General features: G+C 64.2%; 61 protein-coding genes (1 of these 61 cut by a window edge). 7 read left to right on the plus strand and 54 right to left on the minus strand.

Annotated features, from left to right (window positions below; all coding sequences use genetic code 11):
• Positions 1-352: 352 nt before the first annotated feature.
• Complete coding sequence (locus tag DIE21_RS17035) at positions 353-709, plus strand: hypothetical protein (protein ID WP_124498798.1); 357 nt, start codon at positions 353-355, stop codon at positions 707-709.
• Positions 710-727: 18 nt separating this feature from the next.
• On the opposite strand, the gene DIE21_RS17040 is transcribed toward DIE21_RS17035, so the two are convergent.
• The 13 genes from DIE21_RS17040 to DIE21_RS17100 are packed head-to-tail and all read right to left on the minus strand — an operon-like array spanning position 728 to position 14,293.
• Positions 728-1,813, minus strand: a complete 1,086-nt coding sequence (locus DIE21_RS17040; protein WP_124498799.1) for a phage late control D family protein — start codon at positions 1,811-1,813, stop codon at positions 728-730.
• Entirely contained in the window at positions 1,797-2,252 is a 456-nt protein-coding gene (locus tag DIE21_RS17045) for a phage tail protein (RefSeq protein ID WP_124498800.1), read from the minus strand. The genes DIE21_RS17040 and DIE21_RS17045 overlap by 17 nt, the downstream gene beginning before the upstream one ends.
• Before the next feature lie 18 nt (positions 2,253-2,270).
• Positions 2,271-5,255: a phage tail tape measure protein gene (locus tag DIE21_RS17050; RefSeq protein ID WP_124498801.1), complete on the minus strand. Its 2,985-nt coding sequence runs from the start codon at positions 5,253-5,255 to the stop codon at positions 2,271-2,273.
• Positions 5,248-5,370, minus strand: a complete 123-nt coding sequence (locus tag DIE21_RS17055; protein WP_124498802.1) for a GpE family phage tail protein — start codon at positions 5,368-5,370, stop codon at positions 5,248-5,250. Before DIE21_RS17055 ends, DIE21_RS17050 begins: the two co-directional genes overlap by 8 nt.
• An 8-nt stretch (positions 5,371-5,378) precedes the next feature.
• Positions 5,379-5,804, minus strand: a complete 426-nt coding sequence (locus tag DIE21_RS17060) for a phage tail assembly protein (protein WP_124498803.1) — start codon at positions 5,802-5,804, stop codon at positions 5,379-5,381.
• 55 nt (positions 5,805-5,859) lie between these two features.
• The gene (locus tag DIE21_RS17065) at positions 5,860-6,369 is read right to left on the minus strand and encodes a phage major tail tube protein (RefSeq protein ID WP_124498804.1); all 510 of its coding nucleotides are present in this window, start codon (positions 6,367-6,369) and stop codon (positions 5,860-5,862) included.
• Between the two features lie 15 nt (positions 6,370-6,384).
• Positions 6,385-7,557, minus strand: a complete 1,173-nt coding sequence (locus DIE21_RS17070) for a phage tail sheath protein (protein ID WP_124498805.1) — start codon at positions 7,555-7,557, stop codon at positions 6,385-6,387.
• Between the two features lie 47 nt (positions 7,558-7,604).
• On the minus strand, positions 7,605-8,576 hold the full coding sequence (locus tag DIE21_RS17075) for a tail fiber assembly protein (protein ID WP_260432508.1): 972 nt from the start codon (positions 8,574-8,576) through the stop codon (positions 7,605-7,607).
• Positions 8,476-11,778 (minus strand): phage tail protein, encoded by a 3,303-nt coding sequence (locus DIE21_RS37820; protein ID WP_260432509.1) that lies wholly within the window; start codon positions 11,776-11,778, stop codon positions 8,476-8,478. The genes DIE21_RS17075 and DIE21_RS37820 overlap by 101 nt, the downstream gene beginning before the upstream one ends.
• 2 nt (positions 11,779-11,780) lie before the next feature.
• Positions 11,781-12,320: a phage tail protein I gene (locus DIE21_RS17085; protein WP_124498806.1), complete on the minus strand. Its 540-nt coding sequence runs from the start codon at positions 12,318-12,320 to the stop codon at positions 11,781-11,783.
• Complete coding sequence (locus DIE21_RS17090) at positions 12,313-13,218, minus strand: baseplate J/gp47 family protein (protein WP_124498807.1); 906 nt, start codon at positions 13,216-13,218, stop codon at positions 12,313-12,315. The genes DIE21_RS17085 and DIE21_RS17090 overlap by 8 nt, the downstream gene beginning before the upstream one ends.
• A complete protein-coding gene (locus DIE21_RS17095; RefSeq protein WP_124498808.1) occupies positions 13,215-13,577 on the minus strand; it encodes a GPW/gp25 family protein in 363 nt (120 codons plus the stop codon). Before DIE21_RS17095 ends, DIE21_RS17090 begins: the two co-directional genes overlap by 4 nt.
• Positions 13,574-14,293 (minus strand): phage baseplate assembly protein V, encoded by a 720-nt coding sequence (locus tag DIE21_RS17100; protein ID WP_124498920.1) that lies wholly within the window; start codon positions 14,291-14,293, stop codon positions 13,574-13,576. Before DIE21_RS17100 ends, DIE21_RS17095 begins: the two co-directional genes overlap by 4 nt.
• Positions 14,294-14,467: 174 nt before the next feature.
• On the opposite strand from DIE21_RS17100, the gene DIE21_RS17105 reads away from it, so the two are divergent.
• Entirely contained in the window at positions 14,468-15,253 is a 786-nt protein-coding gene (locus DIE21_RS17105; RefSeq protein WP_124498921.1) for a site-specific DNA-methyltransferase, read from the plus strand.
• Here the strand turns inward: DIE21_RS17105 and DIE21_RS17110 are convergent.
• The 12 genes from DIE21_RS17110 to DIE21_RS17165 form a co-directional block, all read right to left on the minus strand.
• Positions 15,233-15,697 (minus strand): phage virion morphogenesis protein, encoded by a 465-nt coding sequence (locus tag DIE21_RS17110; RefSeq protein ID WP_124498809.1) that lies wholly within the window; start codon positions 15,695-15,697, stop codon positions 15,233-15,235. The two genes, DIE21_RS17105 and DIE21_RS17110, sit on opposite strands and share 21 nt — an antisense overlap.
• Positions 15,675-16,094 carry a phage tail protein gene (locus DIE21_RS17115; RefSeq protein ID WP_409364636.1) on the minus strand — a complete coding sequence of 140 codons (420 nt, stop codon included), beginning with the start codon at positions 16,092-16,094 and terminating at the stop codon, positions 15,675-15,677. Before DIE21_RS17115 ends, DIE21_RS17110 begins: the two co-directional genes overlap by 23 nt.
• Before the next feature lie 34 nt (positions 16,095-16,128).
• Positions 16,129-16,365, minus strand: coding sequence for an Rz1-like lysis system protein LysC (lysC, locus tag DIE21_RS37545; RefSeq protein WP_260432512.1), 237 nt, complete (start codon positions 16,363-16,365; stop codon positions 16,129-16,131).
• A complete protein-coding gene (gene lysB / locus DIE21_RS37825) occupies positions 16,250-16,684 on the minus strand; it encodes an Rz-like lysis system protein LysB (protein WP_124498812.1) in 435 nt (144 codons plus the stop codon). The genes lysC and lysB overlap by 116 nt, the downstream gene beginning before the upstream one ends.
• Positions 16,681-17,493 (minus strand): N-acetylmuramidase family protein, encoded by an 813-nt coding sequence (locus DIE21_RS17130; RefSeq protein WP_124498813.1) that lies wholly within the window; start codon positions 17,491-17,493, stop codon positions 16,681-16,683. Before DIE21_RS17130 ends, lysB begins: the two co-directional genes overlap by 4 nt.
• The gene (locus DIE21_RS17135; protein WP_124498814.1) at positions 17,490-17,762 is read right to left on the minus strand and encodes a phage holin family protein; all 273 of its coding nucleotides are present in this window, start codon (positions 17,760-17,762) and stop codon (positions 17,490-17,492) included. Before DIE21_RS17135 ends, DIE21_RS17130 begins: the two co-directional genes overlap by 4 nt.
• Before the next feature lies 1 nt (position 17,763).
• Positions 17,764-18,108, minus strand: a complete 345-nt coding sequence (locus DIE21_RS17140; protein ID WP_124498815.1) for a putative holin — start codon at positions 18,106-18,108, stop codon at positions 17,764-17,766.
• Positions 18,109-18,123: 15 nt separating this feature from the next.
• Complete coding sequence (locus tag DIE21_RS17145) at positions 18,124-18,330, minus strand: tail protein X (protein WP_124498816.1); 207 nt, start codon at positions 18,328-18,330, stop codon at positions 18,124-18,126.
• Positions 18,330-18,809, minus strand: a complete 480-nt coding sequence (locus DIE21_RS17150; protein WP_124498817.1) for a head completion/stabilization protein — start codon at positions 18,807-18,809, stop codon at positions 18,330-18,332. Before DIE21_RS17150 ends, DIE21_RS17145 begins: the two co-directional genes overlap by 1 nt.
• A gap of 100 nt (positions 18,810-18,909) precedes the next feature.
• Positions 18,910-19,599 (minus strand): terminase endonuclease subunit, encoded by a 690-nt coding sequence (locus DIE21_RS17155; RefSeq protein WP_124498818.1) that lies wholly within the window; start codon positions 19,597-19,599, stop codon positions 18,910-18,912.
• Positions 19,596-20,606 (minus strand): phage major capsid protein, P2 family, encoded by a 1,011-nt coding sequence (locus tag DIE21_RS17160; RefSeq protein WP_124498819.1) that lies wholly within the window; start codon positions 20,604-20,606, stop codon positions 19,596-19,598. The genes DIE21_RS17155 and DIE21_RS17160 overlap by 4 nt, the downstream gene beginning before the upstream one ends.
• A 30-nt stretch (positions 20,607-20,636) precedes the next feature.
• On the minus strand, positions 20,637-21,617 hold the full coding sequence (locus DIE21_RS17165) for a GPO family capsid scaffolding protein (protein ID WP_260432510.1): 981 nt from the start codon (positions 21,615-21,617) through the stop codon (positions 20,637-20,639).
• Between DIE21_RS17165 and DIE21_RS17170 the strand changes: the two genes are divergently transcribed.
• Entirely contained in the window at positions 21,597-23,366 is a 1,770-nt protein-coding gene (locus DIE21_RS17170) for a terminase ATPase subunit family protein (RefSeq protein ID WP_124498820.1), read from the plus strand. The two genes, DIE21_RS17165 and DIE21_RS17170, sit on opposite strands and share 21 nt — an antisense overlap.
• Positions 23,363-24,415 carry a phage portal protein gene (locus DIE21_RS17175; RefSeq protein WP_124498821.1) on the plus strand — a complete coding sequence of 351 codons (1,053 nt, stop codon included), beginning with the start codon at positions 23,363-23,365 and terminating at the stop codon, positions 24,413-24,415. The genes DIE21_RS17170 and DIE21_RS17175 overlap by 4 nt, the downstream gene beginning before the upstream one ends.
• Before the next feature lie 45 nt (positions 24,416-24,460).
• Here the strand turns inward: DIE21_RS17175 and DIE21_RS17180 are convergent, their stop codons facing one another.
• Positions 24,461-24,829: an addiction module antidote protein gene (locus DIE21_RS17180; RefSeq protein WP_124498822.1), complete on the minus strand. Its 369-nt coding sequence runs from the start codon at positions 24,827-24,829 to the stop codon at positions 24,461-24,463.
• 2 nt (positions 24,830-24,831) lie between these two features.
• Positions 24,832-25,128, minus strand: a complete 297-nt coding sequence (locus DIE21_RS17185) for a type II toxin-antitoxin system RelE/ParE family toxin (RefSeq protein ID WP_124498823.1) — start codon at positions 25,126-25,128, stop codon at positions 24,832-24,834.
• A 1,151-nt stretch (positions 25,129-26,279) separates the two neighbouring features.
• Here DIE21_RS17185 and DIE21_RS37240 point away from each other — a divergent pair.
• Positions 26,280-26,645 carry a hypothetical protein gene (locus DIE21_RS37240; protein WP_185642796.1) on the plus strand — a complete coding sequence of 122 codons (366 nt, stop codon included), beginning with the start codon at positions 26,280-26,282 and terminating at the stop codon, positions 26,643-26,645.
• Here the strand turns inward: DIE21_RS37240 and DIE21_RS38285 are convergent.
• The 5 genes from DIE21_RS38285 to DIE21_RS17210 form a co-directional block, all read right to left on the minus strand.
• Positions 26,577-26,852 (minus strand): ribbon-helix-helix protein, CopG family, encoded by a 276-nt coding sequence (locus DIE21_RS38285; protein WP_124498824.1) that lies wholly within the window; start codon positions 26,850-26,852, stop codon positions 26,577-26,579. The two genes, DIE21_RS37240 and DIE21_RS38285, sit on opposite strands and share 69 nt — an antisense overlap.
• 85 nt (positions 26,853-26,937) lie before the next feature.
• Entirely contained in the window at positions 26,938-27,597 is a 660-nt protein-coding gene (locus DIE21_RS17195; RefSeq protein ID WP_124498825.1) for an AAA family ATPase, read from the minus strand.
• 85 nt (positions 27,598-27,682) lie between these two features.
• On the minus strand, positions 27,683-27,886 hold the full coding sequence (locus tag DIE21_RS17200; protein WP_124498826.1) for an ogr/Delta-like zinc finger family protein: 204 nt from the start codon (positions 27,884-27,886) through the stop codon (positions 27,683-27,685).
• Positions 27,883-28,149 (minus strand): ogr/Delta-like zinc finger family protein, encoded by a 267-nt coding sequence (locus tag DIE21_RS17205; RefSeq protein ID WP_124498827.1) that lies wholly within the window; start codon positions 28,147-28,149, stop codon positions 27,883-27,885. The genes DIE21_RS17200 and DIE21_RS17205 overlap by 4 nt, the downstream gene beginning before the upstream one ends.
• Positions 28,150-28,164: 15 nt before the next feature.
• Positions 28,165-29,955 carry a replication endonuclease gene (locus tag DIE21_RS17210; protein ID WP_124498828.1) on the minus strand — a complete coding sequence of 597 codons (1,791 nt, stop codon included), beginning with the start codon at positions 29,953-29,955 and terminating at the stop codon, positions 28,165-28,167.
• A gap of 101 nt (positions 29,956-30,056) precedes the next feature.
• Here DIE21_RS17210 and DIE21_RS17215 point away from each other — a divergent pair, with 101 nt between their 5' ends.
• Complete coding sequence (locus tag DIE21_RS17215; protein ID WP_124498829.1) at positions 30,057-30,365, plus strand: hypothetical protein; 309 nt, start codon at positions 30,057-30,059, stop codon at positions 30,363-30,365.
• Between the two features lie 89 nt (positions 30,366-30,454).
• Here DIE21_RS17215 and DIE21_RS37245 read toward each other — a convergent pair whose 3' ends face one another.
• The 7 genes from DIE21_RS37245 to DIE21_RS37255 all read right to left on the minus strand — a co-directional run bounded on the left by DIE21_RS37245 (position 30,455) and on the right by DIE21_RS37255 (position 32,076).
• A complete protein-coding gene (locus DIE21_RS37245) occupies positions 30,455-30,625 on the minus strand; it encodes a hypothetical protein (RefSeq protein ID WP_185642792.1) in 171 nt (56 codons plus the stop codon).
• 4 nt (positions 30,626-30,629) lie between these two features.
• Complete coding sequence (locus tag DIE21_RS17220; RefSeq protein ID WP_124498830.1) at positions 30,630-30,992, minus strand: hypothetical protein; 363 nt, start codon at positions 30,990-30,992, stop codon at positions 30,630-30,632.
• A 15-nt stretch (positions 30,993-31,007) separates the two neighbouring features.
• Entirely contained in the window at positions 31,008-31,145 is a 138-nt protein-coding gene (locus DIE21_RS37250) for a hypothetical protein (protein WP_185642793.1), read from the minus strand.
• Between the two features lie 12 nt (positions 31,146-31,157).
• Complete coding sequence (locus DIE21_RS17225; RefSeq protein ID WP_124498831.1) at positions 31,158-31,376, minus strand: hypothetical protein; 219 nt, start codon at positions 31,374-31,376, stop codon at positions 31,158-31,160.
• A complete protein-coding gene (locus DIE21_RS17230; protein ID WP_124498832.1) occupies positions 31,376-31,633 on the minus strand; it encodes a hypothetical protein in 258 nt (85 codons plus the stop codon). The genes DIE21_RS17225 and DIE21_RS17230 overlap by 1 nt, the downstream gene beginning before the upstream one ends.
• Positions 31,630-31,809, minus strand: a complete 180-nt coding sequence (locus DIE21_RS17235; RefSeq protein ID WP_124498833.1) for a hypothetical protein — start codon at positions 31,807-31,809, stop codon at positions 31,630-31,632. Before DIE21_RS17235 ends, DIE21_RS17230 begins: the two co-directional genes overlap by 4 nt.
• A gap of 93 nt (positions 31,810-31,902) precedes the next feature.
• Complete coding sequence (locus DIE21_RS37255) at positions 31,903-32,076, minus strand: hypothetical protein (protein WP_185642794.1); 174 nt, start codon at positions 32,074-32,076, stop codon at positions 31,903-31,905.
• Positions 32,077-32,475: 399 nt separating this feature from the next.
• On the opposite strand from DIE21_RS37255, the gene DIE21_RS17240 reads away from it, so the two are divergent.
• Positions 32,476-32,814: a DUF3693 domain-containing protein gene (locus tag DIE21_RS17240; protein WP_124498834.1), complete on the plus strand. Its 339-nt coding sequence runs from the start codon at positions 32,476-32,478 to the stop codon at positions 32,812-32,814.
• 181 nt (positions 32,815-32,995) lie between these two features.
• Here DIE21_RS17240 and DIE21_RS17245 read toward each other — a convergent pair whose 3' ends face one another.
• The 15 genes in view from DIE21_RS17245 to tssM are tightly spaced (at most 59 nt apart) and all read right to left on the minus strand, a layout consistent with a single transcriptional unit that may run on beyond the window.
• On the minus strand, positions 32,996-37,621 hold the full coding sequence (locus DIE21_RS17245) for an RHS repeat-associated core domain-containing protein (RefSeq protein ID WP_124498835.1): 4,626 nt from the start codon (positions 37,619-37,621) through the stop codon (positions 32,996-32,998).
• The gene (locus DIE21_RS17250) at positions 37,618-38,916 is read right to left on the minus strand and encodes a hypothetical protein (RefSeq protein WP_124498836.1); all 1,299 of its coding nucleotides are present in this window, start codon (positions 38,914-38,916) and stop codon (positions 37,618-37,620) included. Before DIE21_RS17250 ends, DIE21_RS17245 begins: the two co-directional genes overlap by 4 nt.
• Positions 38,917-38,932: 16 nt before the next feature.
• A complete protein-coding gene (locus DIE21_RS17255; protein WP_185642795.1) occupies positions 38,933-39,628 on the minus strand; it encodes a hypothetical protein in 696 nt (231 codons plus the stop codon).
• A complete protein-coding gene (gene tssI, locus DIE21_RS17260; RefSeq protein WP_124498838.1) occupies positions 39,612-41,885 on the minus strand; it encodes a type VI secretion system tip protein VgrG in 2,274 nt (757 codons plus the stop codon). Before tssI ends, DIE21_RS17255 begins: the two co-directional genes overlap by 17 nt.
• Positions 41,882-44,551 carry a type VI secretion system ATPase TssH gene (tssH, locus tag DIE21_RS17265; RefSeq protein ID WP_124498839.1) on the minus strand — a complete coding sequence of 890 codons (2,670 nt, stop codon included), beginning with the start codon at positions 44,549-44,551 and terminating at the stop codon, positions 41,882-41,884. The genes tssI and tssH overlap by 4 nt, the downstream gene beginning before the upstream one ends.
• A 12-nt stretch (positions 44,552-44,563) precedes the next feature.
• A complete protein-coding gene (tssG, locus tag DIE21_RS17270; protein WP_124498840.1) occupies positions 44,564-45,688 on the minus strand; it encodes a type VI secretion system baseplate subunit TssG in 1,125 nt (374 codons plus the stop codon).
• Complete coding sequence (gene tssF / locus DIE21_RS17275; protein ID WP_124498841.1) at positions 45,685-47,556, minus strand: type VI secretion system baseplate subunit TssF; 1,872 nt, start codon at positions 47,554-47,556, stop codon at positions 45,685-45,687. Before tssF ends, tssG begins: the two co-directional genes overlap by 4 nt.
• Before the next feature lie 4 nt (positions 47,557-47,560).
• On the minus strand, positions 47,561-48,109 hold the full coding sequence (tssE, locus tag DIE21_RS17280) for a type VI secretion system baseplate subunit TssE (protein ID WP_124498923.1): 549 nt from the start codon (positions 48,107-48,109) through the stop codon (positions 47,561-47,563).
• A gap of 16 nt (positions 48,110-48,125) precedes the next feature.
• Entirely contained in the window at positions 48,126-48,617 is a 492-nt protein-coding gene (locus tag DIE21_RS17285; protein ID WP_057927224.1) for a type VI secretion system tube protein Hcp, read from the minus strand.
• A gap of 59 nt (positions 48,618-48,676) precedes the next feature.
• Entirely contained in the window at positions 48,677-50,194 is a 1,518-nt protein-coding gene (gene tssC, locus DIE21_RS17290) for a type VI secretion system contractile sheath large subunit (protein WP_124498842.1), read from the minus strand.
• Positions 50,187-50,741, minus strand: a complete 555-nt coding sequence (tssB, locus tag DIE21_RS17295) for a type VI secretion system contractile sheath small subunit (protein ID WP_124498843.1) — start codon at positions 50,739-50,741, stop codon at positions 50,187-50,189. Before tssB ends, tssC begins: the two co-directional genes overlap by 8 nt.
• Positions 50,742-50,800: 59 nt before the next feature.
• Positions 50,801-51,922 (minus strand): type VI secretion system protein TssA, encoded by a 1,122-nt coding sequence (gene tssA / locus DIE21_RS17300; RefSeq protein ID WP_124498844.1) that lies wholly within the window; start codon positions 51,920-51,922, stop codon positions 50,801-50,803.
• Positions 51,909-54,143, minus strand: coding sequence for a serine/threonine-protein kinase (locus DIE21_RS17305; RefSeq protein WP_124498845.1), 2,235 nt, complete (start codon positions 54,141-54,143; stop codon positions 51,909-51,911). Before DIE21_RS17305 ends, tssA begins: the two co-directional genes overlap by 14 nt.
• Positions 54,144-54,186: 43 nt before the next feature.
• On the minus strand, positions 54,187-54,879 hold the full coding sequence (gene tagF, locus DIE21_RS17310) for a type VI secretion system-associated protein TagF (RefSeq protein WP_124498846.1): 693 nt from the start codon (positions 54,877-54,879) through the stop codon (positions 54,187-54,189).
• Positions 54,861-55,270: the 3' portion of a type VI secretion system membrane subunit TssM gene (gene tssM, locus DIE21_RS17315; protein WP_124498847.1), read on the minus strand. 3,220 nt of this gene lie beyond the right edge of the window; 410 of the gene's 3,630 nt are visible here — the last part of the coding sequence; its start codon lies beyond the right edge, outside the window — the gene reads right to left on this strand; it ends in the stop codon at positions 54,861-54,863. Before tssM ends, tagF begins: the two co-directional genes overlap by 19 nt.

Below are 55,270 nucleotides of genomic sequence, written 5' to 3' on the forward strand. Positions count from 1 at the left end.
GTTCGGAGAGCGATTTATGCAGGCGCGCGGATAACGTGCCGTTCAACCGCCTCGCCCACAAAAACGCGGACAGGTTCGTGACCACGTAATCGCGCGTGGTTTCTTACTTCCATCAGAGCGCGATAACCTGCCCGAAGTGCCGGCGTGTTCGGCATGCAACAACGCAAAATCCCGCATTGAGCACCACTTGCTCACCGTTTTGCCATTCGGTGCACGTCACGCCGCTGCTTCGCGGACATTGAACGAACTGGTACCACCGCGACTCGCAAAAAATGCTCGTCTTCGTCGCACGTTGTTTGATGAATGGAATCGGCAATGGCGAGGCGACTATGCCCCTCGGTGGTTCCCTGAAATGAAGCTCTCGCTTGACTGCGAGTTGGTAACTAGGCTGTGCGAATACATGATGGTCGGTCTCGCGTGGCATCACTGGAAAGCTGAGCTGACGCCGCCCAAGAACCTTCGGGCCTCATTTTTTCACCCATCCATTGTTCCGACGCTCGAAACGCTGTTCCTGAATCCGCAATGGGGAGCGCGCATCGACAAAAACGTTGGCGGTGGCGCCCTCACCTATCTCGCCGTCCAAGATCCGAACGCACCCGAGCGAAGTTTCTGGCGATTTTCGATCTACGGAATCGTCATGGGCGATGTGCCCGGTCAGCCAGGTGTACGAGCCGATGCTATCTATGGTCTCTCGAATCCACCAAACTAATATGCACGGACGATCGACTTACTTCTTGCCGTGCCGGAAATGTGACCGATGCCGATCCGTCGTCGGATCGTCGCGCATCTCAAGCTCCAGGTCAGTCACGAACCCGTCGTTACCGATCCGATGCGTAGCCTTCTTCACCAGCCATGCCGTTTCGTCGATTTCCCGTTTGAAGCCGCTCACCGTGACGGGCGTTTCCGGAAACAAGTCAGCCTGGCCGCGTGCCAGCGAGTAATCGAGCGTCGCCTGGCTACGCTGCGTGCGCCTGAATTCTGCCTGCGCAGCGGCTCGCGCTTCAGCTTCGGTCGCGTAGTCCTCTGGCAGCACCTTTACGTTATGGTTGTTTTCGCCGCCGACGATGACTGATTTCCGCTTCGCCTTTCCGTTCGAATGGTAGTGCGCGCGCACGGCTGAGTAGTTTTCGCGCTCGGACACGTGATATCGGTGCATGTCGCCGTCTGCGCGCGCCAGGTTCAGCACCTTCAGCGCCTTCCCGCTCGCGGTCTTGCCGGTGCCGATCGGCATGAACAGCAGCCGCTTGTCCTTCACGTTCATGACGGCATCGTAGCGCTTCGCGAGCCGCGTCAAGAACGACATATCGCTTTCGTGTGTCTGGTCGATGTGCGCAATCTGAATCTTCGCGAGCTTGTCGCCGACCGCCGGCGTCAGCGAATAACGCTTCGCGATGGTCTGCACGATTGTTCCGATCGTTTGCTTGTGCCAGCTCTTTTCACGACGTTCCTGCATGCCGTTCGTCATCGCGGCCGACCGCGCGCGCACCGTGATCGTGTCCGGCGCCCCACTGTGTTCGACCTCGTTCACGACGAACGTGCCTTTGTCAACGAGCGGATCGCCGGCCCATCCGATCGACACCTTGATTTCGTCCCCGCGCTTCGGGATCGCCAGGTCGTTCCGTGAATCGTCGAGTACCAGGTCGATCGTGTCGGCTTCGTCGGATCGCGCTTCGGACAGCGTCAGCGATTCGAGCCGCGGCAGGAATCGGCGTGAAATGTTCTTTCCGCCGAGCGTAATCCGGTAGTCCGGTTTCGGCTCGATGCGATCCGATCGACGCCGCTCGTCGGTTGCGTATTCACTTCGCGTCGTCATTGCCCGCCTCGTCGTCCGTGTTCGCGTCCGGATCCTGGGCGACGCGCAGCGCATCGTCGTCGACGCGCTCCAGCGTCAGCGAGAAGTCGATTTTCTTCGGCACGCCTTCCGGCGTGTGGTAGATCTGCGTTTCGTCCAGGCCCGTGATAACGAACACTCCATAAACGACTCCCGTTCCGTCGACCAGGACGTAGCCGTCGCCGGTATCGGCCATATCGGCGAGTCGCTTAATCGACGCGATCGAGCCGATCGATTCAGGGGCGACCATGCCGTGCAGCGTGATCGTGTCGTCACCCTGCCCCGTGTACTGGCGCGAGTCGCGTACACCGATTCGGGATTTCTTCGGGTGCTTCCACTGTCGGCGACGTTGCAGTTCGTGATACGGGGCCGTCGTCAGGTTGAATGCGAATTGGTCGAGCGACAGTAGCGATGTCAGCATCGGCATATCTCCGTGATGTCAGTCCGACAGGCGTGAGCCGGTACGCGCGCGCTTCGCTCGCTCGCGGCGATCAAGTTCGGCCGCGACCGCTCGTGCAATCGCCTGCGGCTCCATGCCTGGCTGTGCGTGAATGTGGATCGTGATGGCCGCCGGCGCCATGTTGACCGCAGCTGCGCCCACGGGCGCGGCCGGCGCGAGCGTCAGCGGCGGTCGACGGTCGATCGCTACCGGTTGCCGTACGACGGCTGCGGCCGCCGCTTCGCCGAGCTGCGACGCCGGCGCGGAGCCGCTCGTCGTCGGCAACGTCAGTGCCGGCATGCTGAATGCAGGCGTGCCGAACGCTGTAACGGCGGCCGTGGCGACACCGAGCGCCGCGCGCGCGACTCGATGCTGCTCGCCATCAATCCCGATAGCCGCGCCCTGCCCGACGAATCCGCCGAGTTCGGCGAACACCCGGCTAGGGCTGTGAATGCCGAGCTTCTGTTTGAACCAGGAAATCGCACTTTCGCCGACGTTGTTCAGCGCCTGACGCATCGCCGACATGCCTCCCGTGAACCCGGCAATCATGCCCTGGATAATCTGACCGCCAATCGTCGTGAAGCGCCCGACCAGGCCGGACATGAAGCCGGTTATCTCGTCCCAATGCCGGACGACAACGCCGAGCAACGTCCAGTTCACGAAGAAATCGGCGATGCCACGGCCGGCCGCCGTGGCGGTGCTCGCGATCCAGTTCCACGTCGCGCCCGCTGCCGCCTTGATCGTGTCCCAATGGCGCACGATGACGCCGACGAGCGTCCAGTTCATGAAGAAGTCCACGACCGAGCTGGCCGCCGAAACGATGCGGGCCTTGATGAGTTCCCACACGGCAAGCGTGATCGCCTTCAGGTCGTCCCAATGGGCGACGATGAAGCCCAGGGGCGTCCAGTTCATCAGGTATTGCGTGATCCATCCGACAACGCTGCTGAACACGCTTTTCACGCCGCTCCAGACGCCCGCGAAAAACGCCGTGATCGGCGTCCAATACCGATATATCAGGTAAGCGGCGCCGGCGATGACGGCAACGGCCGCCGTGATCGCGAGGCCGATTGGCGTCATCAACATAGCGCGCCCTGCGAACATCGCGGCGGTTCCGAACATACGCAACGCTGCGCCGCCGATAGCGAGCGCACGCGCAAGTATGCCGCCTTGCATGCCGAGCGTGGTCATGCTGAAGCGAACAATCGCGAGCGGCCCGAGAACACCGGCGAGCGCGATCGCAACCGTTCCCATGACGACCAGGAGCGCAGCGAGCGCTGCGACGACGGACAGCACGACCTTTGCGCCGGCACTGTGGTTCTTGATCAGGGTGATGATGGACGAAAGCAGCTCGCGCGTCTTGTCCAGGCCGGCGTTGTACATGGGAGTGATACGTTCGCCGATTTCGCGCTTGACTTCACGTATCTTCGCGAGCGCGTCGAGTTCCTTCCCTTGCGTCTGCTCGGCGCCCAGGCGCGCAGCGTCGTCAATGCCGTACGCGTTGGTGTTCAGCCGTTCATTCTTGTGAATCTGGTCCCGCTGCATGTACATGGTCGAGAACAGGTTAGCTGCCGTCCGGTTCGTGAAGATCGTTGAAATCGTGTCCTTCACCTTGTCCGGGTCGGTGATGCCCTTCTTCGCCATCTGCGGCAGCAACACCTTTTCGAGCCATTCGAGCGGCGATGCCTTGAACAGATCGCCGCCGAGCAATGCGCCGGGTTTGATCCGCTTTATCATCCCGATCTTGTTGTACTCAACGTTTTTCTTGTTGAGCAACCCGAGATTCATCATCTCCTGTGCCGCGCGCACCGTGGTTTTGCCCTGATAGACGTTGCTGTACGCCGACATCAAGCCGGTGCCGACGCCGTGGCCGCCCATTTCCTGAATCAGCGGTTCCATCTGGTAATAGAACGCGTCCTGGCGCATCTGCTTTGCAGCGACGCCACCGGTCTGGATGAAGTTGCGCCACTCATCGCCGCCGACGCGGCCGCCGGTCGCGGACAGCACCTTCTGCACCATGTTGGCTTCGTTCTTGAACGTGGCTTCGTCTTTCGTGCCGCCGCGCAGCTCGATGACCTTCAGCATGTTCATGAATTTCTCTTCGTTCGCGTGCGCGTCCTCCGCGCCGAACAAGGCTTCGTTCGCAAACTTCATCTTCGCGAGCGTCGGCATCACCATCTGCGCGTGATGCTCATCGGCGAAAATCGACAGCGCGTCACGGATCAACGTCATGTTGTCCGACGTGCTCACACCCATCTGTTTCATGGCGCGCGCGTACTTCTCCGCGTCGCGCGTTGCCACGTCGCCCAGGCCGAGCGCGGTAATACGCGCGCGCTCGTTCGTCATCTTCTTCGCCTCGTCGAGCGTTTCGCGCATATCAGTCAGCGCGTGCATGCCGGTCGATCGCGCGGCATATCCGCCGATCGCCATGCCGCCGGCGACGCCCTGCACGGCCTGCATCTTGCCGCGCGCGGTCGCCAAGCGTTTCTCACGCTCGGACATGGCTTCCAGCTGGCGAGTCTGCGCCTGCATCGCCGCCGTCGTCGTCGTGATGTTCGAGCGCAGCTCGCGCTCATGCTGCGATAGATTGCGCGTATCGATGCCGGCCCGCGCGAGCCGCTGGCGCAGCGCGTCGACGGATTCGGTCTGTTTCTTCTGTTCTGCCCGCAGGCGTGAGGCCGCCTGGCGCACTCGTGCCAGGTCGGCCACCATCTGCTGCGACGGCGGCCCGAACGTGTGCAGCGAGCCGGCCAGCGCCTTCACCTTCGCCTGGGCCGCGCCGAGCTTGGTCGCCGTTTCGGCCAGGCCCGAACGCATGTCGCGAAATGATGCGACTTCCTTCTGCTTCTTCCCGAGTTCGGCCAGCTCGCCGCGCGTGCGCTTCAGCGACTCGGCCAAGCCCTTGTTGCTGTTCAGGACGTTCCGAATTGGCTTCGTCCAGTTGTCGATCATGTCGAACATGACCCGCAATTTAAGAGCGTTATCCATCGTCGCTTCCGCTTCGTATCCGGGCGCGCTCGCGCCACTCCATCAGTTCGGCTAGTTCAAACTCGTACATCGTCGTCGGCGTCCAGCCGGTGAACACCGTCGCGATATCTGCCATCGCGTCCTCTACGCGGTCAGGGATTCCATGTTCGCTTTCACGGCCTTCGGCATCAAAAAACCGATGAAGATGCCTCCCAGGGCGACCAGGTCCGCGGGGTCCATCATCGTCACCTGCCATTCGGTGAGCGTCGGCGTACTGACGCGCGGCAACACCTTGCGCAACGAGTCCACGTCGAGGTTGACCAGGGCCGACAGCGACGTGCCGCGCAGCGCCCCGGAATTCGGCTTGTGCAGCGTGACACGCGTAATCACGTTGTCACCGTTCTCGAGCGGCGTATCGAGCGTGTGCGTGTTCGGATCGTCGTGGATCGCCGGCGCCGCTTCGGCGGCCGCGACGGCCAGCGCCGTCGACGGCTTCGCCGGCGCGGCCGCGTCGTTTTTCTCGATGATGGTTGCCTGCAGAACTGCTTCGTCGGTTTTCGTCGTTTTCATGTGCTTTCCTTGGATGATGATTTCGATTGCCCGCGCGTGTCGCGCAAGCACGTTGTTACAGGCCGATCGCGGCGCGCAGATCGGCGATCAAGTCGTCGCCGTTGACGCGTTGAATCATGTTGATGAAGTCGAGTTCGATCAGCACGCGTCCGTTCATCGAGAGCTTGTAGTAGCTGGCGTTCGTCGTGACCTTGAATTCGGTGTCCTCCTTCGCCTTCGCGCGGCCCATGTCGATTTCCTCATGTCGACCACGCACAACGACTTCGATCGAGTCGAAGCGCTTGCTGTCCTCGCGCTGATAGCCGCCGGCGAAGCGCAGCTGCACGCCGTCGTGCTTCAAGATGCCGTACTGCGAAACGACTTCCTCCATGAAGCCACCGCACGTCCATTCGAGCTGCAGCTCATCGTTGCCGAAATCGACCTTGATCGGGCCGCCCATGCCCCCGCCTTGCCAGGCTTCCATCTTTCGCTTGAGCTTCGGCAGGTTCACTTCGGCGACCTGGCCGACGAAGTTCGTCCCGTTGTGGAACAGGTTGAACCCCTTCAGTTTCCGCGGCATACCCATATGTCATTTCTCCTGTTATGCCGCCACGCGCGCAGCGAAGTCGGCGAGATATCGGTCGGTGATTCGCTGACGCAGAATCAGGTTTTCCAGCGGCGGCACCGGCGTAAAGTCGTAGTCGACGTATGCCTGGCCGTCCGACAGCGATTCCTTCGTGTTCGGCTCCGCGTCGAACCACGATTCACCGCCGATCAGGTAGCCGTTCGACACCGTTTCGCGGAACCACGCGTTGTTGCTTTCGACCACGTCGCGCGCAAGCGACGGGTTCAGCGGACCGTCGATGTTCGGCATTTCGGCTTCCGCCAGCGAATCGGCGACGACCTGCGCCGAGCGCGTGTAGTTTTCGAACGCGAACCGAGGATCGTCCGAGCACGTACGCGAACCCCAGAAGCGATAGCCGTTCCGATTGACGAGCGTCGTCACTTCCTGCTCGTTCAGGTAGCCCGCATCCGTAGCCGGGTCTTGCAGGTCCCACGACACGTCCGCACTGATACCCGTGACGCCATTGACGACGATGTTCGACAGCGTCTTGTGCCAGCCGATATCGTTGTCGATCTTCGCGCGCAGGCCGGCGGCGATCGCCGGCGCCGGAATCACGACCGTTTCGTTTGCGTCGTCGTCCCAACCGAGCCAGTCCGGCCAGATGACCATGATTTCGCGCTGTCCGAACTGCTTCCGGTACGCGGTCGCCTCTTCCTTCGTCTTGCAGCCATACGCGGACACGTAGGCCATGCCGCGCATGGATTGCGCGACGATGCCGAGCTGGGCGGCCGCCGGCTGCGTGTCGAGGCCAGGCGCGACGAGAATCCGCGGTTTCACGCCGAATTTCGCCTGCGCCGTCATGAGTGCCTTCGCACCGGTGTACTTGCCTTCCGGCGTGACCTTGCCGACAACGTTCGACGTGGTTTCCGCTTCGTCCTTCCCCTGCGGGACTCGAACCACGACAGTGACCGGGTTCGTCTGCTTGCCGATCGCGTCCAGCGTGCGCTTCAGCGTGCCCTTCGTCCCTGCCTTGCCGACGGCCGATCGAACGTTCGTCAGCAGCACGGGCGTGTTCAGCGGAAACGCGGTTGCGTCGGCATCCTCTGCGGTGCAGACGATGCCGAGGACGGCCGTCGAGATCGTGCGAATCGGCCGGCCGCCGTCGTTGAGTTCGTAGGCGCGTACGCCGTGGTGATAGGTGCCTGCCATATCTGTTCCTGGTCTATGTGAAATGGAAATTCCGTAACGCGGCGGCGTTACAGCGTGTCGCCGGCGTCGGGCTCCTGCGCCGCGTCGTCGGTAGTGTTGCTTTCGTCGTCCGCCGGCTCGTTCTTCGGCGGTTCATCCGGCCACACAACGTCGTTCGGAAACTTGTCGCCGTCGATCGCCTGCGTAAGCCGTCGCTCGTACTCCGTCCAGGCTTCGTAGATACGCGTTTCGTCAACGGAGAGCATCCCGCCCTTGTAGGCGTCGGCCATGCCATCCGTGATTTCCTTCGCCTTCGCCATGCGGGCTGCGTAGTCCGTCATGACCGGGCCGCACGCCACTTCGAACGATGCCGGCTCTTGCGGCCATGCCACGGTCTGCGGGAACCCCTTTGCGTTGATCGCGCGCACCATGTCGAGCTGGTACGCCGACCAGGCGCGGAAGTAGTAGCGTTCTTCGCGGGACAGCTGGCCCGCCGCGTATGCGTCAGCCTTGCCCTGGTTCATGTCGCGAGCATGGTCCATCCGGCGATTGAATTCGGCCATCGCTTCGTCGTAGATCCGCTTCGCCACAACGGCTTCATCGACCACCCACGCGTTGCCGTTCCATACGTGTTCCGGCGACGGACGCGGCGACTCCGTCAGCTCCGCGTCGTCGGGCACGATGCCCGCCGCGAAGATTTCGGACGGCATCCCGTCCGACTTCCGATAGAGCTTCACGCCGCGGAAATCCGGCAGCAGCGCCCAGGCGTCGCCGCGACGAAACGGCCATTTCCGGCGTGGGCACGTCGGCAGCGGATCGGGCGTGCTGAATGCCGGCACGATCCAGCGATCGGGGTTTTGCGGATCGGGGTCGGGAAGAATGCTGCTCAGGTATTGCCCCGTCTCGCGGTCGTATTGGTGTAGGAGATTACCGTTCATTTCAGAATGCTCGAATAGAAGGTTGAAGCGCGATGTTTCGCGGCCGCGCTTCGTTTCCGCCGTCAGCCGCGACCGAAATCGCGTGCGAATGGTTGCCCGCACCGCCGATGCCAACGTTGTGACCGTGTGTGCCGTCGCCAGCGATCGAAATGCCCGTGCCTGCGCCTTCCGTACCGTGCATGTCCTGGCGGTCGAAGTTGTACGGTCCCCATCCCTGACCGTACGATGTCGCCACAACGCCAACGCGGCCCATCCTGACGGGGTGTGCGTGTCCCGGATCGTGGACGCCATGCGCGTGAAATCCCTGCGCGTCCGTCCAAGCACCGTGCGTGTGATCGCCCACTGCCGCCGCCGACGCGCCATGCGCGTGACTGCGGTTCTGGCTGTCTTGCCAGCTCCCAATCAGACGTTGGCCGTCGACACCGCGGCCGTCGTCCCAACAGCGAATGAATTCGCCGCGAAGGTCGGGCAGGCGGAATGTCGTGCTGCCATCGGCGGTCGAGAAGCAACCGTTGCGGCCCTTGTGCCAATCCGCTTCGGCGACAATCGCCCCGCTCGCCTGTGCATAAGCCCACAGCAGCGGGTAGTCGGTGCGCTTCAACTCGGCGCCGTTCAGCTTCAGGTAGCCGGCACGTGCCGCGGTTCGCGCCTCCCAGACAATCTGTCCGATTTGCGAATTCAGGATGGCCGTCGACACCCAGGCTGACGTGACGAGCTTGTTCGAGCTGTCGCCGGCCGGCGGTGCGCTCGCCGCGACCAGGCCACCGACGTTGACGAGCACCGACGTATCGTCTTGTGCGCCGCCAACCAGCACGCGGCCGCCCTGCGGCATCAGCTTCATCGTGCCGAGGTTGTAGCCCGTCGAGCGGCTGACGCTGACTGCGGTTTGTGTGGCGGTATAGTCGTCGTTTGTCGAGCGAACGGCGAACGAACCATCGCTGTACGTCAGCATTTCCCAGGTTTTCTGGTCGACCGGCGCACCGTCGCGCTTCAGCAGAACCGACGTTGGCCCCGTGCCGCCGCCGTTCGACGCAACGAGTGCGCCAGCCGAGCCGATGCCCTTGATCGAGCCACGCACCGCGAACGCAGACGAGCCGTCATCAGGTGCGCCGGCGACCTGTACGCGGCCACCGGCCGGGACGAGCGCTAGCGAGCGAATCGCGTTGCTCTTGTCCTCGCGCGTCGCCGTCAGGAACGGGATACCCTGGGTCCACTCGTCGTCGACCGCGCGCATGTTGAGCTGGCGCTCGTTCGACTGCACGTCCCACATCTTCATGTTCACGTCGGCCGTCGCGCATTTCAGGACAACGCCGCCGCCCGCGTTGGCGCCCAGGATGACGCCAGAACCGTACGACTTCGCCTGGCTCGCCCCGCCCGCGAAGTACCCGATTCCTGACACTTCCAGATTGCCGGCGACACGCACGTATCCGCCGAACGAGGTGCCGGCGCCCGATCCGTCGATACGGACGGCGCCCGTGTCGAGCGACCAGGCGAGCGGGCGGTAGTCGTTGTAGGTCCCGTACGCGTCTCCCTTCTTCGTCGACAGGAACCAGGCGCTCTTGTTGTCGTTCCGGATCATGACGCCGTAATCCGCGCCGACCGCGCGAAACTGCGCGCCGCTACCGTTCGCGTCGTACCCTGCGCTTCGCACGCCACCGCTGGAATAGATCGAGCCGCGCGACTGGATCATGTCCTGGCCGTTGTCGTCCGTGTTGCCATACAACACGCGGCCGTCAGCGGTGATACGCATGCGCAGAATCGACGCCACCGCCCCATTCGGAACTGTGTGGAAATCCAGCCGTGCCGCGTGAGAAGTCGACGTGAAACCGGACGCCGCTGACGCGACGATAGCGGCCCCCATCAGCGTCCGTTCTCCGTCCGACCCACAGAAATAGACGGACCCGAGAGCGTCGTCGGCCTTCACTGCCGCCTGCGCGCCGATCGACGAGCCGCGAGACTTCCCGAGGTTGATCGCGGGACCGACCGTGTCGGCACTGAAGCGGGCGTTGTTGATCGATGCATCGCCGCCGGTACCTGCGTTCTGGATGCCAGCGCTGTCCGACGAGCCGACCTGAATCGCGTTCGTGAGGCCACGCCAAATCGGGCCGGCGAAGCGTGACGAACCACCAACATGGAGCAACGCCGGCCCACTTGCAGCCGTGCCAGCACCCAACAAGAACTGGCCGTCTTTGTTCAGCACGGCCCGCGTTTGCCCGAGCACTTGCAACCAAATCGCGACGACGCCGCGTGTCGGCTCGGCGTTGTTCCCGTCGGTCGTCGCGCCGATAACGAGCGGCTTCGCGTTGTCGAGCGCGGAGTACGATTCGATGACGTTTTCGTTCCTGGTCGACGCGCTCGGCGATGCCGCGATCTTGATCGCTTGGGGATACGCCGCAGCCCGGTAGATCGCCAGGGCGAACCCTTCCGGTGTCTCAGGCATGACCTGCATCGCAGCATTGCCGTCGTCGGTCTGGTTCTTGCCGAACAGAATGCGGCCATCCTTCGTCAGTACCCCATGCACCGCGTTGCCAGCTGCGAGCTGGAGCTGGCCGGCGGCGCCGCTCGATCCGACGCGAACGTCGCCATCCGCGCTCATGTAGAACCGATCGTTGTCCGCATAGGCGCGGCCAGCCTTCACGCCCGTTCCGAACAGCGTTTTCCCGGTCGTGCGCGAATCGCCGAACGTCTGCAGGACGCTGGAACCATCGTCCGAAATTTCGCCGGTGCCCTTCGAAATCTTTACCGGCCCCGTGAAGCGGCCGCCAATGAACGGCACATAGCGCGTCGCGGCGCCCTTCGGCGTGATGGCGCGCGTGTCGTCCGCGCCGGCGTCGACTTCAGCTTGCGTCGCCAGTTCCACGACGCCTTTCTGCTCAGTTGTCGCCGGCGGATTGAGGAACGTAGTCGGCCCGAACTCGAGCTTCGTCACATCGATCGACTTGAAAACCATATCGGCGGCCAGCAGCAACATTGCCGCCGGCGCCTTCTCGAGAATCGGGGTGTCCTGGACGTACACGCCCAGGAGCACGCTGTTATCCAGATACAGGCCGAACGCATAGAGTTTGTACTGCGCGTTCGTGTCGTCCTGGATCAGGACGTGCATCGTGTCGCTCGCGACGTTCGATGCGCCGAACGTCGTCGTGCGCTTCAGCTCGTTCGGCAGTACCTTCATGTCGGGTTTGAACACGAACGACGCCGTGCCCAGGCCAATCTGCGTGATCTTCCGCGCGGCGGTGCCCGTATTACCCGGCGCGACCAGGGCGGCACGGCCGGCGTCCGTCAGCTGAATTACGTTTCCTGCCATGTTCAATCCGTGAGGGAGAGGCGGCGATAGAGCGCCGCACGCGCGCCGGCCGCGACGCCGATCGTTCCGATCGAGGCGTAGCCCTGCGTCAATGTGTAGTGGGCGGTCCCGCGCTTCGCCCGATCCACTTCGGCGATGATGTCGGCGACGTACTGCGCCGTTACTGGCACGCCGTCGCGCGAGCCGACCGTCAGAATGATTTCGAACGTGCCCGGCTCGCCCTGCGGCGTCGTCTCGAACCATTCGCGCATGACGACGTTTGCACCGAACGACGCGCAGACTTCGCGCACCGCGTCCGCCGTTCCCTTCTTGCGAGCGATGCTGATAGCCGATTTCACGCGAGCGCGCTTCACGGCTTCGGGCCATTCATCGCGCCAGGTGTCGACGCCGAAATGCCAGGCAAGCCAGGGCAGAAAGCGCAGCGGAATCGCGTCGGCATCCATCAGCACATCGAGCGTCACCGGGATATCGCTGATTGCGGCATTCGTCGTTGCCAAACGCCGTTCGAGCGGCGTCGCGTTCGGCGGCAAAAGGTTATTCATCGGCCACCCCGCCGTCGATCAGCTCGATACCAGTGCAATAGGACGCCTGGTTGATGCCGATCGGCACACCGTTTGCGGGCGTATCGAGCAACACCTTTTGCACGCCTGCGACACGCATCGCGGCATACAGACCGTCCACGGTGACTTCCATTCCCGTTCGGTGCATTGCATCGGCGAATGCCTGCGTCCTCTTCGTCGCTTCGGCGAGCGCAACCGCGCGATCCGGACCAGCGAAGAATCGCAGGGTCGCGCGAATCGTGTAACGGACAATGTCCGCGCTCTGCACGATGACCTGGTCCGTTTGCGGCCGCTTACCTTCGAGCGCTTTGCGGACAACCTTCAGCAGCTCATCGGACGCCTTGCCGTCGCCTTCGCGCGACAGAATCGTTACGACCATGACGCACGGTTTCGGGCTATAAGCCGACGCTGATAACACGCGACCGTCAGCGGCGCGCGCGTGAAACACGTACGCGTCGTCAGGTCCGGCGACAGAGAAGCCGCGGGGCGCGAGCTGGATGCGTTCGCGCAAGCTGTCGTTGTCCTCGTAGACAGGATCGGTTTCGTTTTCCGGATCGCCAGGCGAAACCAACAAGCGTTCAACGTCGAAGTACGCGCCGAGGTGTTCGAGCGTCGTCCCGGTGGCATATGCCAGCAGCAGGCCGCGTGCTTTGTCGTTGACAAGCGCGCGCAGCACCATTTCACGATATGCGTTCTCTTGGAGGGAACGCGTCAACGGCTCGGATTCGAGCGCGAGCGTTGCCGCCACTTCGGCTTGCTGTTCCTTCGGGTAGAGCGAAATGAGGCGCGCTTTGCGTTGCGCGTACAGCGTTTCGAAGTCGATAACGTCGACGATATCGGGCGCCGGCAGTTGCGACAGGTCGATCGGAGTCGTTCTCATCGCGCGACCCCATTCGATGCTGGTACGCGAACCGTTACCGGCTCGTCGCGTTCATCGGTCCAGCCTTCGACGTCGATGTACTGGCGCCCCGCATACGCGTTCTCAGCATCGACGACGAGCTGAACGCGCGCCACCGTAATGCGCGGTTCCCATCGAATCAACGCAGTGGCAACGGCGGCGTACAGGCGCACGCGCGTTTCGCCGTTCGTCGGCGCGTCGATCAGGTCGGGAACTTCGGAACCGAATTCGCGGCGCTGAATGCAGCTCGCGAGCGGCGTCCCGATGATTCGGCCGACAGATTGCGCCAGGTGTTCGAGGCCGGAGATTGCGCGACCCGTGACGGCGTTCATTCCCTTCACGATGCCCCCGCGATCGGTCCGGACGTGCGGCCATACTCGCCGCGCGCATCGTGCGGGTGTTCCGTGAGGCTGACGTTCTTCGACTTCACATCGGTGTCGGCCGTCACAACGCCCGTGAATCGAGCGCTGCCCTGAATCGTCATCACTGCGCCGGCACCGCCCTGGCCGCTGCCGTCCGAACCGGTCATGCCCGACTGGAACGTGAACGGCCCTTTAACGAGCAATGCGCCCGTGACGGTCGTGTTTTTCGCGTCGATCGTGACGGCCTTCGCCTTGACGGTTGCGACATCCGTTTCGACAATGACGCTTACCGGCGCGACGATGCGAACCGTTGCGCCGGCCGGCAACACAGCATTGAGCGCGTGCGCCGCGAAGTCGTACGAAACGCGCGCGCCATCTTTGTACGTGCGGGTGTGAGCGTTCGGACTCTGGTCCGGTGCGCCGAACGCATCGGAAAAGAAGCCGCGCAGCGCGACGCCCTGGGCAAGATCACCCATCGGGCCGAGCACCATCACCTGTTCGCCCTTCGACGGCGGCAACCATTCGCGTGTGTCGCCGGCCGCCGGCGTCAGCCAGGGCATCCAGTTCGTCTGCAGGCCATTCTCGTCCGATTCACCGATCGAGACACGGCACAACGCGTTCGCGAAATCGATATCGAAGATCGATCCCTTGCGGACGGCGTTGCGCATCTGGCGGTTAATTTCGTTCGAATCCATATCGGCAATGTTGCCGATCGCCCGCGCGCGAAGCGAGCAACGGCCAATGTCGTGCTCGCGGGTACAGGGCGCTCGTCGCGCTCGCGAGCGATCGTGCGCCGACAATCGCCGTCACATGCTCAACGACGCACCTGGTGCGCGTCGCGCGTGCCCTTTCCACGCTGTCTTAGAACCATGACGATTCAGATTTCCGAAGCCGCGCCCGCGGCCGACATTTCCCCGATGCTCAACCAGCTTCATCGCGTCGACGCGCTCGCTCTGGCGCGCACGCTGCCCGATCAGTCCGTCGACCTGGTGTTCACCGATCCGCCGTATGCATCCGGCGGGTTGCACCTATCGGCACGCACGCGCGCCCCGAGCCAGAAGTACATCAACACCGACACGAAAGCCGTCTATTCCGATTTCGAAGGGGACAACATGGACCAGCGCGCCTGGGCGTTCTGGTGCCACGCCTGGCTTACCGAGTGCCGGCGCGCGATGAAGCCGGGCGCCCTGCTCGTCTGCTTTATCGACTGGCGCCAGCTCGCGACGCTCACGGACGTTGTGCAGGCGGCCGGCCTGACTCTGCGCGGCATCGCGGTATGGGACAAAACGCCTGGTCGGACGCGGCCGCGGCGCGGCGGATTCGCACAACAGGCGGAATTCATCGTGTGGGCAAGCCGCGGCCCGATGAACGACAGCAGCGTGTACCTACCGGGCGTGTTCCCGACCCGCCTGACGCTGCCGAAACAGCACGTCACGGAGAAGCCGATCGAGCTGGCGCGCGACGTGGTGCGCCTGGTGCCGGAAGGCGGTGTGGTATGCGACCTGTTCGCCGGCTCCGGGACGTTCCTGGTTGCCGCGCGCGACGCCGGCCTGAAGTGGATCGGATGCGAAACGAGTCCGGCGTACTTCGACGTGGCGTCGCGACGCCTGGCGTCGACCGAGGCCGACTATCGGTCAATCGGTCAGGTGGCGTAACAGACGGTCACGCACCAGGTCGCGGTCGTGCTTCGCGAACCCGAGAACCATCCGAACCGGGTATTTCGCCATCGGTCCGCCCGGTTCGACCGGTGCCGTCCTGCCTTCCTGGTGAACGCGAACGATGCCTGCCAGGCGGCCGTCGAAGCCGACCGCCAGGCCGGCCGGGTTCGCTTCGATGCGCAGATAGCGCGCAGTGCGCAGCTTGCGGAACATCGCCGCACGCTTCACCCGCCCTTTCTTGTCGCGCAGCCGCTTTCCGCCCGCTTTCGCCTTCCGCGGCTCGAATTGGGAACCGTCCGGGTTTTGCTGCGCGACGATGCGAGACTGCTGCGCGCGGCGCAGCTCACCCGCAATGTCGCGCGCGACGCGCATGCGCTGCGCCGGCGACAGCTTCGCGAGCAAGCCGCTCGCCCATTTCTCAAGTGCGGTCAGCTCCGCCATTACATTCCCACATCCATGCGTTCGAATCCGACAGCGCGCGATCAGCCGAATCGTCGACATGCTCGATCGTGCGGCCGCCGTCCCCGTCCGTGACCACAACGTTTTCGGTCAGTTGCACCTTGATCGACAGATCTACTGCCTGGTTGTCGAGCACGTCGGCAACGAACGAAATACCGTGGTGCCGCTCGTCCGGGTTCGCGACCAGGTCGGGTTGATTGGCTCGCACCCATTCCACCACCGCGACGAACACGACGTCAGCATCGCCCGTGAATTTCTCGATGATGATTTCGCCCTCGTACCGATATTCGAACGACGGCGAGCGCGTACCGGTCGCGACGATCCGCCCGTGATTGATAAACACGGTCAGTTGGTCCGGCGCATGGGACAGCGCCGGCACCGCCTCCGTGAGCGCGACGCGCAGACTGTTGATCTTATTCATGCGTCGCGCTCGTGCCGCGGTTCTTTTCCTGGCATGTCACGATCATGTCGACGACGGCCGCGCACCGCGCCCAGGCCGCACGCACGACTTCGAGTGCGTCGCTCATTTCCTCGTTAGTTCGGGGTTCGGTCGCCTCCATCGTGCAGCGGTTCGCCGCCGCGCATTCGTTGACCGTAATCGTCGGCGCCGGTGGCGGCCGGACGGGCGTGCAGGCGGCGAACGTCGTCAGGCAAAGGAGTAGCAGCCCATTCGCGGACAGCAGGGTTTTCATCGATCAGGCTCCGTAGTTCCTTCCTGTAGGCAGCGAGTGCCGCGTCGACGGCCTGCCGGGTCTTTTCGAGCTGCGCGCGCTGCTCGTCCTTCTCGTTCGCGTCGCGCAGTAGCCTGTCGATTACGTCGTCGCGCTGGCTCAGGCTCTGTTTCGCCTGGGCGGCCGCCGCGCTCGCCTGGTGCAGTTCGAGCCGCAGCGCGCGCACGTACTGCCAGCCGCCAAACGCAACACCAGCAGCGGCCACGACAACGACCACGCGCGCACCGACTGCGGTCATGCGGCGGCCTTTTCGTCGACAGCGAAACGCGCGTATGCCTGGGCCAGCTTCGCGTCGTACAGGTTGCGGGCGTAATCCGGGCCGTTGTAGCCCTTCGCGAATGCGGCCCACTTTCGCCCTTTCAACGCGGCCAGCAGACCCGCATCGGCCGCGACGAAGCGCACGAACGCGTCGAGCTGCGCGCCTTCGCTCGTCTCCATCGCCGCGACGAAGGCGTCGACGCTCGAGTAGCCCAGGCGTTCCCAATGAAAGCCCATAACCTGAAACGCGCCCCAACTAGCCGATTCGTACGCGGCCGCCGCGTCGAGGCGCGCGGCCATGTCCAGGCGCACATATTCGGCGGCGCCGCCCTGGTATCCGCCCGCCAGCTTGTTCACGACGTTCGGATACAGCAGCGAGTAATGCACCGCGTCGCCAGGCCCGGCGTGTTCGACCAGGCGGCGATACATGACGTGGCGTTCGAACAGAATCACCGGCCGGTCGTCCGACAGGAAACCTGAGCCGCGCGATTCGACGGCACACACAGCGCGAACACACGCGGTCGGGACGCCCAAGGTGTCTGCTCCACGCGCAATGTCCGCATCGGTCATGTGCTTGGGGTCGCGCATGCCAGTCGCGAGAAATGCGTAGGTGTTCTTGCCCGCGACGCCGTCGACGACCAGGCCGGCCGCCCGCTGCAGTGCAATCACCGCCCGCTCTGTCTGTTCGTCGAAAACGTGCGTCACGTCGACGGGATAGCCTGCTCGCGTGAGTCGTTGCTGCAGCAGACCGACTTCCGCGCCGCGGGTGTCCAATCGTAGGGTGTTCATGCGTCATTACTCCGCAGTAGGCGCGCGACGTTGCCGCGCGCAAGGTGTACGAATAGCGCCAGCAGCACGTCGCGCAGCGCCTGAAACGCGCCGACCGGCTCCGGGTGCAGTAGCAGCTCGATCGCCGAGCCGCCGGAAATCGCGACGATCAGCCAGGCCGTCCACGCGATATGGAAACGGTGCCGCGCCCCGTTCTTGCGGTACGTCAGCACACGCAGAATCACGGCGACCTGTGCCGCGAGCGCGATCAAGGCGTAGGACAGGTGCATGTCACTTCCCCTTACGGAGCAAATCGAAAACGTCCATCCCTTTCACCCGCTCGATCAGCGTCAGCGTGACCGTGATGACGAGCGCCGCAGCGAAGAACGCAGCGACGCCGGTCGAGCGGATCGGAACCGCATTGATGATCTCCGGCGCGGCCAGGTAGCCCATGACCAGGGAAATCAGCATGTAGGCGGCCCGCTGCGCGATTCCCAGGTCTTTCGACGTGACGACGACGAGCGCGGCGCCAGCAAACGCGCCGATCAGTGCGTCGCCGTCGATGCCAGGCGCAACGCCGGCCAGGCCGACCGCGGCCAGCAGAGCGGCAGCGGTCGAGGTGTTCGGTTCAGCCATACGGGCGGCTCCAGGTCAGTCAAACAGTTGCAGTAGCGGCTTCGTCTGCGCGATCGCGTCCAGGTCGGGCATGTCGACGAGCGTTCCCATCGGCAGCGCGACGCCCAGGGCGGCCAGGCCCGGATTCACTTCGAGCACGGCTTCAACGGTGCCGGCCGTCGTGCCGTAGTGGCGCCAGCACATTGCGTCGAGGGATTCACCTTGCAGTGCCGCAACCTTCATCAAATCAGTTCCACAGTCGAATTTGGGACGCCGAGGATTGCGCTTACTGCCCATCGGGCGTTGCGCCTGGCTTCTTCGACGGTACAGGCCAGGTCGGCGGCATCCTGGCCGCCCGATTTCGTTGAGTCGTAGCCGCGGAATTTCTCCGTCACGTCGGCGTACGCGCGGTGATACACCGCACGCAGGTAGTGATGCACGATGGCACTTTGACCGTCGACGCGTGCGGCGGGCACGTCGTCGAGTGCAGCATGACCGGCCGCGACCTGGCGCGTGCGCCACGCGGACAGCTCGCTGTTCACGCTCAGGACGGCATCACGGGTCGCATGCCGCATCCGTTCTGCTGTCACCGTGCCGTCGAGGCGCATCGCATCGCGCAGGCCGGTGAGATTCACGTCGGGATACCAGCCGTCATTGGTCACGACGCCGTCGACCGGCGACGCGGCGGGCGTCGGCGACGCAGTTGCAACAAAGCTGCTCATGATCGGGAAAGGATTAGGTGGCGGTGGACCGACGCACAAGGTCCATGTCCGTCAGGCGTAGGACCAGGGGCGTCGGTGCCGCCATGCCGGGTTGGGCTCTTTACGTGCCGCCGGTGCCATCGCCCTGACGGCCCGAGGCTTCGACCAGCTTCGTCAGCCGGTCAATGTCCTTTTTCACGCCTACGCGCTCGTTGTACTTCAGCGCTCGCCGCAGGTAATCGAGCGCGCGCACTGGCTCGGCCGCCTGCACGGCATAGCCGAGCGCGCGGTACAGCTTCGCGCGAATCTGGTCGTGCATGTCGCCCTGCTCAGTCCGCTCGGCGATCGTTTCGAGGCTCGCGACTTCGAACGTGCCGTCCTCCATGAACGATTGCAGCGCCGCGTCGGCGAACTGCTCGGCGACGACTGAAGCGAGCGAGCGGTCGAACTGGTCGGGCATGACCAGGCCATGTTCCAGTGCATAGGTTGCGATCGCGAGCGCGCCATCGTAGTCGCCGGCGTCGATCCGCCACACCATGATCGTCACCAGCACGTCATCCTGGGCACCGCGCCCACCTGTCAAGACGCCGGCCACATAGTCGGCGTACTCCGGCAGCAACTTCCGTTTCAGCTCGATTTTTCTGGTCACCGACTGCACGCCCTTCAGCGCGCGCCGGTCGATTGCGAGTTTGCGCAGCATCAGCTCGTACGGCGTCGCGCCGGCCATCGTTTCACCAGGTGCGGCCGCGGCCGCCGCACGTGCGGCGCTCACGCGCTCGAAATGCATTCGGGCCGGCGTCTTGATCGTCATGCCGCCACCAGCTCGATATTTTCGGCCACGCAACCGCAACCGAAATCTTCGACCACGTACGCGTCGTTCGACGATTCGTAGTTCTCGATGCGATCGCGCTCCGGAACGTCCTTCAGCGTGCGCCGGCGGGCGCCTTCCTGGTAGTAGATCGACAGGTTGTCGAGCTTCGTCACCATCAGCGTGCCCTTCGGAACGAACGGCACGCGTACCGCAGGCAGATTGCCGATGCGCTTCTGGCTCACGATCAGGTCGGCCGCGAGGCGTTCGCTCGGCGCCTGGTCGGCGTTCACGATTGGGAAATACTTGTCATGCAGCAGATCGCGGCCGCAGATCACAACCAGGCCCGTATCTTCCTGGAACCAGGCGTCGATCATGGACGACACGATATCCATCACCAGGGCGTCGATGTTCGCGTAGTCGCCGCCCTTGCCGACCATCACCTTGCCAGCTTGCTTGCCTTCGTGAAGCACGCGCTGCGCTGCATGAGCGCGATACTGTTGCAGCCAGCCGATGTTCACGTCCTGCAGCAACGGGTTTGCGTCGCGATCGGTTTCCGGCGCAACCTTCGCGCCGTTCCAGCCGATCATGATTCGATCGAGCGCGTTCTGCGTCAGGATCAGGTCGCGAATGCGCGTCTGGAAATCGGGAAACTTCGCCCAGGCGTCGAGTTTCGCGTACGAAATCGCCGTGTCGGAGTCGGTCTTTTCGCAACGATAGCCGGTGCTTTCGAGCGCAGTCGGATCGATCGGCTTGCGCGGCCCCTTCGTCGTATCGGTACGGCTCGCGATCGGGCGGCCGACGCTCAAGCCGACCTTGTCGCCTTCGCGCTCCGTCACGGGCAGCACGTTGATCTTCTTCAGGAACGCGCTCGATTCCTGCATCTTCGATTCGAGCTTTTGCTGCACGGTCGGATCGACTGCGAACTTAGTCGACGGGTCGGACGTGTCGTTGAGCTTCGCGATTTGCGCGGCGTATCGCTCGAACGCCAGGCGCGTGAGTTTCTGCATGTGGTTGTTCTCCGTTAATCAGATTGACGGTCAGCAGTCCGTGACCGTTTCGCCGCTGCCGCCGGTCGACTTCGGACGGAACGTATTGCTGTTGTCGGTAGCTGCGAGAGTCGCAGTCAGCTTTTCGACGGCGGACAGCGCTTCGGCAGCACTCTTTTCGGCAGCCGTCGCGCGTTGCTCGGCGTTCGCGAGCGCGGTACGCAGCTCGCCCGTCTGCTCGCTCGCGAACTTCGCCACTTCTTCGACGGCACTTTGAATTTCCAGCAGGCGCTTCTCGTCGCCGGTGCGACTGTTCGCGAACATGCTTTTGACGTGCGCAAGCAGACTGCGGCCCGCGAATTCCTGCACGCCTTCGAATTCGATAGTGGTTTCGAGCGCGTCGGAAAAGACATTGCTGGAGCGCAGCGCGGCGAACTTGAGCTTGTCCGTGCCGAGGCTTGCCGGGTTGTCGGTCGCCGCGATGCCGATCAGATACGCTTCTCCGCTGTCCGCGAACGAATGGTTGATTTCGATCGACGAATAGATTTTCTGGCGCTTGTCCGTCGTCAGTTTCACCATTTCGTCGGTCGGGTCGATTTGCGCGAAAAGCGCCATCTTTCCTTTCAGCGGCCCGTCTTCGATTTCGCGCGCTTCGCAGGCGAGCACATCGCCATACGAACCGAACGGCGTGTTTGCCGACAGCGGCGTGACGCCGCGAATGTGTTCCACGTTGATCCGCGCGCCATACAGCGCCGGGTCGTAGTTCTTCGCCATCTGCGTGAGCCATTCACGCTTGATCTCGCGACCGTCAGTGGTCGCGCCTTCCACCGCTACGCGGAAGAATTTCGATTTCGTTTTGCCAGCCATAGAGAGGTTTCGAACCGTGGTTGATTGAGCGTGGTTCTCATATTCGGCGTTCAGCGTCGCGCGCTCAACGAGCGGTGTTCGTTGCGCTCGCGGGTACAGCGTGCTCGGCGTGATCGCGCGCGCGCGTCGCCCTACCCTTGCCGGATGCTCGAAACCACCGACCAATCCAAACGCGAAAAGGACGTTCGAACGATCGCGCGCTCGCTCTATTGGCAGGGCTGGCGCGTGTCATCGATCGCGCGTCATCTCGAACTGAAGTACGCCACCGTCGCGTCATGGTGTCGGCGCGAGCAATGGAAAGAGGCGACCGCCCAGGAGCGCGTCGCGGCGACAGCCGAAGCGCGCATGGTCGTGCTCATCGAGAAGGAAAAGAAGGACGGCGGCGACTACAAGGAAATGGACGCGCTGGGCCGCGTGCTCGAACGCCTGGCGCGCGTGCGCAACTATGAAGGCAGCGGCAAGGAAAGCGACCTGAATCCCAAGGTTGCCGGCCGTGGCGCAGGCCCGAAGCGTAAGCCCGTCCGCAACGAAATCACCGAGGAACAGCACAAACGCATCGTTGAGGCGTTCCGCGATTCGCTGTTCGACTACCAGAAGGTCTGGTATCGAAACGGCGACCAGCGCACGCGGAACATTCTGAAGTCGCGGCAGATCGGCGCAACCTGGTATTTCGCACGCGAAGCGTTAGTCGACGCGCTCGATACCGGCCGAAATCAGATTTTCCTGTCGGCCAGTAAGGCCCAGGCGCACGTGTTCAAACAGTACATCACGCAGTTCGCGCGTGACGCTGCCGACGTTGAGCTGACCGGCGATCCGATTGCTATCCCGAACGGCGCGATCCTCTACTTCCTGGGGACGAACGCACGCACGGCGCAGTCGTACCACGGGAACTTCTATTTCGATGAGTATTTCTGGGTACCGAAGTTCCGCGAGCTGAACAAGGTCGCATCCGGTATGGCAATGCACAAGCGCTGGCGCAAGACGTACTTCAGCACGCCGTCCAGCGTGATGCATGAGGCGTTCGCGTTCTGGAGCGGTGCGCACGCGAACCGTGGCCGCGCGGCCGGCGATCGCGTTCAGATCGATACAAGCCACGAAGCGCTCGTACGCGGCATGTTGTGCAAGGACGCACAGTGGCGCCAGATCGTGACGATCTTGGACGCGATGGCGGGCGGCTGCGACTTGTTCGACATCGACGAGCTGCGCCGCGAGTACAGCGCCGAGGAATTCGCCAATCTGCTTATGTGCGCGTTCATCGACGATTCTCTGTCGGTGTTCAAGCTGACCGAGCTGCAGAACTGCATGGTCGATTCCTGGGAAGAATGGGCCGACGACTTTTCGCCGTTGCTGCTGCGCCCGTTCGGCCATCGCGAGGTGTGGGTCGGCTATGACCCTGCACTAACGGGCGACTCGGCCGGTCTGGCCGTTATCGCACCGCCGCGCGTCGAAGGAGGCCGGTTCCGCGTGCTCGAACGCCACCAGTTCCGCGGCAACGACTTCGAAGCCCAGGCCGAAGCGATTCGCCAGGTCACGCTGCGCTACAACGTCGGGCATATCGGCATCGACACAACCGGCATGGGCCAGGGCGTCTACCAGCTCGTCCGGAAGTTCTACCCTGGCGCGACCGCAATCAACTACACGCCCGAGGTTAAAACCCGCCTGGTGCTCAAAGGCCAGTCGGTGATTCGCAACGGACGCTTTCAGTTCGACGCCGGATGGACAGACCTGGCGGCCGCCTTCATGGCGATCAAACAGACTATTACGGCCGGCGGCCATCGCGCGACGTACACGGCCGACCGCTCCGAGGAAACCGGCCACGCCGACCTGGCGTGGGCGTGCCTGCATGCGATCGACCGCGAACCGCTCGACGGCGGCGGCCTGAATTCTCAATCCTTCATGGAGATTTATTCGTGAGCAAGCGCACGCGCGGCCGCCACACGGCCGCCGCATCATCCAATCTCGCGCCGGTCGCGCCAGCGCCGGCACGTGCCGAAGTGTTCACCTTCGATGACCCGATTCCGGTGATGGATCGGGCCGAAATTCTCGACTACGTTGAATGTTGGTCGAATGGTCAGTGGTTCGAACCGCCGGTGAGCTTCCACGGGATTGCGAAGTCATTTCGAGCGAGCACGCACCACAGTTCCGCGCTGTACTTCAAGGCAAACGTGTTGGCATCGACGTTCCGGCCGCACCCGTTGCTTTCACGCGCGAAATTCGGACGCCTGGCGCTCGATTTCATGGTGTTCGGTAACGGTTACCTGGAACGGCGCCGCAATCGGCTCGGCGGCACACTGAGCCTGGAAAACACGCTTGCGAAGTACACCCGCCGGAAGGCCGACTTCAGCGGCTACGTGTACGCGAACGGCTGGCGGATCGAACATGAATTCGAGCCGAACAGCGTCTTTCATGTGATGCAGTCGGATATCAATCAAGAGGTGTACGGCCTGCCGGAATATCTCAGCTCGCTTCATTCGGCCTGGCTCAACGAATCGTCGACGCTGTTCCGCCGGAAGTATTACGAGAATGGAAGCCATGCCGGCTTCATCCTGTACATGACGGACGCGGCGCAGACTCAGACCGACGTGGACAACATGCGCGCAGCGTTGAAGAACAGCAAGGGGCCGGGCAACTTCCGAAACGTGTTCATGTATGCGCCGGGCGGCAAGAAGGACGGCATCCAGCTTATCCCCGTTTCCGAGGTTGCCGCGAAGGATGAATTTTTCAATATCAAGAACGTGACGCGCGACGACTTGCTCGCCGCGCATCGCGTGCCGCCGCAGCTGCTCGGCATCGTGCCGAGCAATTCGGGCGGGTTTGGCACGCCCGACACCGCTGCGCGCGTGTTCGGGCGAAATGAAATTGTGCCGCTGCAGTCGCGCTTCCTGGAGCTGAACGACTGGCTCGGCGAAGAAGTCGTGAGCTTCGATCCATACGCCATTCCGCCGGCGTCGTCGGCGGCATAAACGTCGTCGGGGCCGGCGCGACATTCGCGGCCGGCCCTGGCGCCGTTACGCGTGTGCCGCAGCGCGTGCGCGCGGGCGCGCGCGCGTGGGTGTCGGCGCAGGCACCGGCGCCGCTTCGGCCGCCTGCACGGCCGGGGCAACGGTCAGGTGCAATCCCAATGCGCCGACAACCTTCATGATCGTTGCAAACTCCGCGTTCCCACCTTCCGACAGCGCACGGTAGAGCGCTTCGCGCTTTACGCCGGACTCGCGCGCCAGGGCGGACATGCCGCGTGCTTTCGCGACGTTCCCGAGCGCGGCCTGGATCAGGCGCGGATCGCCATCTTCGAACGCTTGCGCCAGGTAGTGACGAATCGTTTCCTCGTCCTTCAGGTACTTCGAGCCGTCGAATTCGGCCAGTTCGCTGATTTTCATACTCAATCCTCCAGTTCACCGGCGATTTGCTTCGCCGTCTTGATGTCTTTCTTTTGCGTCGACTTGTCCCCGCCGCACAACACCACGACGATGATTTTTCCTCGCCTCACGAAGTAGGCTCGGTATCCCGGCCCTACGTCGATCTTCATTTCGTTGACGCCGTCACCGACTGCGCGCCACTGGCCGAGGTTGCCGAGCTTCGCCCGCTCGATGCGCAGGCTGATTGCCGCGCTGCCGACTGGATCGCGAAGCCCGTCGAGCCAGTTATCAAATTGGGGGGTGGTCAGGACTTTGAACATGAATCAATTGTAACCTATGGGGGACACTATGACTACTGCTTTGTGCGGCTCGCCGGTTCGGCGCGCGCCGCAGCCGGACGCGGCGTGCGCCGGCCGAACCCGCGGCCGCTCGCGCATCATTCCCGCATGGTTTTTCACATTGTGCGCAGGGGCCGCTCAGACCGCCTACACGCCGTTGCCCCACTACTGGCCCGCCGAGGGTCGGACGCCATCTGCGAAGCCGCTGTAGGGCCTGACGGCGTGTCGATCAGACCTTCCTGGGGGTACGGCGGGGGGTATCGGCACACCGGCGGCGGCGCCGCCGCTGCGCAGTCCCCTCCCCGCCTGCCCGCTTCATTTGTCAGGGTACTTTCTATGCACCTGGCCGGAGGTCGGCGGCCGCCTACTGGCGCGGGCCGCCGGCGGTTTCATACTGCGGGATTTCTGTGCAATTGAATGCACACTCAATGCGCTGTGATGCAGCATCCACCGCCCGCGCGCGGTACGGAGGAATTGCTGCCGACACGTCGGGCGGCACCGGTGGCGGTCAGAGCGACCAGCAGCGCGACTCCGCTGTTGCATTTGTGCGACGCCTTGCTGTCGGGCGAGGACGCGACCGTATGCGTACCGTGTCGATGCGCTTAAACAGCGAACCTGCGGGGTTTTGAACCGTTTTGAATGACTTCGTAAATCGGCTTAAAAGCCAGGAGTCAGCGCCAATTGGACTTTCAAGTCCCGTTGCTGCCGGGATTGACGATCTTCATACGAAGAGTTCGTGAAAAAAAATAAGAAAGGGTTTAGGATTATCGACAGGCGGGCATGATCTGCCCCGCCAAAAAAGTAGCGACTACCCCCGGCGTGGAAACTGAAGGTAAGTCGCTTTTGTCAGACAATTCAACCACCATAAGGACCTTGATATGTCCCTTAATATTTATGCGCTACTCGCGTGTAACCACGCCCTCGGCGCGGTGCTCTACGCGTTGCTGGCCTTCCACCACCACTAATAGTTGGAGCCAGCAGGGCCGCCTCGTGCGGCCCTTTTCGTTACAGTGAAATCATAACGTTGTTACCCAATCTACCACGCACCGTTTTGTTGTCAATCGTTTTGTCTATCGTTTGCGACACTTTCGACCTCAAATTTCAGCCCAAAGTTTCGTGCCTCCCAAGTTGATATGCAAAAATTATGCATAAACAACACTCACAAACTGACCTCACTACTCACTACTTACAACTCACCACTTCTGCTTGCCCCTCACTACTACTTAGCGCTCACCACTCAAACTAACTTTCAAGTTATTTTTGCTGCCGACAACTTTGCCTCTGAAATTGATTTCAATTTTCAGCGCTCAAATTTCGCTACAAATTTCCGCCCAATTTCACGCTTTCCAGTTTCATCAATATTTGGGGCTAAAACAGGTAATTGGGGTGCAATCGACGTTGTGTCGATTGCACCTTACCTACCTTCTGCGCTAGTTCGCCCGCCGCAAGGCTTCGTTCAAGAAGTGCAGCGCGCCAATGGCAAGCGCGGCGTTTCGTGATATTCCCGAAGCCCGTGCGGCCTCATCGACACGGGCCAAGAGATCAGGATCGATATCGACGCTGATTTTTCGCTTGACCTGGCGCTGGCTCGACGCCGAGCTAGCGCGATTGCTACTCGCGGCGCCTGGCCGCGCGTCCGGCGCTCCCTGGATGAATGTGTCGATGGCGGAAACCGCCGGCATCGCGGGCCTTCTCGTAACTGACATATGAACCCCTATCGTCTTGGTATCGCTTCGATATCGGTTTGATACCGTTTCGGTTGCTGGTTGACGGCGTGTCGATATCGACGGGTTACGGTTCGTCGTGCGTCGCCTTGAGTACGCCAAACACGGCGTCTTGCAGTCGCTCGATTTCCGCGCAGGCGGTCGTGTCGCGGCGGCCCATTTCCTCGACGTGCAACCCCGCCGCGCTGGCGTTGGCGTACGCCTTACGTCGATACAGCCGGCACGGCAACAGGTCGAATGCATCGTAGCTGGCAATGACCGCTTCCGCTTCGCCGTTGTCGGCGCCCTGGATATCCGCCGCGTTCAGGAAGGCGAGCGCACGAACCTGGTTGACCTTGCGTGCTTCACCCAGCAGCCTCGCCATGTCGTCCAATGCCCAAACATCGAACGAGCGCGGCATAACCGGGATCAGCACCACGTCCGCGACAGCGAGCGCTGCGCGAAACGCGCTCGAATCGCGCGCACCGATATCGATAACGACGTGGTCGTAATTCTGCGCGCTCGCCTGGATCGTCCGGTGCAGCTCTTTCCCGTCATCGCAGAACAGCGACGCCAGGCCCGCGCGGCCGGCATCGCGGCGCGCGTGCGCGGCGCCGGCGCTTGAGCCTTGAGGATCACCGTCGACCAGCCAGGCCCGCTGACCCGCCAGCATGACGCCGAGCGCGAGCTGCACGGCAACAGTCGATTTGCCTACCCCGCCCTTCGGATTTCCGACCGCTACAATCATCAATCACCCCTATATCAAAACGATATCTAATCGATATCGATGCGCTATCTGTTAGATGGCACGTCGATATCCCTCTATGGCACCGCTATACAAGCGAAATCTGCTCGCCGAGCCGCGGCCGCCGCTCAACAGGAGCGGCCACGTCTAGCCCAAGTCGTGCGCGGTACGTATGACCGCACACGACGTCGTCGCACTGGTAGTCGATTTCCCACTCCAGCTCGGTTTTCTGTTCGAGCACGCGCGCGATGCCGCGCGCTCCGCAATGCGGGCATGCAATCGTGAATCTCATGCGCCGACCTCCTGCACGCTCAACGTCGTCCGCGAATCCACTGCGCCGCGCAAGCGGTCAGACGGACAGACGGCGAGCGCCACGTCCTCCCGCGGCCGCGCCGGCGGCGACAGCGAGAACAGGATTTCCAGCGTCGCCGGCGAACGAAAGCCGCAGTCGTCACAGACGAAGTACAGGCGGCGCATCGTCACCGACATGGCTTCCGTGTGCCGCGCTTCAATCTCACCGGCGCAGCACGGACAACCGATCTTCATTCCAGACATGGGAATTTCCTCGCTCTACAGGTTCCGATGACCCCGTTTCGCGTCGCTTCCTTCCCCGCTGACGCTTCTATTGCTTCCGGCGGGCGTCCCGGCCACCCCTGGCCCGTCCGTCCGCGTACAGTTATTGACACCAGTCCAAGGGCGGGCGGCTTCGCCGCCGCGCCGAACCACCTGCCACACGTGGCGCGTCGACGGCACGAAAATCTTCGTCTCGCGGGAGTAGGAACAGAGGCCGTCGACGACATGGGCGACGCCTATCGCCTCGACGCCGTGTGGCACGCGCACCGGCGCGATGCCGTAGCGCCCTTCGCGGTGCTCGACGGTATGGCGCACGTACACCATGCGCGCTTCGCCGGCGATGCCGCCCATCGCGCGCGAGTATTCCGCCCAATCGGCCTGGTGCTCGTCGGTTTTCTGCGCGGCACGCCACGCGGCTCTGATGCGCGGCGATTCCGCCTCGCTCGGCAGGTCGTGTTCCTTCACGCGGCGCAGCTCGCGCCACACGCCTACCGGCGCCCCGCCGAACTGCTGAAATTGGCGAATGCCCCATAGGGCCGCCCACGCCTCGACGCGCTGCGACGGCGTGATTTCGTCGCCGTCCCACATATCCGCCTGGATCACATAGCCGTCTTGCGTCTTGTGCTCGCCGACCGCATGCCCGTCGATGTTCTTGCTGATGTACTTCGCCACGTAGCCGACCGCCGAACCCTTCGCGCGGTCGATCATTTCGAACCGGACGCGATGCAGCTGCGCGCCTGGCTCATGTCCGGAATCCTTCAATCCGTGCTTCCGCATGACCGCACAAAACCGCTCGACCTTGTCGGCAAACACCAGGCCGTGCCAGTGCGGACAACCGTCGTGATGCGGCTCGGCGACGCGCATGCCGAAATACGCGACGCGCTCGCGCTTCAGCTCGGCCCGAATCCGCTGCCACACCTTGCGCAGGTACGCCTGCCCGTCGCGCGGCGACATATCGACGTAGGCGGGATTCGGCTCGACGACGCCGTTGGTCGTCCGTACCGCGTGAAAGCGGCTTGGGCACGTCAGCGTGAACATGACGCCGCGGAATTTAGCGTCATCGGCCAGGTCCTCCAGGCCGCGAAGGCGGGTGAACAGCTCACCGCGCTTCAACGCCTTGTTCGAAATGCCCTTCGCCGCCAGCTCTGCGAGCGTGAACTGCTGGCCGTCCTCGTTTTCGACCGTGACCGATTCCAGCGTTCGCGTGTTGCGTCGGTTCTGCGCAACGCGCCGACGCACCGCCTCGTCACTCGCGTACGGTTCAGCGCGGCGATGGACGTAATGCAGCCGGATATTGCTATGTTCGAGCGCGCGGATATGCAGCTTCCGCAGCTGTCGACGCCACCAGAGTTCGCAGCGCACGCGCGCGACCTGGTCGGCAGGATGATCGAAGGCAGGCAGCGCAACGCCGTAGATAGCGCATGCATTGCGTGCGACGACGAGCGCGTCGACCAGCTTCAGGCCGTGCGCGCGCATCGACACGTCGTTGGCGATGCGCCGGGCCTTCATGCAGATTTCGTTGTCGTTTGCGTCCGGCCGAACCGGCAGGTGCTCCGGCGCGTGCTCGTCCAGAAATTCACGGATCGAGCGCGCGGCTTCTGCCAGGTCAAACAGACGATCGGCGATCGGCTGGCCTGGCACGGGAATCTTCGCCGCACTGGCGCGGCCGGCTTGCTCCGCTTGGCGGATCGCTCGTCGATACCACTTTGACGGAAGTCGCTTGATTGCTGCTTGCGCTTCCGGCGTCCCCGACAATGTCCCAACCGCGTCGCGCGCGTAAATCCACATCAGGCGTCGCTCCGCAGCTCGCCCATATGGTTCCTACTGACGCGCCCCCATACCTTCGGCCGGTACAATTCCGGGCGCTTACTACCACTGAGGAGAAAATCGTGCTCGGAACGAAGGATTTGCTTTCCCCCCGCACTGCGACGATGCAGGATGTGACAGAGGTTGCTCAGGCTGTACTCGATGCCCTCGGTGAAGTCATGATGAACGTCATCGACATTTGCCTTACTACTACCTCCGATGACCCCGCTCGCCGAGAAGCGGCTCACCAGACACTTATCGGCGCGCTTCTTACCGCCCGCGACCAATACAGCAAAGACGACGATATTTTTGCGGCGGCACTCACGCACCGGCTTTTCAAGTCCCTTCAAGAAATCCGGGTTCAGGAGGCTGAAGCCTCCGACGACGAATGAATCGCGGTTTAGTCGCTTCCACATAGTGCGTCACGCCTTTTGCTTGATTACGCCCGACAGCGCGCGCGAGCGCGCTGGAAAAACTTCGGTTACTTGGCCTTGCCGTTCAGCCAGGCCACTCGGTTTGCGGCAACTTCACTGTCGCCGTGGTCCGACTCCGGATGCCATTCGCCGGCAGGACCGTAGAAACCGACCGTGTACGTCACACGAGAAAAGCCTTCGTCGTCGCGCCAGCGTTCCGATTCGATGTAGACGTACATGGGTTCAGCTCCCGGCCATCGCGACACGATGCCGCCGCTGCGCTGCATGCTTGATTGCGCGCATGAACAGAGCCGCCGCGATGAACAGCGCCCCAGCGAGTACATCGCCGTACCAGATCAGTACGATGCCGACCGCGATCCGGGTGCCGCTTCGCATTTCAAAAGCGAGAATCGACGGCGCGGGTCGCACGTCTTTCGGGTTTGCGTAAAACGAGAACGCGACCGTCAGGGCGATGAAGCACCACACCCAGGCGAGAAGCACATGGCGCGCGCCGTCGAGCGAGAAAGTCGTCCATGCGGACAACAGCGCCGCATAGACCAGGGAGCAGAACAGGACGGACAGCAGGTATTTCGCTTTTGCTTTCATCTGGCCGGCTCCCTGTTACGCGCGCTGCGTGCGATGAACCGGCCACGACTGCTCCGCCGGATCGCCATTGACGCCGCACCATGCGATCACCGAAACCAACGTAATCAGCCAGATCGCCCACAGGGGCATCGGCTTGTGTTCCTTGTCTTGCATCACTGCCTTCTCCTATCGAATCACCCGTTTGCGCCGCTTCAGCTTCGCCAGAAGCGGCCGCAGTTCGTGCATCGCGCGCGCGGCCGCATGGTCGGAACGATGAGTGCGCGGCGGGCTGTAAACGACGAACGGGGGCACCAACACCCCCGCTCCAATGCCAAATTCGGCAAGGTCGGCGGCCAGAAAGTCGCGCGCCGCAGCGCTATCGCCTTCCTCGATCGCTGCGACCATCACGCAGCTCGGCGTGCACTGTTCGATCGCCGCGCGTCGACGGCCGCCAGCGCAGCGCCCAGCGCTTCATCGCGCGTCATCAAGAATTGATCGTGCTGTTCCACGTAGTCGGTGAACCAGTGGAATTCACGGCGCGCATCCAGGCACTTCGCGATGAAGTAGCCGCCGCTCCCGAATCGATCGGTGTACGGGCCGCACTCGATGACACCGGGGGCGACGACGCGCGGCATTGCCTGCTCGATTTCTTCGTTGGTCATGCCACACCCACCACGGCCAGGTGCGAGCGGCCTTGCTCAAGTGCCAGCATCGCAAACTGCGCCGCTCGGCGCGCGCGATAGCGCACGCGCTGCACTTCGTTGTGTTGGTTCAGTTCGCGTCGAATCGCGTCGGATTCGTCACGCATTACGTTAGTAGTCCGATTAATATGCAGCATGAAATCTCCGCTGATTTGCTGAGTTCTTCGTATCAGGCCGGCTTACCGCCCCGATGAAGCCCGGCGAGCGACCGGGCGCCGTTCGTCATCGCTTCACCACTCCCCCGCCATACCGCCCAGGGCGGCCAGCGATCTACGCGCCTCAACACGAAGCAGAGCCGCGGCGAAGTTCAGTTCTTGATTCCCGTTCGCCGTCCGAATTTCAAGAATCGAGCGCAACAGGAAATAGCGGTGTGCGCCGGTGCCTTCTGCCGTGAGTGCCTTCATGCCACACCCCATCCGCGGCCGCCTTGGTTTGCCTGGGTCCACGTCCGGACGATGCACTGCATCGAATCCATCAATGCACGCCATGCTGAGTCGGCTGCTTTCTGAGCCAGCGCGAGCGCGCTGTTGTCGGTGTATGAGACTTGCAACGAAATGTGCTGCATTTGACTTCCCCTTGTTCAACCCCTTGAACGGTGTCCAGCGTGAAAGTCGCCCGGCAGACAGATAGCTAGTCCGTCACCGGCGGGGTTGGAAACCGGGGCCGGGTCGACGGACGAAGAATAGTCTCAGCTACAGAAACGTGTCAATAGCTGATACGTCGCAGCGTCAGTGACTGTTGCAACGAATGAAGCGTCGCAGTACCTTTGACGCCGGGTTGATTTGATTTGACAGGGGTTGTCTATGAAAACGACAGTCGATTGGCTCGACGCGGTGAAAGCCCGCCTCGACCTTCCCTCCGACTACGCTGCCGCTAAGGCGCTTGGTGTGACTCGTGGTGCCGTGAGCAAGTACCGGAACCAGCAATCCGTTTTCGACGAGAAAACGGCGATCCGCGTTGCGGAAATTCTTGGCGTCGATCCGTTCGAAGTGATCGCCACCGCGCACGCTGAAAGCTCGCGCGACGATCGCACGAAGGCAATCTGGGTGCATGCCTTGGAAGTTTTTTCCAAGGGTCTCCAGGGTTTTCGGCGGCTGGCGCTACCCGCTAACGCTTGTGGGGCCTTGGTCCCGCAGGTGTAACGCCAGCTAAAGTTAGCTTTCCGGGCTGCAACGTTTCACGTTATGTAAACTCCTATATCGACACGCATCGCGTGCTTGGCCTGCTCGCCGAGAATGTCGGATGCGCGCGAGTTCTCGTCCATGCCCCAACATCCATTTGAACACGCGACGGCCCAGCACTGACAAGGCGACATCCAGGCGACTATCTCAGAAAACTCTGCAAATACTTCAACCTCGCCACGTGAGCAGCGCTAACCTCGGGCGAATCGGATATGACGTCCACGCCAACGGTCGCAGGACCGCAATGTAAACACCGGGGCATCGGTGTGCCTGCGGGGATGATGCCATTTCCACCGGGATTCGAGTCTCTCATTCTCAGGTTATACATCGTGAAATCAGTGAAGTCCGGATTCTCCCCGGCCTGGATCTTCGTGCTCAAAGCATCACCCAGCACGCGAACGTCGCCATGCTTCCCAGGCACGCCGTATTTTCTGGTGTGACTCGCACAAGGCTTGCCACCTGGCGTCGTGCAATATTTACGTATCAGTTCGTTCCGCTCAAGCAGTTCCTGTAATGCACGGTGACTCGAGACAGGGAACATGTCCGCGGAAATTGTTTCGTGTTGGTTCTGTCCGTAGAAAATCTCCAACGTCGGTTTGAAGACCACCACCGTCAGGCATGGCCCTAGTGTCGTTTTACCGGTCTTGAACGTGGTCCCATCCCTTCCATCGGGGAGCGTGATACTGCGTTCGCCTTCATTGGCTGCTTCGTGCGCAAGGTGAAAGACGTGATGTCCTGCGGCTACGGCGAGTTCCCCGGGATCCCGGATATCTGTGAGTTCAGACGGAAGAAGGAGTTTGGGAACCCTGGACGTCAGAGGTGATTCCGTCTCGTCGTCAGGCTTCGGGGCACGGTCATCGCGCGGATCATGCAATCCTAGGACATCGACCCTTACGACTGGATTGGCAACGTACGCATAGAGATTGATGCCACCTGACTGTCCGACAGGATCAGATTGAAGGTAACGGCATAGCTCGGGACTGTAGGAGCGGAACCGATTGTAGTGCAGCCCCGTCACCGTGTCGAAGTAGTGTCCGGGAAACCGCAGGTTGTAGTCGACCAGGTTCCCCTCGGCCACCTGGATCGCTCCATACGGGTCGACGTCCGCAGCGGCCCAGACCGTCGCCCCCTCTTCGTCTTCAATCCATTGCGGCAGCCCCACTTGATTGCAGCAGACCAGATAGGCTTGCCCGTCAGTTGCGGAGGCATCCGCAGAGGGATAGTCGACAAAGAGAAACGGCACCAACGATGATTCGTTCGCGTAGACATACAGTCGCAATCGTCCGTCGAACATCAGTTCTGCAGCAAGCCTGTCCCCGTCCCAATAGTAGTCGGTCCTGTTCCCGCCATACGCCTGATAAATGCGTCGACACAAACCGTCATACTCGGCAGTCCATGTTTCTGGCCGATCACTCCAGCCAACTTCGACGAGAAGATCCTTGCTGTTGTACTGGTAGGTCGTGCGTACACCATCGGCGCGCATGAATTCGGATAGATGGTTTCGTCCGTTATGGCTGAAAGTGCCCAGACACGAACTCGCCAGGCGATTACCTTCGGTGTATCGCATCCATGCCGCCGCCGGCGTCGAAATCAGGTTGCCGGCGCGATCGTACTTGAATTCCCTGACGGGCCAACCGTTGCAATTTTCTCCGACCAGTCTATGAGCCGCATCGTACTCGTACTCTTTCGAGCCGCCAGCATCGCTCGTAATCCGGCGTAGCTCTCCCGTTGCACTGTATTCGAACCGAGTGCAGCGAAGCGGCTTTTCATGCTTGCGGCTCCATACGATCTGTCCGACGCATCGTCTCGCATGATCGAAACCGCCCAATATGGCTGTGCCATTGGCCGCTTCGAGCAGCACCCTTCCGTCGTGGCTGCGCTCCAACTGATGGCAGCCCCCTTCTGGTGTATGAATTTGCGTCGCGGAATAGCCCACGATTTTTTCGTAATGCACCGTGAAGCGCCCAAAGTATGTCGTGCTCGCAAGGCATCCGCCGGAATACACATGATCCACTCCCAAGCCGTTCCGTTTATCCATGGTGCGGCGATCACCATGGTCATATGCCAGCCTGACATCGTGTCCGTCGGTCGACGCCTCTATCGTATTGCCTCTTGCGTCGTAGTCGTAGATGTGGATCTCGCCACTGGCGAGCTTACGTCTGCAGTACCTGCCATTGGCTCCGGCATCGAATCTCAACAGCAGGTTGCCTTCCCCGTCACGTTTTTCGACCAACAGGTTCGCGGCGTCGTATGCATACGTTTCTCGTACCACGCCGTGACGCCTGACGCCAATGATCCGCCCCTTGCAGTCGTATGTGTATGAACTCTCGTTGCCATTCGGGTCGACAATGACGTCGATCCGTTGGCTGGACGTGTGGTGGATGTGAGTCGTGTTGTCCAGTGGATCGGTTTCGGTCACACGCAGGTTCCACGATGAAACGTCGTAGCGATAGGTGTACCCGTCGCCATCACATCGTTCAATCACATTGGCGTTCGCGTCATACTTGAAACGTTCCGTGCATCCCCATTCATCGGTATGCTCGATGACGCGTCCCGCCGCATCGCGCTGTTTGATCACGCCTACGCTCCGTGAAGGCGGGAGCGACAAGAATACGTCCGCAAGTTGTTCTATTGAAGGGGGAACGAGCACCCTCGGGCCGAGTTCGGCTGACACAATCTCGCCCCACTGCAGCCCGAGGTGAGTATCGGGCACCGCACGAGGAATGCGATCAGGCACCACCGGCGCTTCGTCTTTCGGTGGCCAGCACTTGCCCCATTGGTCTACCCGATGGGAGTTACGGCCGTGGGCATCGTAGATCCAACGTGTAACACGTTCGCCCGAATCGACTTCGCTTACGATGCGACCGTCTGCACCTAGCAGGTACTCGACCACGCCGCCGTACGGATCGATGACGCGTGTGATCGTGCCAACTTCGTTGTAAAGAACGATCCATCTTCCGCCGTCGCTTTCGGTAACCAATGTCCGCCCCGGGTGATACTGGAACCGTACGCGCCATAAGCCATCCTGCCCCCCGCTGTTTATGCAGCGCCCATGGGCATCGTAGCAATAGAAGAACGCGTATCCATTCGCATCCGTGAGGCGCACGATTCGGCGCTGCATGTCGTATTCGCAAGCTGACACGGCATCGAGCGCATTGCGATAGCTGGCCAGACAGCCTTTCGCATCGTATCCGTACCGGGCAATTCGATTGACGTGACCATCGACGTCAGTGAGCACGACCTCGATGATCCGACCGCAAGGGTCATACACCAAGGTGACGATGCGCCGGATATCGCTGTTTGCGTCAGCTTGCGCAATCTGGTTGATGCCACCGTGGGCGGTGTACTGCAAGAAGCAACGTACCCCATCCCTGATATGACCAGCGCAGTGGGCGGACCGCGCCGTTGCCGACTCCCGCTCGAACTCTAGGTCGCCCTCTACATCATGCCGGACGACAAAGCGTCGGCTATCAAGTTGCTCCATCTTGTAACCGCGACAACTGCCGCCATAAGTCGCATCGGCCCTTCTGACGAACGTGTATTCCGCACCGTGCGGATCGATATACACGGCGCGTGTCCGAAACAGCCGCAACTCATGCTGCCATGCATGTCGGAATCCGTATCCCAGTACGCTGTCCCGATCGTGCCAGCCGCTGCAATAGTGACGCCCCCATTTGAACGGCATGACCGCGTCCGTCTCATAGTCCGTGAAATCGTTCTCGACCTCTCCAGTGACGGCACTAACTGGTTCGCCAAACAACTCACAGGCCAGTTTCTGAGCCCACTTCGGCAACTTCGGCCGCACCTTCTTCCCAATCCCATGCTTCGCCCCATGCCACATCATCTGCGAGTCCGGCAACGGAAACCCGCCGATCAGCACCGTCGGATCGCCCATGAGCAGCGTGCCCATACTTGGCTCGATACCAGGATCCTTACCCATCAGATTGCTGAGCATCATGAACGCGAGGTCCGCGGTCGTTTGCGCCGCAGTCATCGCCGCCGCGGCGATTTCCCCCTGCGACGCGTCGTCGACTGCGGTCGCCGCACCCGAAGCCGGCCCGACCGCCGCATTACCAACCTTCCACGTCTTCCCTGCCCGCCCCAGCGCCTTCGCCCGGCCCGTCACCTGAGCCGCCTCGCTCGCCACCTCCTCGCTTTTCTCCGCAGCGCTTGCCGCTTCGCCGCCCGACTTCCCCACATGCCCCATTGGATTGCAGTGTCGCGTCATGTCGATACCCATGCGCGCGGCACGCATTCCGCCGATGAAGGTATTGCTCGACCCCGTCTGGATGTCGAAGTAAGGCGTCAGTCCGCCACAAGTTGGCGCGAAGCCAATGTCCAGCACTCGGGCGGCCGGGATACCGCCGATCAACACGCTCAGGCAGCCGCTGCCGATCGTCGTGCCGGCACTCGGCAAAGGGAAACCGTTACTTGGAGGATGACTATGCGCATGCGGCATACCGAGATGCGGAACACCTATGGTGGCTGCCGGCATCCCTGGCACTTTGTCGAGCAGCGGGATCTGCGCGATGCCAGTGTTGAGCAACTGCGATGGCATGCCCTGCAATGACGCAAGCGAATTCACGGCTTCGCTGACGTGATGCATCACACTGCCGTCCGACGAGAATGTTTGCTTGAACGGATCCAGGGTCGACTTGACCGTATCGAGCAGCGAATCGCACGCAGTGTCCGCCTTGGCTTCTGAATGCGTTGCATGGCTCTCGGACGACTCTGATGCTCGCGTCAAGCGGCTTTCGGACTCACTCATTGGCGTGCTCGTTCATATCCGGCCATTACATCGTGCGTAGCCGGTGCCGCAACTCCCCGTAGGCGAGCCACGTAAAGCGGATCCTTTTCCAGTTCGTACGCCCTCGCCTCGGTTTTCAGCCCGGCGTTTCCATAAAGCAACACGAGGCGATCCAGAATGCTGATGCGCTGTCGTTCGCAGCCGAACTGCTCGCACAGACCCTTCGCGGCGATCCAGCTCTTCGCAGCCTCCGCCGCCTTGCTGCACGCAAGCAGTGCGACGCCACCCTTCTCCATCGCTTCGATCTTCGTATGCACGAGCATCAACCTCCCGGCGGCGCCGCTCGCGAGATCGAAATAGGACGCCGCCTTCGCGTGTTCGCCGAGCGTGCTGCAGCAGCTTCCGGTCGCCATCAGAGCATTGACCACGACCAGCAGGTTCCGGCCATCGAGCGCGGCAGGAAGTGCGCGCACGTACCAGTCCCGGGCATCGCTCGGCGATCCGTGGCGCAGCGCCACATCCCCCAGGCCATGCAATGCGACTGCGCAACCCGTCGAATCCTTTCGCTCCGCGTGAAACGCGAAGAGCGCGTAATACTTACGCTGCGCTTCGGGCAGCCTGCCATGCGCAAGGTCGATCCCGGCAATCTGCATCAAGGCACCCATGCGCTGCTCGATCGGATGCGCCGCATCGTTTGCCATGTCGACCAGATTGCGGGTCGCCTTCTCGGACGAGAAATCCACCGTCAGGATCAACACATTTTCTGCCTTTTTCTCGCGAGCGAGCGGAATCAGGCACGGACGCTTCCGGTCGTCGCGGATGCAGAACCGGTGCCCTTCCATCCAGTCTTCGAAACCGTTCAGTGTGAGGCATTGCAACACCATCTTCGCGAAACCGCCGAAGTCGCCCATCGGTGACGGCAACCAGGCCCAAACGACCTTGGTACCTTCCGGCATCAGCGTGTGAACGTGCATGACGGCATCGCGCAGCCGCAGTGCAGGCGCGCGCCTCGGATCGGTACACGTCAGCGGCAACGGCGGCCAGCCTGCTTCGCCGCGTTCTACGCGCGCTCTACTCTCTTCATCGATCTGACGGGCGAGCCTCTCCATGCAAGTCTGGAGGTACACGTCGGCCGAATCACATGGAAACGGGAAGATCAGGAAAATCGCATCACCAACGCGCTCGTCGAGCGACTGCATCATCTTCAGAACCGGCACGACGTCGTTGTCGGTCGCCTCGAGCAGCAGCGTCGGATCGTCGGGCTGCTCGATGAACGCTTCGATTGACGCTTCGATGGCAGCGAATTCGCGATGCATGGCGTCAGGTTGACTCTCAGTTCAGACGAACGTACCGGCTGCGCACGACGGTGTCGGCCTCGGTCCGAATGTCGACACCGCCTCGCCCGCCTTCCAGTTCGAGCGTTTGCGCGCTCAGCCTCAGCTTGCCGGCAACCTCGATGTTCACGTTCCTGTTCAGCAGCTTCACGACCGGGCCGTCCGGCGACGCACGTACCTGCAACAACGGGCACCCTGACGCATCCGATATCTGCACGCACTTGTCGGCATCGAGCGCGAGTGCCATCGCGGGCTCGACCACCGGTTCGACAGGTTCGCCGGAACCCGTACGTTTCAGCAGCCCGGCGATCAGATATTCCGGCCAGTTCGCAGGCGATTGCAACAGCACACGATCACCGATCTCCGGCTTCACGCCATCCACGCATTCGAGCCAGTGCTCGCGTGTGCTGCCATCCTGCATCGACCATTTCACGCGAATCCGGCCCATCGCATCGGGGTGGTGCGTATCCGTCACTTCGCCAATCAACGTCGATGAGTCGCGACGTTCGTTTGGCGGAGAGCGATCCGGTGTCGCGTCGTTGGCGAACAACCGACGCAGTGCGTCGACGGTTTCCGCCTCGAGCGTTCCGTCGACTGTCATCTGATCCGATTCGTTTTCCATCGCATGTCTCCCATGCTTTGAATGCAACCGAGCGACCGGCAGGCGCTGCTCGAAATCAATTGATGTGGGCAATCGTTCCCTGGATCGTCACGCCCGAACCGTCGAGCGTGATGGAGCCGCCACCGGTCGCCAGGACAATCTTCGTCGCATTGACGTTGACGGTGCAACTACTCTTGCCGTTGTCGATGTTGACCGTCGGCGCCTGAAGATTGGCCGTCGACTTGCCAGAAAGATTGAGATCGTTCTCGCCGTAAATCTTCACGCCCTGCGCATAGCCCGCAATGTCTACACCCTTGCCGTATCCGGCGATGGCCACACCGCCACCCTGGCCGCTGATGCCAACACCGGTATCGCCTGCGGTTCCGCCGATGGAGACGCCGACGTTGTCCTTATTGATCGACATGCCACTCTTTCCTGCACCCATGTCGATGTAGCTGCCGGCCACCAATGAAGCGACTTTGTTCACATCCACGGAATGGTTTCCGGCATTGACCTTTGTCACATACGACCCGGCGCCGACGACATGTGTGCTGTCTCCCTTCACGAAAACGTCATGCGTGCCGGTTACCACCGCGAGGCTGTGATTGCCTTTCGCGACGGTATGCGAACTGTTGCCCTCGACGGACACGCTGCGATTCCCCCCCACCCCATGCGTCTCATCCACCCCGATCTGCGCGACCCGATTCTTCCCGATATTCACCGTCTCGTTCTGCCCCACACTCCGTTGCCGATTGTTCTTCACCTGCATCGTCTCGTCGTTCCCGACCGTATGCGTATGGTTGTTCCCGACGGAAAGCGAATGATCGAGCTCCGTCTCCGCGTCGAAATTCCGCTCGGCATGCATCCACAGCTGCTCGGCGCCCTTCTTGTCCTCGAACCGGAACGCATTCGCATGGTCGGTCGTCCCGCCCGGCGACGACCGGGACAACAACCCGCTCTGCGTCGCACTTCCTGGCAGCCCCCACGGCGGCATCTTCTCGCCGTTGTAAACCCGCCCGGTCACGATCGGCTCATCCGGATCGCCGTTCAGGAAATCGACCACGACCTCGTCGCCCACCCGTGGAATCTGCACCCCCCCGAACCCGCCACCGGCCCAAGGACTCGACACCCGTACCCAGCACGACGAATCCTGGTTGCTCTGCCCATACCGGTCCCACCGGAACTGCAGCTTCACCCGCCCATACTGGTCGGTCCAGATTTCCTCCCCCGGCGGCCCGACCACGGTGGCCGTCTGCGGCCCATTGGTGCGCGGCCTCGGCGTCTCTCGCGGCGACCGGTAAGGCAGGCTCGACGGCTGCACGATCATCATCGTCTGATGCACGACGGCCTCCGCGCCCTGATCGCTCGCATAAGCGTTCTCCTGAAAGCGGTACTGGCACCGCACGATCAGGTATTCGCGGTTCTGGTCTGCACGCGGGCAGTGTTCGAGCGTGAACAGATACCCGGGCGCGGCACCCCGCACGTCCGTCTCGGCACTCGCCCGCTCATGCTCGGCCTGCTGTTCCTCGAGCCGCACGCGGCTGTAATGCGCACCCGGCGCATCGTCGCGATAGCCGCCCGGCCATTCGAACGACGCGAAGCTGTCGTGATCGTGGCCGCGCGGATCGACCTTCTGCGTCGACAGATCGGCCCGCGGCTTCGTGTAGTCGTAGTCGGTGGTCTGATGCTTGCCGACGCTCACCTCCTGCGCGGGCAGCCACGCGTCGATGTGCTCCTCGTCGGCGATTGCCGTGCGATCCTGCGCGATGTACGGGATCGTCTCGTAGCCTGGCAACGCGACGTGTGACGACATCGCATCGCACAGCACGAGCGTGTGATTGTCGGCCGCGTGCCGGAAATGGAAATAGATGCCCTCGAATTCCATCAACCGCGACACGAACGCCGTATCGGTCTCGTTGTACTGCACGCAGTACTCGCGCGGCGCATAGGATTCGGTCAGCTTGTTCTCGATCGGAAAGCCATACGGCGCCAGCACCTCCTGCACGATGTCGGGCACGGTGCGGTTCTGGAAGATCCGGCAGTCGGAGCGGCGCGTCGCGAGCCACAGCCACGGACGCACGATGAGTTCGTAGCCGTAGTGCCGTTCGGCGCGCCGGCCGGCCAGCGTCGCGCGCGCGACGATCCCGTTCAGGTAGCGCGTCGACAGGTCCTGCTGCTCGATCCGCACGGTCACGGGCTTGCCGAGCAGGTCCTTCAGCGACAGGCTGTGGCTGTTCGCCAGTGCCTCGATCCGGAATTCGAACAGGCGGCCGAGTTCGTCGCTGCCGTCGAGCGTGTGGAATTTCAGGTCGTCGCCGTGCGGGCTGTCGAGGGTAAATACGCGATTCACGTCGTTCCCTCCTCGTCGAACCGGTAAGCGAATTCGCCGCCGGCCGCACTCACCTCGATCGACGCCAGCGCGCGGCCTTCGAGCGTGGCCTCGAGGATCGCGCGGCCGATGCGCGGCATCACGGTATGCGTGAGGATCGCGTCGACCATCCGGCCGCCGGATTCGACGGTCCGGCAACGCTCGACGATCAGCGCGGTCGCCGCATCGGTGCAGTGCAGCCGGATGCCGTGATGCAGGTCGATCCGCTTCTCGAAGCGCCGCAACTGCAGCGCGACGATGCGTGCGAGCGTCGCATCGGTCAGCGGGTAGTAAGGCACGATGGTCAGCCGGCCGAGCAGCGCGGCCGGGAACACGTCGCGCAGCGGCGCACGCAGCGCATCGGCGAGCGTCTGCATGTCGGGCAGATGGTCGGGGTCGCGGCACAGCTGCATCACGCGATCGGCGCCGACGTTCGAAGTCAGCAGGATCACGGTATGCCGGAAGTCGATGTCGCGCCCCTCGCCATCCTCCATCCAGCCCTTGTCGAACACCTGGAAGAAAATCTCGTGCACGTCGCGATGCGCCTTCTCGATCTCGTCGAGCAGTACGACGCTGTACGGCCGGCGGCGCACGGCCTCGGTGAGCACCCCGCCCTGCCCGTAGCCGACGTAGCCGGGCGGCGCGCCCTTCAGCGTCGAGACCGTATGCGCCTCCTGGAACTCGCTCATGTTGATCGTGATCGCGTTGCGCTCGCCGCCGTACAACGTGTCGGTCAGCGCGAGCGCGGTCTCGGTCTTGCCGACGCCGGACGGCCCGCACAGCAAGAACACGCCGTGCGGCTTGGTCGGATCGTCGAGCTTCGCGCGCGCGGTCTGGATTCGCTCGGCGATCAGTTCGACCGCATGCGGCTGGCCGACGACGCGTTCGCCGAGCGTCTCGGCGAGCTTCAGCACGGCCTGCGTCTCGTCGCGCACCATCCGGCCGAGCGGGATGCCGGTCCAGTCGGCGACGACGGCCGCAACAGCATGCGTGTCGACCGCGGGCAGCACGAGCGGCGCGTCGCCCTGCAGATCGGACAGCGCCTGCTGCGCGGCGGTCAGGCGCGATTGAACATCGGCGCGTGCGGCGGCGGAAAGTTCGTGCGACGGATCGTCGTCGAGCAGCGCCGCGCGCGACTCGACGATCGCCGTCAACGCATCGCGCTCGGCCTGCCAGCGCGTGTCGAGCCGGTCGAGTTCCGTCCGCACGGCGGCAAGCTCGGTATCGATCGCGTCGCGCCGCGCGGTGTCGCCGCTGCCGAGCGCGCATTCGCGCCCGATCCGTTCGCGCTCGACCCGCAGGCCGTCGATGCGCCGCCGCGCGTCCTCGATCGGCGCCGGCACCGCGTGCTGGCTGACGGCGACGCGCGCGCAGGCCGTGTCGAGCAGGCTGATCGCCTTGTCCGGCAACTGCCGCGCGGGGATATACCGGTGCGACAACGTCACGGCGGCGTGCAGCGCGTCGTCGAGCACGAGCACGCGATGGTGGGCTTCGAGCTTCGCGGCAAGGCCGCGCAGCATCGTCACGGCGGCCACCTCTTCGGGTTCGAGCACGTGCACGAGCTGGAAGCGCCGCGTCAGCGCGGGATCCTTCTCGATGTACTGCTTGTACTCGGACCAGGTGGTCGCGCCGATCGTGCGCAGCAGGCCGCGCGCGAGCGCGGGTTTCAGCAGGTTCGCGGCGTCGCCGGTGCCGGCCGCCCCGCCCGCGCCGACGAGTGTATGGACTTCGTCGATGAACAGGATCGCCGGCCGCTCGGACGACATCGCTTCGTCGATCACGCCGCGCAGCCGGCTCTCGAATTCGCCCTTCACGCTCGCGCCGGCTTGCAGCAGTCCAACGTCGAGCAGATAGAGCGAAACGTCGCGCAGCGACGGCGGCACATCGCCGGCGGCGATCCGCAGCGCGAAGCCTTCCGCGACGGCCGTCTTGCCGACACCGGCCTCGCCGACCAGCAGCGGGTTGTTCTGCCGGCGCCGCAGCAGGATGTCGACGATCTGGCGGATCTCCGCGTCGCGCCCGACGACGGGGTCGATCTCGCCGGCCCGCGCGCGGGCGGTCAGGTCGACGGCGAAGCGTGCCAGGGCCGACCCTTCCGCGGTCGGCACGCCACGCATCGCGGCGGCACCGCCGGCGCCCGAGCCCGCGTCGGCATGCGCGGCGGGTGGCGCCTCCGGCGAGCCGTCGACGATCGATTCGAGTTCGTCGGCGAGCACGTCGGGCACGATACGCTCGAACTCGCGTGCGATCGCGTACAGCACGTTGCGCAACTGCGGCGTCTTCAGGATCGCGAGCAGCAGGACCGCGCCGCGAATCCGCGTCGCGTCGTATTTCAACGTGGCATAGACCCAGGCGCGCTCGACCGCGTCGTCGATGTGCACGGACAGGTCCGACACCGATCCCGCGCCGCGCGGCAGCCGGTCGAGCGCGTTAACCAGCCCGCGGTCGATGGCGGCCTCGTCGATCTCGAACCTGCGCAGCACGTGCTGCAGGTCGCCGTCGGGCCGCTGCAGGAGCGGCTTGAACCAGTGCGCGAGTTCCACGTACGGATTGCCGCGCAGCCGGCAGAATCCGGTCGCCTGCTCGAGCGTCTCGTAGAGGAGCGGGTTGAGTTTTCCGAACAGGTTGACGCGGCCGATATCGGACATGACGGTTCCCGTTTAGGCGGTTTCGCGATGAAGGGCGGCGCCGGCGCGCGGCGGGCCGCCACGGCGCGCGTCGTAACGGACGACGAGATCGCGTGCGGGCCCCGCTTCGAGCCGCTGCCCGAGCCATGCGGTACGGCCGAGACCCTGCGGCGCGCCGAGCGCGATCGCCGGCACCGCGTCCGCCGCCAGTTCGAGCTGTACGTCCCACTCGAACTCGATGCCGACGTATTCGCGCACCCATTGCGCGAGCGGCCGCGCGTGCGGGCCGCCCGGCAGGAAGCGCCGGTATGCGTCGAGCGACAGCGGCCCGAGCACGATCCGGAAATGCGACTGCGCGTCGCGCACCGCGATGCCGAGTGCGACGCCGCCGACGCGCAAGGTCGGCCGCGTCGCGCGGATCACGCAGCGCTGCGAGGGTTCGATCGCGACCCAGCGCGGCACGTGCTCGACGATGCGCGCGTCGACGCCGAAATGACGCCGCAGGATCTGCACGAGCCCTTCCGGATTGCGCGTGTGCCGTACGAGATGGCCCGCATGGAAATAAAGCGCGTGCGGCGCGAGCGTGCCGGCGGCCGTGCGTTCGGCATCGGCCCGCGCGGCCGGCCTGTCGCCATGCGCGGCGCGCCCGACCAGGCTCGCGACATACGCGTCGAACCGTGCGCGCCCGGGGCGATCGAGGCTCACCGTGGGCTGCGCGTCGGCCCATGCCCGGTAGAACAGCAGGATCAGCCGGTGATGGAACAGGTCCGCGAACGCGGTGAAGGTCGGATCGCCGTGCTGGGCCGCGCGCTCGTGTGCGTATTCGGTCAGGTGGGTCGGCAGCGGACCGTTCGGTCCGAACAACCCGAAACCGTGAATCGCGATGCGCGGCCGCCCGGTGCCATTGTCATCGTCGCAGGCGCCGGCCAGCATCGACGCCGCGAACGCGAGCGACGGCTGCTGCCCGAGCCGCACCGGTTCGTCGCGCGGCCGCGCGGCATGGCCGAACGGTGCTCGGCCGGGCGACAGCGCATCGAGCCAGCGCAATGCCTGGAACAGGTCGTAGCCATGCGGCGCGGCACGCAGCCGTGCCCACCACGCATCGCGGCGTGCGGCCTCGGTAGCCGGTTGAGCGCCGGGCGGCGTGCCGTGTTTCATATCGCGGGCCGCCTGCCGATGCGCGCCGGCCAGTGCGCGAGCGTGCCGCGCTGCGCGCTGGTCAGCACGCATTCGGCGAACGCGTTGATCGACACATGCCGCGCGAAGAACTGCTCGAGCACCGCGCCGAGCAGGAACGGGCTGTCGCCGGAGAACGCATGGTCGTCCACGGTCACGTCGACCTGCACGCCGCGTCCGAACATCAGCGGCCCAAGCGCCGGCAGCCGCCGGAACACGGGCGAGAACGCGACGCGCCGCACGCCGTCGATCTGCCGGCGCATCGCGGCGTCGGCCGGGTCGGCGTGCAGGCCGAGCAGCTCGCGCAGCGCATGCGCGCCCTCCTCGTCGTCGAGATCGGTCATCGTCTGCCGGGCCAGCCCGAGATGGCGGATGAGCCGCCAGGCTGTCTGCGCATCGGCGATCGGCGGGCGCGGCCGCGACGGGCCGCGAATCGCGACGATGCGCTCGACGGGGGCCGAGATGCGCAACGTGAACGCGTTCGCGTCGCCCGGCGGCAGCAGCAGCGCGAGATCGCGGTTCGTGCACAGCGTGTCGACGGACAGGTAGCGCATCGTTTCGTCGTACGGCGCGCACTGGCTGTCGACGAGCGACACATAGGCTTCGCTGCCGACGTAGCCGGTGCGCGTGCCGTTCGCGCGTGCCTGCGCGGACACCAGCCGGGGCTCGCGCCGCACCGTGTAGTACGCGCCGTAGTTGCCGTCGTCGCTCGCGAGCGATGCATGAAACGGCCGGAATTCGCGCGACTGGCCGTCGTCGCGCTGCTCGCTCGCGAGCCGCTGCACCGCATAGACCTCGTGATCGAGCGGCCGGCTGCGGTCGACGACGACATGATGCTCGCGCGCGCCCGGCTGCACCCGAATGCGATCGCCGCGACGCGCGAACAGGTTCACGGCCGGCGTGCAGTTCAGCGCCAGATGGCGCGCGTCGACGGCCGCCTCGAGCGCCGCGTCGTGACGGTCGAACAGCACGGTCAGCTCGCATTCGTCGCCGGTGGCGCGCGTGAGCGCGGCGCGCAGCCCGCCGATGCTGAAGAACAGGAAGCGCACCGGAAACGCGAAATACTCGCGCAGCAGCCGGTAGCCGTGGAAGCTGCGCCCATCGTCGGGCAGGATCGCCTGCGCCGGATCGAAACCCTCGTGGACGATCGCGTCGGCGTCGAGCGTGTGCAGCCAGCGCGGCGGCTGCCCCGGGTCGTGGCAGACGACGCCGAGCGCATGCGCGGCGATCAGTTCGAGCAGGTGCAGCGCGTCGCGCTCGGGGCCCGCGAGATGAAAGGCCAGCCGATCGAGCGGCAGTTGCGAAAGTCGTGCGCCGCCGCGCGCCTTGAGCCGGATGCGCAGCGTGCCGCGCACGTCCTGGCGCGCCGGCACCGCGCCGCGCGGCAGCCACGACGGCGCGCCGGTGACGGCCGCATCGGTCAGCTCGAGCGGCCACAGCGTCAGGTCGTGCGCGGTGCGGAATTCGCACGCGGTCTGCTCGGACGCGGCCGGCCGCGCGCGCAGCGCCGTGCCGGCCGGCAGCCGCCAGCCCTGCGCGAGGCTGCCTTCGTTCAGCATCGGCGCGAACCGCACGATCGCCATCGACGGCAACGGTGCGAGATAGCCCGGATACACGGCATCGAGCAGCGCCTGCGTGAAGCGCGGAAACTCGGCGTCCATCTTCAGCTGCACGCGCGCGGTGAGGAAGCTGAAGCCTTCGAGCAGCCGTTCGACGTACGGATCGGGCGGCCCCGATTCGTCGAGCCGCAGCCGCGCGGCGACCTTCGGGAACTGCTGCGCGAATTCGCCGCCGAGCTCGCGCAGATACGCGAGTTCGCGGTTGTAGTAGTCGAGCAGGCGCGTATCCATCGCGTCAGCCCCCCGCCACGGCTTGCAGCGACATCGCGCCCGTCTCGAGATCGAGGTCGGAGCGCAGCACGAATCCGAGCGGATGCGGGATCGACCACAGCGTGCCGCGAATCTCGAACAGCAGCACGTTGTGGCGTCGTTCGCCGGCCCGGCCGCCCGGTGCGTCGGTCACGCTGCGGACCTCGACGCTGTCGGGCGCGATGCGCGGCTCGAAGCGGACGATCGCGTCGCGGATCGACGCCTCGACCGACATGCGTTCGACACCCGACATCGGCTTGCCGACGAGCGGCCGCATCCCGTAATTGAGCACCGACGCCTGCGCGTGCGCGAACGCGGCCCAGTCGACGAAGCCGTCCTCGCCGTTGCGCGTATTGAGCAGCCACGCGAGATCGCGCAGCACGGCCGCGCGCAGGCGCTCGGCGCCGATCCATTGCGTGCCGGGCAAATCGGTCGTGCGCTGCGGTGCGTCGTCGGTCAGCCGGTCGAGCAGCGCGGGCTGCAGCCGGTCGCGCATGCCGTGGTGCCGGCCGTCGCGGGCGTCGGGATCGTCCATCGTCATCGGCCCCCCGTCACATCTCGGTGTTTTCCTTGATGTTCCAGCCGACCGACACCTCGGCGCCCTTGCCGCCGTTGTCGTTCTGCTGCCAGTACTGCTTCTTCACCTTCGCGGCCTGGAAGCCGTAATGCATCATCAAACGGTCGGCCGCGTCGCCGGGATCGATGCCCGCGACCTGCGCGGACGTGACGAGCACTTCCTGCAGCGTCACCCGCATGAACTCGATCTGCGAGCCGCCGGTCTTGCACGCGGAGATCTCGACCTTCGGCAAGTGCTTGCCGCTCGCGCAGTTCTTGATGATCGCGGGCGCACCCTTGTCCATGTAGGCGGCCACGACGAGATCGTTGAAGCTCGCCTTGCCAGCGTTGCCGCCGCTGCCGCTCGCCATCGCGCCCGGCTGGCTCGCGCCCCACGTGAACGATTCGATGTCGGTCCAGCCCTTGTGCTGCGCGTCCGCCGATTCGCCGGTCACGCCGTCCACCTTCATAAACATTGCCACGCCCATTGCCGTCTCCGTTTCGGTGCGAAATCAGGTTGAATGCTGGATTGAACGACGCTTGCCGCTCACGCGTTGGCCGCCTTCGCGGACGGCAGCCGCGAGATCAGCCGCAGCGACACGGTGAGCCCTTCGAGCTGGTAGTGCGGCCTCAGGAAAAACTTCGACGTGTAGTAGCCGGGGTTGTCCTCGACCTCGTCGACGACCACCTGCGCGGCCGCCAGCGGCTTGCGCGCCTTGGTTTCCTGCGACGAGTTCACGGGGTCGCCGTCGACGTAGTTCATGATCCAGTCGTTCAGCCAGCGCTCCATGTCGTCGCGCTCGCGGAACGAGCCGATCTTGTCGCGCACGATGCACTTCAGGTAGTGCGCGAAACGGCAGCACGCGAACAGGTAAGGCAGGCGGCCGGACAGCCGTGCGTTCGCGGTCGCGTCGGGGTCGTGATACTCGGCGGGCTGGTACAGCGACTGCGCACCGATGAACGCGGCGAAATCCGAGTTCTTCCGGTGTACGAACGGCATGAAGCCGTTCTTCGCGAGCTCGGCCTCGCGGCGGTCGCTGATCGCGATCTCCGTCGGGCATTTCTGGTCGACGCCGCCGTCGTCGGTCGGGAACGTATGGCTCGGCAGCCCTTCGACCGCCCCGCCCGATTCGACGCCGCGGATCGACGAGCACCAGCCGTACTGCTTGAACGAACGGTTGATGTTCGCGGCCATCGCGTAAGCCGAATTCGCCCACGTGTAGCGGTCGTGGTTCGCGGCATCGGTGTCTTCCTCGAAGTCGAATTCGTCGACCGGATGGGTGCGTGCCCCATACGGCAGCCGCGCGAGAAAACGCGGCATCGCGAGGCCGACGTAGCGTGAATCCTCGGACTGCCGCAGGCTGCGCCACGCCGCGTATTCGGTGTTCTGGAAGATCTTGGTCAGGTCGCGCGGATTCGACAGCTCCTGCCACGAATCCATCTGCATCAGCTCGGGCGACGCGCCCGCGATGAACGGCGCGTGCGCGGCCGCCGCGATCTTCGACAGCTCGCCGAGCATCTCGACGTCCGGCGGGCTGTGATTGAAGTAGAAGTCGCCGACGAGGCAGCCGAACGGCTCGCCGCCGAACTGCCCGTATTCCTCCTCGTATATCTTGCGGAACAGCGGGCTCTGGTCCCACGCGACGCCCTTGTAGCGCTTGAGCATTCGCCCGACCTCGTTGCGCGATGCCGGCAAGGCCTTGATCTTCAGCAGCTCGTCGGTCTCGGTGTGCGTGACGAGGTAATGCAGGCCGCGCCACGCGCCTTCGAGCGTCTGGAATTCGTCGTGATGCAGGATCTGGTTGATCTGCTCGGACAGCTTCCGGTCGATCTCCGCGATGATCTGCTTCACGCTGCCGTAGGCGTCGGTCGTCATGCCGACCGTATGTTCGAGCGCCTGCTGGGCGAGCGTGCGCACCGCGCGTTCGACCGACTCGCGTGCCTCGGCGGTCTTCGGCTTGAACTCCTTCTGCAGCAGCGCGGCGAATTCGCCGCGTGCGGCGGCCGGTTGCGCGGCGTCGCGTGCGTCGCGCGTATCGGCGCGGGACTGGACAGGGTCATTCATCGCGGGCCTCCGGTCGGGTCGCGTCGCCGTCCTGCGCGTCGGCATGCGGTTCGCGCACGAGCGTCTTCAGCAGGTCGGGATCGTTGATCGCGCGCTCGATGAGCTGTTCGGCGCCGTGCTTGCCGTCCATGTACGACAGCAGATTCGACAGCTCGGTGCGCGCATCCAGCAGCCGGCGCAGCGCGTCGACGTTGCGCGCGATCGCCGCCGGCGAGAAATCGTCGATCTGCTCGAACGTCATGTCGACGCTGAGCACCCCTTCGCCCGTCAGCGTGTTCGGCACCTGGAACGCGACGCGCGGCGCGACCGACTTCATCCGCTCGTCGAAGTTGTCGACGTCGATCTCGAGGAACTTGCGCTCCGGCAGGTCCGGCAGCGGTTCGGCACGCTTGCCCGCCAGGTCCGCGATGACACCCATCACGAACGGCAGCTGCACCTTGCGCTCGGCGCCGTAGGTCTCGACGTCGTACTCGATCTGCACGCGCGGCGCCCGATTGCGCGCGATGAACTTCTGTCCGCTGCCTGCCGCCTTGGTTCTGTCCGTCATCGTCCACTCCTTCACATCGATCAGGTTGCGCGTACGTGGCCGCCGCCCGGCGGTCTGCCTCATTCGCTCCGCTCGCCGCTCAGCAGGTCCAGCTTCGGCAGGCTCTCCGGAGCGAGATCCCGGATGATTTCGTAGAAGTCGAGCGCGAGCAGCCGCTGCGCGCGCCGCAGCAGCAGCGGCGCCGGGTGGCTCGGCTCGTGCAGTTCGAAATAGCGGCACATCTTGTCGAGGCCGAGGCGCACGTCGTCGCGGCTCGTGACCTCGGCGTCACGCCAGGCCCGTCCGTTCGGCAAAGCGGTCGGCGCGGATGTGGCTTGCGCGGCGCCGGACGCGGCCGGCGCAACCGGCGTCGAACCGTCCGGTGCGGCCGGCTGCACTGCCGACGCCGGCTCCGGCATCTCGCGGACGATGCGTTGCAACGCCTTCTCCGTATCGCTCGCATCCGGCGCCCATTCGCTGCCGAGCCGGTCTGTCACGCGCGCGCGGATCGCGTCCAGCGCGCGCAGCGCGGCGTGCACCGCGTCGATCGGCACGCGGCCGTCGTCGCGTGCGGTCGACAGCGCGGCGACCAGGCTGTCGCGACTGCCTGCCGCCGGGCCGCCCGCTTCGTCGCGGCCGTCGAGCGCGCGTTCGGCGTCGCGCACGCTCGGGCCGCCGTCGAACAGCGGCTGGCGCCGCGCCGCACGCGCACACTCGTGCGCGCCGGCCACATCGGCGAGCGCGTTGATCCGCGGTGTCGGGTCTGGTTCGCCGTCGGCGTCGAGGCGCGGATGAAGTTCGTCCCACCAGCGCTCGAGCAGGCCCGCGACGACCGCAAGCCCGTCCACGTAGCCGGGCATGCCGTGCTGCTCGGTCCAGCTGCGCGCGAGATACGCGGCGACGCGCAGGTCCTTCGTCCGCGCGCTCAGCGCGAGCGCGAGGCGCTCGATCGCGCGCCAGTCGGGCGTCTCGGCCGGGATCACGGTGTCGCCGTACTGCTGCTCGGCGCGCGGGGTCGCGCGTTCCTGAAGCTGCAGGAAATCGGCGTCGTATTCGAGGTTCTCGCCGCACGGCGCATCGGGCGCGACGTCCGCGAGCAGCCGGCCGATCAGGTCGGCGCGCGGTGTCGCCGCCGGCAGGCCGGGCGACGGCGAGGACAATGCGGCGGCCAGCGCCGCCTGGCTGACGTCATTCGAATGCATAGTCGATGCTGACCGGTTTGCTGCCGAAGTCGATCGCCACGGTGCGGTGCAACGGCGGCAGTGAGCCGTTGCGGATCTCGATCTGATAGACGCCCGGCGTCAGCGACACCGAGCGCAGCGGCGGGCTCGCGCCGCGCCGTGCGCCGTTCACGTACACGTCGCCCCACGGGCGCACGTTGAAGCGCACCTGGACGGTTTCCTGCTTCGGCGGACGCTGCTCTGCGGCCGGCGCGCTGACTGCGGCGACGGCCATGCCGGCGTCCGATGGCGACGCCGGTGCGGTCGACGGCGACGCGGCGGCCTCCGACGGCGGCACGTTGACGACGCGCTCCGACGCATCGAGGCTGCCGGCCGGCGCGATCGTCGAGCTCGAACCGGCTTGCGACGGCGTGGCGCCCGCGACGGCCGTGGCGGGCGTCGCGACCTGCGGCGCGGACGCGGCGGTCCCGACTGCAGGCGCGCTGGCGGGCGCGGCGGCCAGCGATGGCGGCGGCACCTGCGCGGACGATCCGGCCGGCAGGCTCGACGGCGGCACGACGATCGGCGTCGGACCATGCTGGGCGAGCATCGCTTCCGGCACACTGGCCGAGGACGCGGCGCCGGCCAGCGGCTGGCTTGCGCCGGCTTCCGGTTCGCTTGCGACACGCGCGGGTCGCGACAGATAGGTTGCGGCGATGCCGACAACGATCAGCGCGGCCAGCGCGCCACCCACGTAGGTGGGTATGCGCCGGTTGCCGGCCGGGATGAACGACGGGCGGCGCGGGGCGCGGGACGGGGGCGATGCGCCTGACGAGGATGCCGATGTGGATGCACCAGCGGCACCAGCGGCACCAGCAGAACCAGCAGAACCAGCAGAACCAGCAGAACCAGCAGAACCAGCAGAACCAGCAATCGGCCCTGCCGTTCCGTTCAGGTTCCCGCTAGCCGTTGCACTGCGCTGCCCGATGTCCGTCCCGTCGCTTGCCGATCGCATGCCGGCGCCATCATGCGCTTCGGGCTTCGACGCTGACTGCTGAGCCCGCTGCGCGTCCTTTGCGCGTTCCCCATTACCTTCACGCCCTTCGGGGCTCCCCGTTTTCGCGGACGGCGACGACGCTTGCGATACAGACGAAGAAGCGGGAGAAGAAGCGAACGACGCCCCCGCCCCCGCAGCCGCCTTCGACGCCGACGAAGCGCCGTCTTCCGGCTTGTCGCTGGCGGCAGCTGGGGCAGCTGGGGCAACTGGTGCGGCAGACGGCGGCGCGACGGCCGCACCATACCCGCCGCCGGCCCGATCGACATCCCGCAACCCGAGTTCCGCCGCGAAAGCCGCGACCGACTCCGGCCGATCCGGGATCCGCAATTGCAGCGCGTGATCGATCGCCGCGAGGAACGCCGGGCTGTACACCTCGCCGGCCGGCAACTCGCGCGACGCGAGCGGCCGGTACGTGTCCTTGATGCTGCGCACGACGGCCGCGGGCGGCAGTTCGCCCGTGATCATCGCGTGCATCACCGCGCCGAGCGCATAGAGATCCGTCCACGGCCCCTGGCTGAACGCGGGATCGTCGGTGTACTGCTCGATCGGCGCGTAGCCGGGCTTGATCATCATCGCGCCGTCGTCGACGAGATCGCCGATCCGCTTGCGTGCCGCGCCGAAGTCGAGCAGGATCGCGCTGCCGTTCGGGCGGATCAGCACGTTGTCGAGCGCGACGTCGCGATGAAAGCATTGCGCGCGATGCAGCGTGTCGAGCGCACCGAGCAGCGCGCCGACGATGTTGCGCAATTGCGTCTCGCTCATCCGCACGCCGCCGTCGAGCAGCTGCTTGAGCGTGCGCCCTTCGTAGAACGGCATGACCATGTATGCGGTGCCGTGGCTCTCCCAGAAATGCAGCACCTTGACGAGCCCCGGGTGGTCGAATTGCGCGAGCAGGCGCGCCTCGTTCAGGAACGCGCCGCGTCCCGCGTCGAACGCCTGCGCGAACCGCTCGGAACGCAGCGACACCGTGTAGTCGCCGCCGCGCGTCGCGAGCATCGACGGCATGTATTCCTTGATCGCGACCGCGCGCCGCAACGTGCGATCGAATGCGCGGTAGACGATGCCGAAACCGCCGATGCCCAGCACCTCGTCGAGCTGCAGCTCGCCGAGGCGATGACCGAGCGGCAGCGGCCGCACCGTGAATTCGGGCGCGTCGCCGCGGGTTGCCGTGTCGTGCTCGTTGTCTCTCGATGAAGGGTCCTTCATGTCCACCTCGCGATACCGCATCCGTGTGGCCCGCCGCCGGCCGCTAGCCGCCGAACAGCGTCAGGAACAGTGCGTTGTCGGGCACACCCGTATGCGCATGCGTGCGCAGCGGCGAACCGTCGGCGCGATTGGTCCACCAGAAGCTCGTCCCGCCGTGCGGATCGAAATAGCCGGACAGCCCGGGCCATGCAGCGAGCGCCGGCCGCTCCGGCAGCGTCGCCGGCATCCCGTCGACGCCTTCCGCCGGTAGCCCGCCGCCCGGCGCGAGCCGCACGCGCTCGAGCGCCTGCTCGAGATCGGCCGGCGCGCGCGCATGCCGGATCGCGTCGAGCAGCGCATGGCCGGCCTGCCAGTAGAACGCGTCGGCGGCGTCCGGCAGCCCGTTCCAGCCGTCGGCCGCCGGCATCGGCAGCGTCACGATCACCGGGTAGTAGCGCCCGACGCGGTCGCAGCTCGGCGCGAGACAGCCCGCCTGCACGCACGACGCGCCGGCGCCCGCCGGCACCAGGAAATTCCAGACCGGCGCGACCGTGTAGTGGCGCGCGATCTCGTCCGGGCCGAGCTGCCGCATCGCGGCCATTCCCGGCTGAAGCCAGAGCTCCCACCAGAGCGCGAGCGCGTGCGGCAGACGGCTGTTCACGAAGTCGCCGGCGCCCGGAATCTTTCCGTACCAGGCCGGGGCGTCGCCATCGGCGCGCGCGAGCGGCGGGAGGCGGCTCATTGCTTCGGAGGGCATGTAAAGGACTCCATCTGGGGCAGCCTGAACGGATTGCGGACACTGCCCGCATTCACCTGCAGCACGAGCGGTTTGCCGTCGACGGTGAAGCGCGCGATCATCTGGTCCGAGCCGCGCCCGGCCGACACGGCGGCGCGGTCGAACAGCCGGTGCAGCGCCCACGGCCCGCCGGTCGTGAAGCCGTCGGTCGCGCCGGCCTGCGCGGACACCTGCAGCCGCACCTGATTGCTGCCGCGCGGGCCGGGCCAGTCCACCGCGCTCTGCACGAGCGGGCCGTGCGCATAGCGGACGATCTGGCCGTCGACGTCGAGCACCATCTCCGTGATCGACGGGTCCATTTCGAGCGGCTGGATCTGCGCCTTCAGTTGCGCGGTGCGTGCGCCGCCGCCGA

It is taken from the genome of Burkholderia sp. Bp9140 (assembly GCF_003853425.1).
GTDB lineage: Bacteria > Pseudomonadota > Gammaproteobacteria > Burkholderiales > Burkholderiaceae > Burkholderia.

Bases quoted from the DNA above. Each gene is read 5' to 3' on its own strand.
- DIE21_RS17035 (WP_124498798.1), top strand. From the start codon at position 353: ATGAAGCTCTCGCTTGACTGCGAGTTGGTAACTAGGCTGTGCGAATAC.
- DIE21_RS17040 (WP_124498799.1), bottom strand. From the start codon at position 1,813: ATGACGACGCGAAGTGAATACGCAACCGACGAGCGGCGTCGATCGGAT.
- DIE21_RS17045 (WP_124498800.1), bottom strand. From the start codon at position 2,252: ATGCTGACATCGCTACTGTCGCTCGACCAATTCGCATTCAACCTGACG.
- DIE21_RS17050 (WP_124498801.1), bottom strand. From the start codon at position 5,255: ATGGATAACGCTCTTAAATTGCGGGTCATGTTCGACATGATCGACAAC.
- DIE21_RS17055 (WP_124498802.1), bottom strand. From the start codon at position 5,370: ATGGCAGATATCGCGACGGTGTTCACCGGCTGGACGCCGACGACGATG.
- DIE21_RS17060 (WP_124498803.1), bottom strand. From the start codon at position 5,804: ATGAAAACGACGAAAACCGACGAAGCAGTTCTGCAGGCAACCATCATC.
- DIE21_RS17065 (WP_124498804.1), bottom strand. From the start codon at position 6,369: ATGGGTATGCCGCGGAAACTGAAGGGGTTCAACCTGTTCCACAACGGG.
- DIE21_RS17070 (WP_124498805.1), bottom strand. From the start codon at position 7,557: ATGGCAGGCACCTATCACCACGGCGTACGCGCCTACGAACTCAACGAC.
- DIE21_RS37820 (WP_260432509.1), bottom strand. From the start codon at position 11,778: ATGGCAGGAAACGTAATTCAGCTGACGGACGCCGGCCGTGCCGCCCTG.
- DIE21_RS17085 (WP_124498806.1), bottom strand. From the start codon at position 12,320: ATGAATAACCTTTTGCCGCCGAACGCGACGCCGCTCGAACGGCGTTTG.
- DIE21_RS17090 (WP_124498807.1), bottom strand. From the start codon at position 13,218: ATGAGAACGACTCCGATCGACCTGTCGCAACTGCCGGCGCCCGATATC.
- DIE21_RS17100 (WP_124498920.1), bottom strand. From the start codon at position 14,293: ATGGATTCGAACGAAATTAACCGCCAGATGCGCAACGCCGTCCGCAAG.
- DIE21_RS17105 (WP_124498921.1), top strand. From the start codon at position 14,468: ATGACGATTCAGATTTCCGAAGCCGCGCCCGCGGCCGACATTTCCCCG.
- DIE21_RS17110 (WP_124498809.1), bottom strand. From the start codon at position 15,697: ATGGCGGAGCTGACCGCACTTGAGAAATGGGCGAGCGGCTTGCTCGCG.
- lysB (WP_124498812.1), bottom strand. From the start codon at position 16,684: ATGACCGCAGTCGGTGCGCGCGTGGTCGTTGTCGTGGCCGCTGCTGGT.
- DIE21_RS17130 (WP_124498813.1), bottom strand. From the start codon at position 17,493: ATGAACACCCTACGATTGGACACCCGCGGCGCGGAAGTCGGTCTGCTG.
- DIE21_RS17135 (WP_124498814.1), bottom strand. From the start codon at position 17,762: ATGCACCTGTCCTACGCCTTGATCGCGCTCGCGGCACAGGTCGCCGTG.
- DIE21_RS17140 (WP_124498815.1), bottom strand. From the start codon at position 18,108: ATGGCTGAACCGAACACCTCGACCGCTGCCGCTCTGCTGGCCGCGGTC.
- DIE21_RS17145 (WP_124498816.1), bottom strand. From the start codon at position 18,330: ATGAAGGTTGCGGCACTGCAAGGTGAATCCCTCGACGCAATGTGCTGG.
- DIE21_RS17150 (WP_124498817.1), bottom strand. From the start codon at position 18,809: ATGAGCAGCTTTGTTGCAACTGCGTCGCCGACGCCCGCCGCGTCGCCG.
- DIE21_RS17155 (WP_124498818.1), bottom strand. From the start codon at position 19,599: ATGACGATCAAGACGCCGGCCCGAATGCATTTCGAGCGCGTGAGCGCC.
- DIE21_RS17160 (WP_124498819.1), bottom strand. From the start codon at position 20,606: ATGCAGAAACTCACGCGCCTGGCGTTCGAGCGATACGCCGCGCAAATC.
- DIE21_RS17170 (WP_124498820.1), top strand. From the start codon at position 21,597: ATGCTCGAAACCACCGACCAATCCAAACGCGAAAAGGACGTTCGAACG.
- DIE21_RS17180 (WP_124498822.1), bottom strand. From the start codon at position 24,829: ATGAAAATCAGCGAACTGGCCGAATTCGACGGCTCGAAGTACCTGAAG.
- DIE21_RS17185 (WP_124498823.1), bottom strand. From the start codon at position 25,128: ATGTTCAAAGTCCTGACCACCCCCCAATTTGATAACTGGCTCGACGGG.
- DIE21_RS37240 (WP_185642796.1), top strand. From the start codon at position 26,280: ATGCAAAAATTATGCATAAACAACACTCACAAACTGACCTCACTACTC.
- DIE21_RS38285 (WP_124498824.1), bottom strand. From the start codon at position 26,852: ATGTCAGTTACGAGAAGGCCCGCGATGCCGGCGGTTTCCGCCATCGAC.
- DIE21_RS17195 (WP_124498825.1), bottom strand. From the start codon at position 27,597: ATGATTGTAGCGGTCGGAAATCCGAAGGGCGGGGTAGGCAAATCGACT.
- DIE21_RS17200 (WP_124498826.1), bottom strand. From the start codon at position 27,886: ATGAGATTCACGATTGCATGCCCGCATTGCGGAGCGCGCGGCATCGCG.
- DIE21_RS17205 (WP_124498827.1), bottom strand. From the start codon at position 28,149: ATGTCTGGAATGAAGATCGGTTGTCCGTGCTGCGCCGGTGAGATTGAA.
- DIE21_RS17210 (WP_124498828.1), bottom strand. From the start codon at position 29,955: ATGTGGATTTACGCGCGCGACGCGGTTGGGACATTGTCGGGGACGCCG.
- DIE21_RS37245 (WP_185642792.1), bottom strand. From the start codon at position 30,625: ATGTACGTCTACATCGAATCGGAACGCTGGCGCGACGACGAAGGCTTT.
- DIE21_RS17220 (WP_124498830.1), bottom strand. From the start codon at position 30,992: ATGAAAGCAAAAGCGAAATACCTGCTGTCCGTCCTGTTCTGCTCCCTG.
- DIE21_RS37250 (WP_185642793.1), bottom strand. From the start codon at position 31,145: ATGCAAGACAAGGAACACAAGCCGATGCCCCTGTGGGCGATCTGGCTG.
- DIE21_RS17225 (WP_124498831.1), bottom strand. From the start codon at position 31,376: ATGGTCGCAGCGATCGAGGAAGGCGATAGCGCTGCGGCGCGCGACTTT.
- DIE21_RS17230 (WP_124498832.1), bottom strand. From the start codon at position 31,633: ATGACCAACGAAGAAATCGAGCAGGCAATGCCGCGCGTCGTCGCCCCC.
- DIE21_RS17235 (WP_124498833.1), bottom strand. From the start codon at position 31,809: ATGCTGCATATTAATCGGACTACTAACGTAATGCGTGACGAATCCGAC.
- DIE21_RS37255 (WP_185642794.1), bottom strand. From the start codon at position 32,076: ATGAAGGCACTCACGGCAGAAGGCACCGGCGCACACCGCTATTTCCTG.
- DIE21_RS17240 (WP_124498834.1), top strand. From the start codon at position 32,476: ATGAAAACGACAGTCGATTGGCTCGACGCGGTGAAAGCCCGCCTCGAC.
- DIE21_RS17245 (WP_124498835.1), bottom strand. From the start codon at position 37,621: ATGAGTGAGTCCGAAAGCCGCTTGACGCGAGCATCAGAGTCGTCCGAG.
- DIE21_RS17250 (WP_124498836.1), bottom strand. From the start codon at position 38,916: ATGCATCGCGAATTCGCTGCCATCGAAGCGTCAATCGAAGCGTTCATC.
- tssH (WP_124498839.1), bottom strand. From the start codon at position 44,551: ATGTCCGATATCGGCCGCGTCAACCTGTTCGGAAAACTCAACCCGCTC.
- tssG (WP_124498840.1), bottom strand. From the start codon at position 45,688: ATGAAACACGGCACGCCGCCCGGCGCTCAACCGGCTACCGAGGCCGCA.
- tssF (WP_124498841.1), bottom strand. From the start codon at position 47,556: ATGGATACGCGCCTGCTCGACTACTACAACCGCGAACTCGCGTATCTG.
- tssE (WP_124498923.1), bottom strand. From the start codon at position 48,109: ATGGACGATCCCGACGCCCGCGACGGCCGGCACCACGGCATGCGCGAC.
- DIE21_RS17285 (WP_057927224.1), bottom strand. From the start codon at position 48,617: ATGGGCGTGGCAATGTTTATGAAGGTGGACGGCGTGACCGGCGAATCG.
- tssC (WP_124498842.1), bottom strand. From the start codon at position 50,194: ATGAATGACCCTGTCCAGTCCCGCGCCGATACGCGCGACGCACGCGAC.
- tssB (WP_124498843.1), bottom strand. From the start codon at position 50,741: ATGACGGACAGAACCAAGGCGGCAGGCAGCGGACAGAAGTTCATCGCG.
- tssA (WP_124498844.1), bottom strand. From the start codon at position 51,922: ATGCATTCGAATGACGTCAGCCAGGCGGCGCTGGCCGCCGCATTGTCC.
- DIE21_RS17305 (WP_124498845.1), bottom strand. From the start codon at position 54,143: ATGAAGGACCCTTCATCGAGAGACAACGAGCACGACACGGCAACCCGC.
- tagF (WP_124498846.1), bottom strand. From the start codon at position 54,879: ATGCCCTCCGAAGCAATGAGCCGCCTCCCGCCGCTCGCGCGCGCCGAT.